The sequence below is a fragment of the Rhizobium sp. LjRoot254 genome (genome assembly GCF_964254105.1).
In the GTDB taxonomy this organism is placed as follows: domain Bacteria; phylum Pseudomonadota; class Alphaproteobacteria; order Rhizobiales; family Rhizobiaceae; genus Rhizobium_E.
Genome location: NZ_CAXUSM020000001.1, coordinates 2,931,970 through 2,983,936, shown reverse-complemented (window position 1 = coordinate 2,983,936; position 51,967 = coordinate 2,931,970). Strand labels below are relative to the sequence as shown.

The 51,967-nt window shown below is 60.4% G+C and carries 68 protein-coding genes (2 of these 68 running past the window's edge); 50 read left to right on the top strand and 18 right to left on the bottom strand.

What is annotated here, in order from left to right:
- Positions 1 to 766, bottom strand: partial view of a DUF2336 domain-containing protein gene (locus ACSQ26_RS14730; RefSeq protein WP_436010000.1) — the 5' portion only. Its footprint begins 215 nt before the window's first position; 766 of the gene's 981 nt are visible here — the first part of the coding sequence; the start codon lies at positions 764 to 766; the stop codon falls past the left edge of the window.
- A gap of 351 nt (positions 767 to 1,117) precedes the next feature.
- On the opposite strand from ACSQ26_RS14730, the gene ACSQ26_RS14725 reads away from it, so the two are divergent.
- The 3 genes from ACSQ26_RS14725 (at position 1,118) to ACSQ26_RS14715 (ending at position 3,742) form a co-directional block, all read left to right on the top strand.
- Positions 1,118 to 1,288 (top strand): hypothetical protein, encoded by a 171-nt coding sequence (locus ACSQ26_RS14725; RefSeq protein WP_258161196.1) that lies wholly within the window; start codon positions 1,118 to 1,120, stop codon positions 1,286 to 1,288.
- 168 nt (positions 1,289 to 1,456) lie between these two features.
- Positions 1,457 to 2,521: a peptidase M14 gene (locus tag ACSQ26_RS14720; protein ID WP_436009998.1), complete on the top strand. Its 1,065-nt coding sequence runs from the start codon at positions 1,457 to 1,459 to the stop codon at positions 2,519 to 2,521.
- 153 nt (positions 2,522 to 2,674) lie between these two features.
- On the top strand, positions 2,675 to 3,742 hold the full coding sequence (locus ACSQ26_RS14715) for a cyclic nucleotide-gated ion channel (protein ID WP_436009996.1): 1,068 nt from the start codon (positions 2,675 to 2,677) through the stop codon (positions 3,740 to 3,742).
- 215 nt (positions 3,743 to 3,957) lie between these two features.
- Here ACSQ26_RS14715 and ACSQ26_RS14710 read toward each other — a convergent pair whose 3' ends face one another.
- Positions 3,958 to 4,371, bottom strand: a complete 414-nt coding sequence (locus tag ACSQ26_RS14710) for a hemolysin-type calcium-binding protein (protein WP_436009994.1) — start codon at positions 4,369 to 4,371, stop codon at positions 3,958 to 3,960.
- Positions 4,372 to 4,733: 362 nt separating this feature from the next.
- On the opposite strand from ACSQ26_RS14710, the gene ACSQ26_RS14705 reads away from it, so the two are divergent.
- The 4 genes from ACSQ26_RS14705 to ACSQ26_RS14690 all read left to right on the top strand — a co-directional run bounded on the left by ACSQ26_RS14705 (position 4,734) and on the right by ACSQ26_RS14690 (position 7,656).
- Entirely contained in the window at positions 4,734 to 4,985 is a 252-nt protein-coding gene (locus tag ACSQ26_RS14705) for a DUF982 domain-containing protein (RefSeq protein ID WP_436009992.1), read from the top strand.
- A gap of 221 nt (positions 4,986 to 5,206) precedes the next feature.
- Entirely contained in the window at positions 5,207 to 5,980 is a 774-nt protein-coding gene (locus ACSQ26_RS14700; RefSeq protein WP_436009990.1) for an amino acid ABC transporter substrate-binding protein, read from the top strand.
- Positions 5,981 to 6,214: 234 nt separating this feature from the next.
- Entirely contained in the window at positions 6,215 to 6,898 is a 684-nt protein-coding gene (locus ACSQ26_RS14695) for an amino acid ABC transporter permease (RefSeq protein WP_436009988.1), read from the top strand.
- The gene (locus tag ACSQ26_RS14690) at positions 6,895 to 7,656 is read left to right on the top strand and encodes an amino acid ABC transporter ATP-binding protein (RefSeq protein WP_436009986.1); all 762 of its coding nucleotides are present in this window, start codon (positions 6,895 to 6,897) and stop codon (positions 7,654 to 7,656) included. The genes ACSQ26_RS14695 and ACSQ26_RS14690 overlap by 4 nt, the downstream gene beginning before the upstream one ends.
- 32 nt (positions 7,657 to 7,688) lie before the next feature.
- Here the strand turns inward: ACSQ26_RS14690 and ACSQ26_RS14685 are convergent, their stop codons facing one another.
- The 4 genes from ACSQ26_RS14685 to ACSQ26_RS14670 all read right to left on the bottom strand — a co-directional run bounded on the left by ACSQ26_RS14685 (position 7,689) and on the right by ACSQ26_RS14670 (position 12,630).
- Positions 7,689 to 9,497 (bottom strand): calcium-binding protein, encoded by a 1,809-nt coding sequence (locus ACSQ26_RS14685; protein WP_436009984.1) that lies wholly within the window; start codon positions 9,495 to 9,497, stop codon positions 7,689 to 7,691.
- An 80-nt stretch (positions 9,498 to 9,577) separates the two neighbouring features.
- Positions 9,578 to 11,407: an Ig-like domain-containing protein gene (locus tag ACSQ26_RS14680; RefSeq protein ID WP_436009982.1), complete on the bottom strand. Its 1,830-nt coding sequence runs from the start codon at positions 11,405 to 11,407 to the stop codon at positions 9,578 to 9,580.
- A 96-nt stretch (positions 11,408 to 11,503) separates the two neighbouring features.
- Positions 11,504 to 12,052, bottom strand: coding sequence for a DUF1254 domain-containing protein (locus ACSQ26_RS14675; protein WP_436009980.1), 549 nt, complete (start codon positions 12,050 to 12,052; stop codon positions 11,504 to 11,506).
- Complete coding sequence (locus ACSQ26_RS14670) at positions 12,049 to 12,630, bottom strand: DUF1214 domain-containing protein (protein ID WP_436009978.1); 582 nt, start codon at positions 12,628 to 12,630, stop codon at positions 12,049 to 12,051. Before ACSQ26_RS14670 ends, ACSQ26_RS14675 begins: the two co-directional genes overlap by 4 nt.
- Positions 12,631 to 12,879: 249 nt before the next feature.
- Here ACSQ26_RS14670 and ACSQ26_RS14665 point away from each other — a divergent pair, with 249 nt between their 5' ends.
- Entirely contained in the window at positions 12,880 to 14,724 is a 1,845-nt protein-coding gene (locus tag ACSQ26_RS14665; RefSeq protein WP_436009976.1) for a calcium-binding protein, read from the top strand.
- A 9-nt stretch (positions 14,725 to 14,733) separates the two neighbouring features.
- On the opposite strand, the gene ACSQ26_RS14660 is transcribed toward ACSQ26_RS14665, so the two are convergent.
- A complete protein-coding gene (locus ACSQ26_RS14660; RefSeq protein ID WP_436009974.1) occupies positions 14,734 to 15,408 on the bottom strand; it encodes a hypothetical protein in 675 nt (224 codons plus the stop codon).
- Between the two features lie 78 nt (positions 15,409 to 15,486).
- On the bottom strand, positions 15,487 to 16,203 hold the full coding sequence (locus ACSQ26_RS14655; RefSeq protein ID WP_436009972.1) for a ParA family protein: 717 nt from the start codon (positions 16,201 to 16,203) through the stop codon (positions 15,487 to 15,489).
- Between the two features lie 246 nt (positions 16,204 to 16,449).
- Here ACSQ26_RS14655 and ACSQ26_RS14650 point away from each other — a divergent pair, with 246 nt between their 5' ends.
- From ACSQ26_RS14650 to ACSQ26_RS14640, 3 genes are read left to right on the top strand one after another with little or no spacing between them, the layout of a single operon-like run.
- Positions 16,450 to 16,971 (top strand): DUF4142 domain-containing protein, encoded by a 522-nt coding sequence (locus ACSQ26_RS14650; RefSeq protein ID WP_436009970.1) that lies wholly within the window; start codon positions 16,450 to 16,452, stop codon positions 16,969 to 16,971.
- Positions 16,972 to 16,980: 9 nt separating this feature from the next.
- Positions 16,981 to 17,307, top strand: coding sequence for a cupredoxin domain-containing protein (locus ACSQ26_RS14645; protein ID WP_436015282.1), 327 nt, complete (start codon positions 16,981 to 16,983; stop codon positions 17,305 to 17,307).
- 45 nt (positions 17,308 to 17,352) lie between these two features.
- Positions 17,353 to 18,042 carry an RNA polymerase sigma factor gene (locus tag ACSQ26_RS14640; protein WP_436015280.1) on the top strand — a complete coding sequence of 230 codons (690 nt, stop codon included), beginning with the start codon at positions 17,353 to 17,355 and terminating at the stop codon, positions 18,040 to 18,042.
- Here ACSQ26_RS14640 and ACSQ26_RS14635 read toward each other — a convergent pair.
- On the bottom strand, positions 18,035 to 18,424 hold the full coding sequence (locus ACSQ26_RS14635; RefSeq protein ID WP_436009968.1) for an SRPBCC domain-containing protein: 390 nt from the start codon (positions 18,422 to 18,424) through the stop codon (positions 18,035 to 18,037). The genes ACSQ26_RS14640 and ACSQ26_RS14635 overlap by 8 nt on opposite strands.
- Positions 18,425 to 18,509: 85 nt before the next feature.
- On the opposite strand from ACSQ26_RS14635, the gene ACSQ26_RS14630 reads away from it, so the two are divergent.
- Positions 18,510 to 18,857: an ArsR/SmtB family transcription factor gene (locus ACSQ26_RS14630; protein WP_436009966.1), complete on the top strand. Its 348-nt coding sequence runs from the start codon at positions 18,510 to 18,512 to the stop codon at positions 18,855 to 18,857.
- A 1-nt stretch (position 18,858) separates the two neighbouring features.
- Positions 18,859 to 19,287: an SRPBCC family protein gene (locus tag ACSQ26_RS14625; protein WP_436009964.1), complete on the top strand. Its 429-nt coding sequence runs from the start codon at positions 18,859 to 18,861 to the stop codon at positions 19,285 to 19,287.
- Positions 19,288 to 19,828: 541 nt separating this feature from the next.
- Here the strand turns inward: ACSQ26_RS14625 and ACSQ26_RS14620 are convergent.
- Positions 19,829 to 21,997, bottom strand: coding sequence for a transglycosylase domain-containing protein (locus tag ACSQ26_RS14620; RefSeq protein WP_436009962.1), 2,169 nt, complete (start codon positions 21,995 to 21,997; stop codon positions 19,829 to 19,831).
- Between the two features lie 129 nt (positions 21,998 to 22,126).
- Between ACSQ26_RS14620 and ACSQ26_RS14615 the strand changes: the two genes are divergently transcribed.
- The 5 genes from ACSQ26_RS14615 (at position 22,127) to ACSQ26_RS14595 (ending at position 26,047) form a co-directional block, all read left to right on the top strand.
- Complete coding sequence (locus ACSQ26_RS14615; protein ID WP_436009960.1) at positions 22,127 to 22,615, top strand: YcgN family cysteine cluster protein; 489 nt, start codon at positions 22,127 to 22,129, stop codon at positions 22,613 to 22,615.
- Positions 22,616 to 22,632: 17 nt separating this feature from the next.
- Positions 22,633 to 23,133 (top strand): hypothetical protein, encoded by a 501-nt coding sequence (locus ACSQ26_RS14610; protein WP_436009958.1) that lies wholly within the window; start codon positions 22,633 to 22,635, stop codon positions 23,131 to 23,133.
- Positions 23,134 to 23,186: 53 nt separating this feature from the next.
- Positions 23,187 to 23,807, top strand: coding sequence for a class I SAM-dependent methyltransferase (locus tag ACSQ26_RS14605; protein ID WP_436009956.1), 621 nt, complete (start codon positions 23,187 to 23,189; stop codon positions 23,805 to 23,807).
- A gap of 117 nt (positions 23,808 to 23,924) precedes the next feature.
- A complete protein-coding gene (locus ACSQ26_RS14600; protein WP_436009954.1) occupies positions 23,925 to 24,953 on the top strand; it encodes a hypothetical protein in 1,029 nt (342 codons plus the stop codon).
- Positions 24,954 to 25,048: 95 nt separating this feature from the next.
- Positions 25,049 to 26,047, top strand: coding sequence for a hypothetical protein (locus ACSQ26_RS14595; RefSeq protein ID WP_436009952.1), 999 nt, complete (start codon positions 25,049 to 25,051; stop codon positions 26,045 to 26,047).
- Here the strand turns inward: ACSQ26_RS14595 and ACSQ26_RS14590 are convergent.
- Entirely contained in the window at positions 26,044 to 26,370 is a 327-nt protein-coding gene (locus ACSQ26_RS14590) for an MmcQ/YjbR family DNA-binding protein (RefSeq protein ID WP_436009950.1), read from the bottom strand. The genes ACSQ26_RS14595 and ACSQ26_RS14590 overlap by 4 nt on opposite strands.
- An 86-nt stretch (positions 26,371 to 26,456) precedes the next feature.
- On the opposite strand from ACSQ26_RS14590, the gene ACSQ26_RS14585 reads away from it, so the two are divergent.
- A complete protein-coding gene (locus ACSQ26_RS14585) occupies positions 26,457 to 27,230 on the top strand; it encodes a hypothetical protein (protein ID WP_436009948.1) in 774 nt (257 codons plus the stop codon).
- A 99-nt stretch (positions 27,231 to 27,329) separates the two neighbouring features.
- Here the strand turns inward: ACSQ26_RS14585 and ACSQ26_RS14580 are convergent, their stop codons facing one another.
- A complete protein-coding gene (locus tag ACSQ26_RS14580) occupies positions 27,330 to 27,536 on the bottom strand; it encodes a hypothetical protein (protein WP_436009946.1) in 207 nt (68 codons plus the stop codon).
- On the opposite strand from ACSQ26_RS14580, the gene ACSQ26_RS14575 reads away from it, so the two are divergent.
- Complete coding sequence (locus ACSQ26_RS14575; protein WP_436009944.1) at positions 27,535 to 27,744, top strand: DUF1508 domain-containing protein; 210 nt, start codon at positions 27,535 to 27,537, stop codon at positions 27,742 to 27,744. The two genes, ACSQ26_RS14580 and ACSQ26_RS14575, sit on opposite strands and share 2 nt — an antisense overlap.
- Before the next feature lie 16 nt (positions 27,745 to 27,760).
- Positions 27,761 to 28,135: a hypothetical protein gene (locus ACSQ26_RS14570; RefSeq protein ID WP_436009942.1), complete on the top strand. Its 375-nt coding sequence runs from the start codon at positions 27,761 to 27,763 to the stop codon at positions 28,133 to 28,135.
- 137 nt (positions 28,136 to 28,272) lie between these two features.
- Here the strand turns inward: ACSQ26_RS14570 and ACSQ26_RS14565 are convergent, their stop codons facing one another.
- Complete coding sequence (locus tag ACSQ26_RS14565) at positions 28,273 to 28,422, bottom strand: hypothetical protein (protein ID WP_436009940.1); 150 nt, start codon at positions 28,420 to 28,422, stop codon at positions 28,273 to 28,275.
- Between the two features lie 11 nt (positions 28,423 to 28,433).
- Here ACSQ26_RS14565 and ACSQ26_RS14560 point away from each other — a divergent pair, with 11 nt between their 5' ends.
- Positions 28,434 to 29,306 carry a DUF3800 domain-containing protein gene (locus ACSQ26_RS14560; protein ID WP_436009938.1) on the top strand — a complete coding sequence of 291 codons (873 nt, stop codon included), beginning with the start codon at positions 28,434 to 28,436 and terminating at the stop codon, positions 29,304 to 29,306.
- A gap of 246 nt (positions 29,307 to 29,552) precedes the next feature.
- On the opposite strand, the gene ACSQ26_RS14555 is transcribed toward ACSQ26_RS14560, so the two are convergent.
- Entirely contained in the window at positions 29,553 to 30,545 is a 993-nt protein-coding gene (locus tag ACSQ26_RS14555) for an IS1595 family transposase (protein ID WP_436009936.1), read from the bottom strand.
- Between the two features lie 205 nt (positions 30,546 to 30,750).
- On the opposite strand from ACSQ26_RS14555, the gene ACSQ26_RS14550 reads away from it, so the two are divergent.
- The 4 genes from ACSQ26_RS14550 (at position 30,751) to ACSQ26_RS14535 (ending at position 34,228) form a co-directional block, all read left to right on the top strand.
- Entirely contained in the window at positions 30,751 to 31,308 is a 558-nt protein-coding gene (locus ACSQ26_RS14550) for a hypothetical protein (protein WP_436009934.1), read from the top strand.
- 400 nt (positions 31,309 to 31,708) lie between these two features.
- Entirely contained in the window at positions 31,709 to 32,971 is a 1,263-nt protein-coding gene (locus tag ACSQ26_RS14545; protein ID WP_436015278.1) for a DNA-packaging protein, read from the top strand.
- Positions 32,972 to 33,170: 199 nt separating this feature from the next.
- The gene (locus ACSQ26_RS14540) at positions 33,171 to 33,818 is read left to right on the top strand and encodes a hypothetical protein (RefSeq protein ID WP_436009932.1); all 648 of its coding nucleotides are present in this window, start codon (positions 33,171 to 33,173) and stop codon (positions 33,816 to 33,818) included.
- A gap of 74 nt (positions 33,819 to 33,892) precedes the next feature.
- Entirely contained in the window at positions 33,893 to 34,228 is a 336-nt protein-coding gene (locus tag ACSQ26_RS14535; RefSeq protein ID WP_436009930.1) for a Dabb family protein, read from the top strand.
- A gap of 19 nt (positions 34,229 to 34,247) precedes the next feature.
- On the opposite strand, the gene ACSQ26_RS14530 is transcribed toward ACSQ26_RS14535, so the two are convergent.
- Positions 34,248 to 34,937: a calcium-binding protein gene (locus tag ACSQ26_RS14530; RefSeq protein WP_436009928.1), complete on the bottom strand. Its 690-nt coding sequence runs from the start codon at positions 34,935 to 34,937 to the stop codon at positions 34,248 to 34,250.
- 177 nt (positions 34,938 to 35,114) lie between these two features.
- On the opposite strand from ACSQ26_RS14530, the gene ACSQ26_RS14525 reads away from it, so the two are divergent.
- The gene (locus ACSQ26_RS14525) at positions 35,115 to 36,278 is read left to right on the top strand and encodes a phage portal protein (protein WP_436009926.1); all 1,164 of its coding nucleotides are present in this window, start codon (positions 35,115 to 35,117) and stop codon (positions 36,276 to 36,278) included.
- A 43-nt stretch (positions 36,279 to 36,321) separates the two neighbouring features.
- Complete coding sequence (locus ACSQ26_RS14520) at positions 36,322 to 36,693, top strand: hypothetical protein (RefSeq protein WP_436009924.1); 372 nt, start codon at positions 36,322 to 36,324, stop codon at positions 36,691 to 36,693.
- Here ACSQ26_RS14520 and ACSQ26_RS14515 read toward each other — a convergent pair.
- Positions 36,674 to 37,648, bottom strand: a complete 975-nt coding sequence (locus tag ACSQ26_RS14515; RefSeq protein WP_436009922.1) for an isopenicillin N synthase family dioxygenase — start codon at positions 37,646 to 37,648, stop codon at positions 36,674 to 36,676. The genes ACSQ26_RS14520 and ACSQ26_RS14515 overlap by 20 nt on opposite strands.
- A gap of 335 nt (positions 37,649 to 37,983) precedes the next feature.
- Here ACSQ26_RS14515 and ACSQ26_RS14510 point away from each other — a divergent pair, with 335 nt between their 5' ends.
- The 3 genes from ACSQ26_RS14510 to ACSQ26_RS14500 all read left to right on the top strand — a co-directional run bounded on the left by ACSQ26_RS14510 (position 37,984) and on the right by ACSQ26_RS14500 (position 39,367).
- Entirely contained in the window at positions 37,984 to 38,295 is a 312-nt protein-coding gene (locus ACSQ26_RS14510; RefSeq protein ID WP_436009920.1) for a DUF6107 family protein, read from the top strand.
- Positions 38,296 to 38,415: 120 nt separating this feature from the next.
- Positions 38,416 to 38,988, top strand: a complete 573-nt coding sequence (locus tag ACSQ26_RS14505) for a Panacea domain-containing protein (protein ID WP_436009918.1) — start codon at positions 38,416 to 38,418, stop codon at positions 38,986 to 38,988.
- Between the two features lies 1 nt (position 38,989).
- On the top strand, positions 38,990 to 39,367 hold the full coding sequence (locus tag ACSQ26_RS14500; protein WP_436009916.1) for a hypothetical protein: 378 nt from the start codon (positions 38,990 to 38,992) through the stop codon (positions 39,365 to 39,367).
- Here the strand turns inward: ACSQ26_RS14500 and ACSQ26_RS14495 are convergent, their stop codons facing one another.
- The gene (locus ACSQ26_RS14495; protein WP_436009914.1) at positions 39,368 to 40,207 is read right to left on the bottom strand and encodes an AraC family transcriptional regulator; all 840 of its coding nucleotides are present in this window, start codon (positions 40,205 to 40,207) and stop codon (positions 39,368 to 39,370) included.
- A 108-nt stretch (positions 40,208 to 40,315) separates the two neighbouring features.
- Between ACSQ26_RS14495 and ACSQ26_RS14490 the strand changes: the two genes are divergently transcribed.
- From ACSQ26_RS14490 to ACSQ26_RS14475, 4 genes are all read left to right on the top strand, one after another.
- Positions 40,316 to 40,882: an HK97 family phage prohead protease gene (locus ACSQ26_RS14490; protein ID WP_436009912.1), complete on the top strand. Its 567-nt coding sequence runs from the start codon at positions 40,316 to 40,318 to the stop codon at positions 40,880 to 40,882.
- Between the two features lie 53 nt (positions 40,883 to 40,935).
- A complete protein-coding gene (locus tag ACSQ26_RS14485; protein WP_436009910.1) occupies positions 40,936 to 41,313 on the top strand; it encodes a type II toxin-antitoxin system RelE/ParE family toxin in 378 nt (125 codons plus the stop codon).
- The gene (locus tag ACSQ26_RS14480) at positions 41,300 to 41,638 is read left to right on the top strand and encodes a helix-turn-helix domain-containing protein (RefSeq protein ID WP_436009908.1); all 339 of its coding nucleotides are present in this window, start codon (positions 41,300 to 41,302) and stop codon (positions 41,636 to 41,638) included. The genes ACSQ26_RS14485 and ACSQ26_RS14480 overlap by 14 nt, the downstream gene beginning before the upstream one ends.
- A 91-nt stretch (positions 41,639 to 41,729) precedes the next feature.
- Complete coding sequence (locus ACSQ26_RS14475; RefSeq protein WP_436009906.1) at positions 41,730 to 42,983, top strand: phage major capsid protein; 1,254 nt, start codon at positions 41,730 to 41,732, stop codon at positions 42,981 to 42,983.
- A 66-nt stretch (positions 42,984 to 43,049) separates the two neighbouring features.
- Here the strand turns inward: ACSQ26_RS14475 and ACSQ26_RS14470 are convergent, their stop codons facing one another.
- Positions 43,050 to 43,274, bottom strand: a complete 225-nt coding sequence (locus ACSQ26_RS14470; protein WP_436015276.1) for a DUF4189 domain-containing protein — start codon at positions 43,272 to 43,274, stop codon at positions 43,050 to 43,052.
- 188 nt (positions 43,275 to 43,462) lie between these two features.
- On the opposite strand from ACSQ26_RS14470, the gene ACSQ26_RS14465 reads away from it, so the two are divergent.
- The 15 genes from ACSQ26_RS14465 to ACSQ26_RS14395 form a co-directional block, all read left to right on the top strand.
- The gene (locus ACSQ26_RS14465; protein ID WP_436009904.1) at positions 43,463 to 44,032 is read left to right on the top strand and encodes a head-tail connector protein; all 570 of its coding nucleotides are present in this window, start codon (positions 43,463 to 43,465) and stop codon (positions 44,030 to 44,032) included.
- Positions 44,032 to 44,361 carry a phage head closure protein gene (locus ACSQ26_RS14460; protein ID WP_436009902.1) on the top strand — a complete coding sequence of 110 codons (330 nt, stop codon included), beginning with the start codon at positions 44,032 to 44,034 and terminating at the stop codon, positions 44,359 to 44,361. The genes ACSQ26_RS14465 and ACSQ26_RS14460 overlap by 1 nt, the downstream gene beginning before the upstream one ends.
- A 1-nt stretch (position 44,362) precedes the next feature.
- Positions 44,363 to 44,755: a DUF3168 domain-containing protein gene (locus ACSQ26_RS14455; protein WP_436009900.1), complete on the top strand. Its 393-nt coding sequence runs from the start codon at positions 44,363 to 44,365 to the stop codon at positions 44,753 to 44,755.
- Positions 44,756 to 44,832: 77 nt separating this feature from the next.
- Complete coding sequence (locus tag ACSQ26_RS14450; protein WP_436009898.1) at positions 44,833 to 45,108, top strand: DUF1778 domain-containing protein; 276 nt, start codon at positions 44,833 to 44,835, stop codon at positions 45,106 to 45,108.
- The gene (locus ACSQ26_RS14445; protein ID WP_436009896.1) at positions 45,108 to 45,623 is read left to right on the top strand and encodes a GNAT family N-acetyltransferase; all 516 of its coding nucleotides are present in this window, start codon (positions 45,108 to 45,110) and stop codon (positions 45,621 to 45,623) included. The genes ACSQ26_RS14450 and ACSQ26_RS14445 overlap by 1 nt, the downstream gene beginning before the upstream one ends.
- Before the next feature lie 74 nt (positions 45,624 to 45,697).
- On the top strand, positions 45,698 to 46,105 hold the full coding sequence (locus ACSQ26_RS14440) for a phage major tail protein, TP901-1 family (protein ID WP_436009894.1): 408 nt from the start codon (positions 45,698 to 45,700) through the stop codon (positions 46,103 to 46,105).
- Position 46,106: 1 nt separating this feature from the next.
- A complete protein-coding gene (locus ACSQ26_RS14435; protein ID WP_436009892.1) occupies positions 46,107 to 46,454 on the top strand; it encodes a gene transfer agent family protein in 348 nt (115 codons plus the stop codon).
- Complete coding sequence (locus ACSQ26_RS14430; protein WP_436009890.1) at positions 46,451 to 46,675, top strand: rcc01693 family protein; 225 nt, start codon at positions 46,451 to 46,453, stop codon at positions 46,673 to 46,675. Before ACSQ26_RS14435 ends, ACSQ26_RS14430 begins: the two co-directional genes overlap by 4 nt.
- Before the next feature lie 21 nt (positions 46,676 to 46,696).
- Positions 46,697 to 47,272: a phage tail tape measure protein gene (locus ACSQ26_RS14425; protein ID WP_436009888.1), complete on the top strand. Its 576-nt coding sequence runs from the start codon at positions 46,697 to 46,699 to the stop codon at positions 47,270 to 47,272.
- A gap of 3 nt (positions 47,273 to 47,275) precedes the next feature.
- On the top strand, positions 47,276 to 47,908 hold the full coding sequence (locus ACSQ26_RS14420) for a phage distal tail protein, Rcc01695 family (protein ID WP_436009886.1): 633 nt from the start codon (positions 47,276 to 47,278) through the stop codon (positions 47,906 to 47,908).
- Positions 47,905 to 48,795 carry a DUF2163 domain-containing protein gene (locus ACSQ26_RS14415; protein ID WP_436009884.1) on the top strand — a complete coding sequence of 297 codons (891 nt, stop codon included), beginning with the start codon at positions 47,905 to 47,907 and terminating at the stop codon, positions 48,793 to 48,795. Before ACSQ26_RS14420 ends, ACSQ26_RS14415 begins: the two co-directional genes overlap by 4 nt.
- Positions 48,788 to 49,228 (top strand): NlpC/P60 family protein, encoded by a 441-nt coding sequence (locus ACSQ26_RS14410; protein WP_436009882.1) that lies wholly within the window; start codon positions 48,788 to 48,790, stop codon positions 49,226 to 49,228. The genes ACSQ26_RS14415 and ACSQ26_RS14410 overlap by 8 nt, the downstream gene beginning before the upstream one ends.
- A 29-nt stretch (positions 49,229 to 49,257) precedes the next feature.
- Positions 49,258 to 49,506 carry a FitA-like ribbon-helix-helix domain-containing protein gene (locus ACSQ26_RS14405; RefSeq protein ID WP_436009880.1) on the top strand — a complete coding sequence of 83 codons (249 nt, stop codon included), beginning with the start codon at positions 49,258 to 49,260 and terminating at the stop codon, positions 49,504 to 49,506.
- Positions 49,503 to 49,928 carry a type II toxin-antitoxin system VapC family toxin gene (locus tag ACSQ26_RS14400; RefSeq protein ID WP_436009878.1) on the top strand — a complete coding sequence of 142 codons (426 nt, stop codon included), beginning with the start codon at positions 49,503 to 49,505 and terminating at the stop codon, positions 49,926 to 49,928. The genes ACSQ26_RS14405 and ACSQ26_RS14400 overlap by 4 nt, the downstream gene beginning before the upstream one ends.
- A 48-nt stretch (positions 49,929 to 49,976) precedes the next feature.
- Positions 49,977 to 51,967: the 5' portion of a baseplate multidomain protein megatron gene (locus tag ACSQ26_RS14395; RefSeq protein WP_436009876.1), read on the top strand. 1,849 nt of this gene lie beyond the right edge of the window; the window shows 1,991 of its 3,840 coding nt (coding positions 1-1,991); it begins with the start codon at positions 49,977 to 49,979; its stop codon lies beyond the right edge, outside the window.

The following is a 51,967-nucleotide window of genomic DNA, read 5'->3' as shown; positions in this document are numbered from 1 at the left end:
CCATCTCCTTGAGATGCGGGTAGAACTGGGTGAGCATGAAGCACCCGTCGGCTTCATCCAGCCCAAGTGCCATCAGCGCCGTGCCCAATTGCTGGCCCGAGAGGTCGAGCATGATGCGTTCGGAGAGCCAGCGGCTGGAACCCAGCGCGTCGGCCAGCGTGAAGGAAAAGCTGCGCGCTTCCTTCAGCCGCGCGAAACGGATCAGCAGGCTGGTACGCGTGTTATCCACGCTTTCCGCCGTCTCGGCATCGCGCGCCAGAGTGTCGCGATGGACCAGCGCCTTGAGGTGCTGGCGGAGCTGTTCCTCGCGCGTCACCGCAAAACCCTGTTCCTCGATCAGCGCGGTTTCCGCATCGCGTGGCGCTACTTCGTCCTCGCCTCTGTGCTTTTCGAGCGCGGTATGCAGCGAAACCAGCGCATCCACCACCTTCACCGAGAGGTTTTCGCGCGCGGCCACGGCCTTGGCATGCAGCGGACCCTGAGTGCGCGCGATCTGGATCAGCATTTCGTCGGATATCGCCGGGCTGGTGGTGATGAAGATGGCGGCCAGCGCGATCGGTTGTGTCGCAATGAACCAGGCGACCTGGTCGGGCACGGTGGCGCAGCGCGAGATCGCCGCGATGGCGTTGCGCTTTGCTTCGTCGCGCGAAGCCTTGAAAACCGGCTCGAAGAGTTCGGAAAACTGCTTCAGCTCGTGGCGGCCGGGTTGCGCCATGTTCTCGAAGCTCGACACAGTCGCCATGAGCACCACATCTTTCATCCGCATGAGCGGGGTTTCCAATTCTCTAAATCGGTCAGACACGCGAAAGTTACCTGCAATACGCATAAACAAGAGGTCGCTTTGAAAATTATATGCAAATTGTTTAGGAGGTGTTAACTATGCCATGTTGTGATCAAGAGTGCTAAGGGGGCGTTAATGTTTGGCGCCCAACGTGTTCCATGCGTAACAGACTGGCCGTTTCGGGCAGCGTATATTGTCCTCGACGGCTGAAGAAAGGAGAAAGACGCGACTGTCCCGATCCCGATTTCAGGTTGAGGGAAAGCGTCTGCCGGCCATCGGCAGGATGAGATCGATCTCAAGTTCATCCGTCTCAAATCCTAATCAGGAGACGAGAGAATGGCAGAAGTGATACGATTACAGGAAAGGCTCGACAAACAGCCCAAGCGGCCGAGTGAGCCTTGCGAAGCCAGGATATTGCTTTTCACCGGCGTCCGTTACGAGCGCTGGACCGATGAAGGCCACCGCCCAGAGACGCGGTCGACCGGCACGAAACGGAAGAAGCATTGAGTTGAATGGCACATTGACCCTCCGGGCCGCCACCCGGGATTTTCACGCCAATCGGTGTGTCTGACGACCCGGCCTGCGGGACGCTCGCCTTTATTTCCTCCGCGTGATTGCGGGTTTGCGCCCCGATGCGCTAGGACAGTTCCAGAGCCTCATTCTGGAATCATCATCATGCAAAAGTCCGAGATTGTTATCGCTGGCGACACGCCAGGTGTCGAATTCCGCCTGCCCGTCGTCAAGTTTCCGGGCACCGATGCATCCGCGCCGAAGACCTATATGCAGGCGGCGCTGCATGCCGAGGAACTGCCAGGCGTCGCGGCACTGCATTTCCTGATTCCCATGCTGGAAGCTGCGGAGAAGCGCGGCGATATCCTGGGCAGCATCACCATCGTGCCCAAGGCCAACCCGGTCGGCGCCAGCCAGTATGTCAACGGCGCCAACGAAGGCCGCTTCGATCTCGGCTCCCGCACCAATTTCAACCGCGATTATCCGCTGCTGTCGGGCGATGAGCGCGAAACCCTGCTCGATGGCGTCGAAGAACTGCTGGCCGCCGAACAGCTCAAGCACCATCTGCTCCACATGGCGTCGGGCGCCGACCTGATGCTCGATCTCCATTGCGACGACGAAAGCCAGCTCTACGCCTATCTCCATGAGGTCTGGTGGCCGGAGGCGACCGATCTCGCCGAGAGCCTCGGCCTCGAAGCGGTGCTGCTCTCCGACGGCAAGTCATCCGCCTTCGAGGATGCGGTGACGCATGCCTGGCAACACGGCCCGCTCGGCAACCGCAAGGCGTGGCACGAAGGCCGCATCTCGCTGACCATGGAGTTTCGCGGCCTCGCCGATGTCGATCCCGTGCTCGGCCGCATGGACGCCGAGGGTCTCTACGCCTTCCTGCAACGCCGTGGCGTGATCGCGGGCGAGCCGATCCGCAAGGAAAGCTTCGAAGGCGCCGTCGCCGGCCTCGACTATGTCCAGATGGTCGATGCACCGGTGACCGGCATGGTGCTGTTCGAGCGCGAATTCGGCGAAGTCGTCGAAAAGGGCGACCACCTCGCCACCATCGTCACCACGCCGGGCGACGCCTCGGGCGACGTGAAGGTCACGGCGCCAGCCGACGGCACGATCGTCACCCGCATCACCAAGCGCTTCGTGCGCCGCACCGACAACCTGATGAAGATCGCCAGCCGGGAGTTGTCGCAAGCCAAGCGCAAGAAGGGCGGCGGGCTGGAGGACTGAGGGCATCAAAAGGGCGCCGTCGCCAAAGAAAAACCCGGCTGCCGTTGCAACCGGGTCCGCTTGCTGACAGACTTTGCATAACCCGCGACGTCATCCCCGGGCTTGTCCCGAGGATCGGCGAGCGGGGTGTCGGGCTGTTCTGAGGGAGATCGAATGCCGGCATTGCTTTTCTCCAGGACTTCCGCGCGGCTTAACGCGCTTCTCGCCGCTATCGGACTGCTGGCGATTGCTGCATTGACGAAACCGGGCATATCCGTACAAACTGGCTTCTTGCTGCAGGTCCTGCTCGCCGGCATCTGGACCGTCTATGTACTGCAACTCATCGGGACGCTGATCGCGCGGCGGACAAGCGGGGGCAGTACAAACCTGCCCGTGCTGACCATCGATGTGCTTGCTGTTTTGATCCCGCTAGCTGCGTTCCTTTTGATCGGCACGCGTGATCGATATCTCTATTGTGCAATCTGGCTGCTGAAGCCCCTGCGCCATTCCACCTACTTCCGGCTGATGGGCAGGGTCCTGGCGAACGAGGCGCGTAACCTGATCGGCGTCACCTCGATTTTCGGCATCGTCCTGTTCGGTGCAGCGCTTGCCGCTTATCTCATCGAGCGTGACACCCAGCCGGACAAATTCGGCAGCATTCCCCAGGCGATGTGGTGGGCGGTGGCGACGCTGTCCACAACCGGCTATGGCGATGCGATTCCCCAGAGTTTCGCCGGTCGCGTCCTTGCCGGATTGGTGATGATGAGTGGCATAGGCATCTTTGCGCTCTGGGCCGGCATCCTCGCCACCGGTTTCTACGAAGAAGTCCGCCGTCATGACTTCGTGCGCAATTGGCAACTGGTTGCGGCCGTGCCGCTGTTCCAGAAACTCGGGGCGGCTGCGCTCGTCGAGGTCGTCCGCGCGCTCAGGCCACGCATCGTGCCGGCTGGCACCGTTATCTGCCGCAAGGGTGAGACGGGAGAACAGATGTTCTTCATCGTCGAGGGCCGCGTCACGGTCGCGACCCCGAGCCCGGTAGAGCTCGGACCTGGCGGCTTCTTCGGCGAGATGGCGCTCCTCAGCGGTCAGCCCCGTTTGGCGACGGTCAGTGCCGCAACCGAGGTCTCGTTATTGTCACTATACGCAGTCGATTTCCAGATTCTGTCGAGCAGCAATCCCGAAATCGCGGATATCATCCGCAGAACCGCGCGTGAGCGGCGCGACTTGTTGCCGAAAGATTGAGAGCATCATCCCTCCGCTGAACCGCATGGTGAATGTGAGGATGCCTGCTCAGTTTCCAAACGAGAAGGGCGGCTCGCGCCGCCCTTCTCGTATGTCTTCAACCGTTTCAAGTGCCGCAAGTAATTGAAATAACGGTTTTATCTGCCATACCAAAAAGCCCGACTGCTTTCGCAATCGGGCTTTGAAGAGAAGCTCTCCGCCTCGGGCGGCGACACTCACACGACGTCGAAATAGTCGTCCGCGTGCTGCTTGAGGTGGTCGATATCGACGCCCTTAAGCACGATCTTGGTGCCTTTGCCGAGATTGATCTCGACATCGCCGTTCTTCAATTCCTTGGCGTGCTTGGCCACGTCGTCGGCATCCTTGATGCCCTTGAAACCGCCCTTGGCGACCTGGATTATGTCGACGCCGAAATCGAAATCCGTGATCGTGTCCTTGCCGGAACCCTTGGTGAACACGAACGTGTCCGCGCCTTCGCCGCCGGTCAGCTGGTCCTTGCCCTGGCCGCCGTTGAGGAAATCGTCACCGTCAAGGCCGAAAAGCTGGTCCTTGCCCTGTTTGCCGAAAATCTCATCCGCGAACTCGGTACCCTCGAGGATGTCGTTATGGTTGGTTCCCAGTGTTGCCATCTGCGCACTCCTTATGACGAATCAGATTCCGTAAGATTTGCGGGTTTTATTTCAAAAAGACCGGCAACATGCAATCAACCTAAAGTGCAAATTGCGCTTCTTGCGGTCTGATCGCTTGGCACGCTTAACGGCGCCTTAAGATTCGCCCGCCGTCCCGGTGCCCGACAACGTCCGAACCATTAGAATCCCCTCACATAATCCAGCCTGGCATAGGCTTTGCATCTTAGTCTGCGGGGCTGGCGCGCAAGCGGCCGCCATTGCCAGGGGGAAGCAAGACTGATCACCGGTAAGTAATTGAGATGTTACCGGATTTTCAGTGGAACCTTTGCCCGCTCATTGCGTTGATGCGCCGGAGAATGAGCATGACAGACGACAAGTTTTTCAGCATACCGGTAACCCTGAGTTCGGGCGGCGCCCGAAAAATCACCATCAGAAGCGCGGGCGAGGCCGCGTGGTTCCTGGCCGAGAAATGGCCGAGGCTCGACGGTTCCGCCTTCATGAAGGCGTTGCGCGCCTGCGCCGCCGTGCTCGATGGCCGCCGCCCTGCCACCCATGCCCGCCGGGCACTGCTGCTCGCTGCCCGCGAGGCCGAACTGGCGATCGACGGGCGCTGAGCCCGGAGGACATTTGGCCGTATCATGGCCGGACGGTTGCGCAGCCCGGCCGGCTGAAATCGTCGAAAATCGCGCTCACCCGAACGGCGCGACAGTCTTTCCGCAATACGCGCAATAATATTCCGCTTCTGCCGCTTTTTTGCGCAACGCGCTGCTGAACGTTGCCGCCGCCAATTTGTTATTCTCCCGCCACCCCCAAGACGAGAGAATGGAGAATGACAATGAATTGGCTAAAGACAATCGCGGGCGCCGCCCTTCTGCAGGCAGCGCTGCTGGCGCCCGCCCAGGCCGGCGAAAACCTCGACGCGATCAAATCCGCCGGCGTGCTGAAGATCGGCACCGAGGGCACCTACGCCCCCTTCACCTTCCACGACCCCGATGGCAAGCTGGTCGGCTTCGATGTCGAGATCGGCGAGGCCGCCGCCGAGAAGCTTGGCGTCAAGGCAGAATTCCTCGAAGGCAAGTGGGACGGCCTGATCGCCGGCCTCGATGCCAACCGCTATGATGTGGTCGCCAACCAGGTCGGCATCACCGACGCCCGCAAGCAGAAATACGATTTCTCCGAACCCTATATCGCCTCGAAGGCCGTACTGATCATCCGCGCCGACGATGACAGCATCAAGGGCTTCGCCGATCTCAAGGGCAAGAAGTCGGCCCAGTCGCTGACCTCGAATTTCGGCAAGCTCGCCGAGGCCTCCGGCGCCGAACTGGTCGGTACCGATGGCTTCGACCAGTCGATCCAGCTGGTGCTGACCGGCCGCGCCGATGCCACGATCAACGACAGCCTGTCCTTCCTCGATTTCAAGAAGCACAAGCCCGACGCCCCGGTGAAGATCGCCGCCGAACAGGCCGACGCCGACTATTCCGGCATCATCTTCCGCAAGGGCGACGCGGAGCTGAAGGCCGCCATCGACAAGGCGCTGGTGGATATTAAGGCGGATGGGACATACCAGAAGATTGCTGACAAGTATTTCGGGGCGGATGTTTCGAAGTAAGTTGAGGCTCTAGGAAAGACCCCGCCCCAAACCCCTCCCCACAAGGGGGAGGGGCTTAACCCAGCCGTGCCCGCCTCCCTTAACTTCACCGTTCCCCAATACTGTGCCGGTTGCCACTCGTTGAGAGTTTGCTTCATGGCAAGGCGGTCGCTCCGGGTTAGCCCCTCCCCCTTGTGGGGAGGGGTTGGGGCGGGGTATTTCTTTTCCGCGCCACCCACCCAAAAGGACACCACCGTGCCACCCTGGCTCCAACTGATGCTGGATTCGCTGCCCTCTCTCCTCTGGGCCGGCCTGATCTTCACCATCCCGCTCACACTCCTGTCCTTCGTGCTCGGCCTCTCGCTCGGCCTGGTCACGGCTGTCACGCGCCTCTTTGCGCCGAAGCCGCTGGTGTGGCTCGCCCGGTTCTATGTCTGGATCTTCCGCGGCACGCCGCTGCTCGTCCAGCTGTTCGTGATCTTCTACGGCCTGCCGACGAGCACCGGCATCGTGCTCGATGCCTTCTCGGCGGCCTTGATCGGGTTCACGCTCAATGTCGGCGCCTATACGTCGGAGATTGTCCGCGCCGCCATCTCCTCGGTGCCGCGCGGCCAATGGGAGGCGGCCTATTCGATCGGCATGAGCTGGAGCCAGGCGATGGCCCGCACCATCCTGCCGCAGGCGACCCGCGTCTCGGTGCCGCCGCTGTCCAACACCTTCATCTCGCTGGTCAAGGACACCTCGCTTGCCGCCGCCATCACCGTGCCGGAACTGTTCCAGACCGCCCAGCGCATCGTCGCCACCACCTACGAGCCGCTGATCCTCTATATCGAGGCGGCGCTGATCTATCTCGCGCTGAGCTCGGTGCTGTCGGCCCTGCAGGAGCGGCTGGAGAAGCGCTTCGAACGCTATGGCGGCTATCTGGAGGCGCGGACATGATCGAGCTTTCCCATATCGAAAAGAAGTTCGGCGACAATCACGTGCTGAAGAATATCAGCCTGACACTCGCAGAAGGCAGCGTCACAGCGCTCGTCGGTCCCTCCGGCGGCGGCAAGTCGACACTGCTGCGCTCGATCAACCTGCTGGAAATCCCGACCTCCGGCACAATCCGCCTCGGCGAGGCGAAGCTCGACTTCACCCCCGGCCGCAAGCCCGGCTGGGCCGATGTGCAAAAGCTCCGCCGCCAGACGGGTATGGTGTTCCAGAACTTCCAGCTCTTCCCGCACCAGACGGCGATCGGCAATGTCATGGAAGGCCTGCTGACCGTGCTGAAATGGCCGGCCGACAAGGCCCGCGCCCGTGCGCTGGAGCTCCTCGAAAAAGTCGGCATGGCACACAAGGCCGATGCCTGGCCCTCGACGCTCTCGGGCGGCCAGCAGCAGCGCGTCGCCATCGCCCGGGCGCTCGCCCCATCGCCCCGGGTGCTGCTCTGCGACGAGCCCACCTCGGCGCTTGACCCGGAACTGGCGGAGGAAGTCGTCGAAGTCCTCTCGCGCCTCGCCCGCGAAGGCACGACCATGGTCATGGCCACCCACGACCTCCGCCTCGCCTCCCGCGTTGCCGACCACGTCGTCTTCCTCGATGCCGGCGTGGTGGTGGAAAGCGGCGCGCCGAAGGACATCTTCCAGACTCCGGAGCGCGAGCGGACGAAACGGTTTATCGCCTCGCTGAATACGGCGGTGAGTTATGATATTTGAGGTGCGGCGATGCAAGACGCTTGCAGGATTACTCAGATGTCGGCGAATATGGCGCGATTTGCGCCGTCTTCGATGTAAAGTAGACCGTTGCCAGGCAGATCGATGATAAGGTCGTTGCCTTTTTCCTTCACCAGTTTGTAGAGCTGGTTAGTTGACCTTAAGTTGAAATCGGTGAGATCCAAAGTGTTGCCGTAGCCATCTCTACCGAGTTGGATCCGGTCACGCCCATCGCCGCGAAAGATCACAAACTCGTTGAAGCCATCGCCGCCCGCCAGCACATCGTCGCCTTTGCTTCCGACAAGTGTGTCGTTGCCGCGGTCGCCAAAGAGCTTGTCGTCGCCATCTCCGCCAAAGAGGAAATCGTCTCCGCCTTTAGTATGAACGTTGTCATTGCCGCCGAGACCGTAATATGTTTCCGACCCGTTGATGCCTCGATAGCTATCGGCCCCTTGGGTCCCCATGACGACATCGCCAGCACGTGTGACGCCGTTGACGGTTACAACGAGTTCACCGGTCGCCGTATGAAAGCCGTCGGTCATGGTATATTCGATGAGGAGCGTTGCCTGCTGGCCCTTGACTAGGTCGTCATGTGCGTCCGTCACCAGCAATTGGCCGCTTTCGGTAATCGTTACGCTGCCTTCCCCTTGTACGACGCTTGCGGATTCGACGGTGAGTACGTCGCCCCAATCGGCGACAACATCGTTTTGCAACACATCAATCTGAACCTGTTCGCCTTCGGCCACGGTCCCGACGTCATCGACGGCAACGGGCGGATCGTTGCTATCCGTCGGGCGGTAGATCCGCTGCTTTACATGGGTATGCTGACCGTCATTCCACTCCCAGTTCACTACGAACGCACCACCATCCAGTGCCTCGATCCTCGTGTCGACGCCGACCAGGTCGTGAACGACGTAGGGGCGGCCCACCGATGTTCCGTCGGCGTCGTAGACCTGCACCACTGTGTCGTAGTAATGGAAATCCTCGTCTGAGAGATGCGACCACGCAATAGCCCAGCCGCCGTTGCTCAGGCCGGCAATAGTCAGCGGAGTGCCGCCGTCAGGCACGTCACCGATGACGGCACCGTCGCCGACTTTTGTTCCATTTGCGTCATAGCGCTGGGTATAGCGGAGATCTCCCTGCTGGTAGAGCGTCATCCAGCCGCCGTCCTTCATCGCCGTGATCATCGGTGTGTAGAAATAGGTCGCGGGATATGTCGATATGGCGCCTGACGCAATGCCGTCGCTGGTGAAGTGCTGCTGATACCAGGTGTCAAGCCCATTCCATGTGGCGACCCAACCACCGTCTTCGAGCACGGTCACGTCGCTATCATAGATCCCGGAATAGGGTAAGGTTGATAGAATGACGCTGGAGCCCACAGGCTGTCCATTGGCGTCGTAGCGCTGCTGGACGAGGTCCCATTGCGCGCCGGTTTGTTGCAAATCTATGCCGACCCAGCCCCCATCCGGCAGCCCGGCAAGAAACTCTGATCCTCCGTCCATCGCATCGTTCAACTCGACCCGGTGGCCGGACGCGTCGAAACGCCAGGCGGTTTCCACTGAAGTGTTTGTAGTCGCGTCCCAGTCCCAGCCAGCGATCAGCCAGCCGCCATCAGACAGCGTCGTGACCGCAGGTGAGTACAAGAGTCCGAGATTCTGCTCGCCGCCCATCTTGGATCCGCTCGCATCGTAGCGCTGCATCCGGACGCCCGTTGTAACCCCCTCATCCACCACCCACGTCACAATCCATCCGCCATCTGCGAGTTCGTCGATGGATGTCTTGGAGAAATGATGGGAGCCGGATGTGGAGAGAGTGGTGATTTCATCGGCAATGAATTTGGTCATCGTATGTCCTTGAATAGTGATAAAAAAGCTATCTGCTTGATGTCAAAGGGAAATTCAGAGAGAGAGACCCTCGGGACAGCTCAGATGATGGCATCCACCCCGTGATAGGCGCCGTCTTCAATATAGAGCCAGTCCTTGCCTGGCAGATTGATGACGAAGTCACTGCCCTTCTGCTTCACGAGTTTGTCGAGTTGGTTATACGACTTGAAGCCGTAGTCGGAGAGGTCGATGATGTCGGTCTTGCCATAATCCAGCTGAACTCTGTCGCGTCCGCCGCCTCGGAAAAACACGTAAACGTCTTTGCCGTCTCCGCCCTCGAGCAAGTCGTTGCCCTTGCCGCCGACGAGAATATCGTCGTCATCTCCACCCATGAGCCAGTCTTTGCCACCTTCGCCCCAAAGGAAGTCGTCTCCGCCCATGGCTTGAATTAAGTCATTGCCGCCGTGTGCGAAATAGCTTTCATTGAAGGATTCCGTGCCGCGAAGCGCGTCCGTTTCCTCACTGCCCATGATCTGGTCACCATCCGAGTGTTCGCCTGTGATTTGGATCGTGACCTGCCCGGTCTCCGTCTCGAAGCCGTCAGTCATCGTATATTCAATGACAAGCGTCCCGGTGTCGCCCTTAGTGAGGTGATAGCTCTTGTCGTACACGACTAGCTGACCAAAATCGATCGCTACGGTGGCACTACCATGAACGACAGTGGCAGATTCGATTGTCAACCTGTCGCCGTCACCGTCCGTGTCATTGGCGAGGACATCGACGAACAGGGCATCATCTTCGTACATGGCGCCTTGATCATCCGTCGAGACCGGCACGGCATTTTCACCCATCGAGAAGATCTGCTGTCTCACTTCCGATCCGGACGCGAAAGTGACGAAAAATCGACCGTCGTCGAGAGCTTCTATCGTGTGGCTCGCATATCTGGAATCGACATCAACGACCACTTTGCCACCCACAGCCTCGCCGTCGGCGGCGAAGGCTTGCACATGAAGTTCGTGCTCGTTGTCAAAATAGCTGAAATAGCTCATCATCCAGCCGCCGTCAGCAAGCGCATCGACTTGCGGCGGGCTTATTGCATTGTAGTTCAGTGAAGCTTGGTCGCCAACGGCATTGCCGTCCTTGTCAAATCTCTGCTGGTATGTCCGGTTGCTGTCCGGTGCCCCCCATGCGACCACCCAGCCACCATCCTCAAGCTCAGTGACGGACGGCGCCACGCGCGTTTGCTTGTCCGGATCACTGACCCGTACCTCGCCTCCCACCGCATTGCCGTCCTTGTCATAGCGCTGGAGCAAGACATTCTGTAAACTGCCCGCCGAGGCAAAAGTCTCGCCGCCGCCCCAGGCAACTATCCAGCCACCATCGCTGAGTGCGGTCACGTTTGCATACCGATGCTCAAACGCGTCAGTCGCGTTGACACGTTGATTTGGCCCCAAGGCGACGCCAGAGGCGCTATATCGCTGCTGGTAGACCTCGGGTTCGTAGTCGGGAGCGCCGTCAGTGAGATAGCCGGCCCATGTCATGATCCAGCCGCCATCAGCGAGGCCAGCGATGGACGGTAGTGAGTCATACTCCAGGTTGCCGCTGTTTACCTGCGATTGGAAGATCAACTGAGTGCCATCGGCGTCATAGAGGCTGATATTAGCGTCAAACGCACCGACCTTCGTGCCAATAACCCAGCCACCATTCGCCAGCCCCACCGTGACATAACCGTAATTGGCAATGGTGGTTACATCGCCGACCTTATTGCCGTTCTGGTCGAAGCGCTGCTGGTGTGCAACGGGGGCGGGGTCGTAGTCAAACCACGATGAAACCCATCCGCCCTCGGGGAGTTCGAATATGCTTGGTGTGGAATAACCAAGAAAATCGGTGTTTCCGACGACGACAACTTCTCCACCTAAAAATCTCTGCATGCAATCACTCGTTCAGCAACACGTGAGGTGTCTCGAAAAAATTCTATCAAGGCTAGCAAGTTTCAATCTGGAATAGAAGTGAGCCGGTGAAGATATTCACCCCTCATACACCTCGCAGCTCGCCTCCATCAAAAACTCCTTCGCCGGCTCCTCGAAGCTGGGCGAGGGGCTGAGTGCCCTGAGCACCACATAGCCCTCGGGTCGCGGCATCTCGATCAGCACGCTTTCGGAGATCACATCCGGGTTGGTCTTGCGGATCGCGGCGAGTTGCTGCGGCGAGGCGATGATGGCGTCGAGGTCGCCGCCGGCGGCCGAGCGGTCGTTCATCGAGAACACCTCGTTGGACGAGGAATCGTAGACCGCGAACGACCAGAACGGCACCGAGCCCGCTGCCATCAGGTGCATCGGCCGCTCGCCGACATCGAAGACGCAGGCTGCGGTGCGGAGATAGGGGTCGCCGTTGGAGAAGCCCATTTCGTCGGGCTTGTCGCCGAAGATGATGAAGCGGTTCGGTGCGTCGTACGTCGCGAGCCTGGTATAGGCGTCGAGCCCGGTGAAGGAGGGCAGCGCCAGGATGATGACGATATGCAGCACGGCGGCGCCCACAAGGCCAACGAGTATGGCGAAAAGACCGGCGCGGATCATGAGCAGCTCACGCGCGTGAGCTTCGGCATCTTGATCTCCAGCACGCCGGAGGAGCCGGCGGTCGGCGTGTCGAGCAGCGTCAGCACCAGCCGGAAGGCGGTATCGCGGCGGATCGCCAGCCAGTTGCCGGGCTGTGCCTCGGCCGAGATCAGAACGCGGAAACTGCCATCCGGCCGGCGCAGCACGTTCCAGGCATTGAAGGCGGCGGGCAGGTTTTCGGCGGGCATCAGCGGCTCCATGTCGCGGTTGGCCGCGTAAAGCGTCCAGAAGCGGGCAGGGGGCGTCAGCCCATCCATCGCATAGGTGCAGCGCGGTGACAGCCGCGCGCCGTCCTCGTCGACATCGGCCTGGAACTGCAACCCTTCGGCCGTGGCCAGCAGCAGCTTGCCGGCCCGCGCCCGGTGCGAGCGCGCATAGGGGTCGGCGGCGGAGGTCTGCGCCTCGGGAAATGCCGCCCACGGCCCGAGCCGGATCGCCCCGAAACCGGAGGACGCATCCAGCATGCCCACGGCCGAGCCTATGCCGAGACCGAAAGCCGTCAGAAGCGCAAGCGCGACAAGGAAGGGCAGGCGTAGCATCAGGTGGGTTCAGGCTTTCGAGCTGTTGTCTGGTGAGAGCGTTAGCATTGATTCCGTCTTCGGGAAATGGGAATGCCGGAGGGATCATTCGGGGCGGGTCCATCGGCTACGCAGTATTGTTTCACGCAGACGACACGCGTTCCAGCGGGGGCTTCCAAGTTTGACCGCAATTTTGTAGCAAAGCGTCAAGTATGTGCGGCCTTGAAGAGTGCCGCGTGTTTTGCGGGCATAGATATCTCGGGGTCTCTGATGGTATTTCCAGTATACGACGAGTTCGATCCAGTTGGGGACCCCACCGGGTATGACAACTTCCGCTACGGCGAAGTCCTGACGAAGATCTGGGGCGAGAATTTCAAGCCCTATATGGACAAGTCGGGCAATGCGCGTATCGGACCGAACTTCATCCTCGAGAATTTCCTGTCCGAAGCGACGCTTGCCATTACCGGTTCGAGCGACTCCGATCTCAACGGGCGCCTTTTCACCGTGCTGGACAACCATTCCGGCACCGTCGCTAGCCTGCGCAACAAGCTGAACAACGTCCTCGTTGAATGGGGGCAGGAAAACGATCTGCCGGGCTTCCCGACGAAGTTCGAGTTTGCCGGTCCGGACCAGGCCAAGCAGTTCGTCGAAATGGCACTGTCCACTATCGAGGATCAACTCGCGTCCTGGGGCGACGTCGGCCTGCCTGAATCCGAGGAACGGGCGGTGCTCGCCTCGATGCTGCAGCAGGGCGCGGATATCGGCGACGTCATGGACGACCTGCTTTTCAACGGCGACCGCGCGGGCGCTTGGTTCGGCATCCGCTACATGGACCGCGAGGCCGAGACGGTGAATAACGCCACTGCCGCCCGCCGCTATTTTCAGTCGGATGTTTTCGAACTCTACAACGACCCGGATTTCGTCGATATCGATGAGGCGGAAGATGTCGGCGCGGCCTATGCCCGGAACCGGAAATACATCCTGAAATACGAGAACGATTTCGACCCGTCGAAGATCGGCCTCGGCAACGGTGGTTCCGATACGATCGTCGATCACCTCCAGCCGGCGATGGAAAGCGTTGCCGAATTCTACGGCATCGACATCGGCCGCATGGAGGAACTGCTATTCGTCAACCTGCGTGCCGGCAGCGAATTTTTCGGTGACCAGAAGGGTGACAAGTTCAACAGCCGGAAGAACGACGACGACCTGATCGTCGGCACCGGCGGATCCGACACGATCGACGGCGGGACCGGCAATGATGTGATCCTGGGCGACACCGGTCTCCTTACGGGTCCCCAGTCCGACCGGTTGCTGGGCGGCGACGGCAACGATCGGCTCTATGGCGGGCTCGGTGTCGACGTCCTGATCGGCGGTGGCGGCAACGACAGGCTCTGGGGTGGCGGCAGCTCTGGCGATCAGCTGGTCGGCGGCAAAGGCAACGACATCTATTTCCTCACCGATGACGCATCCAATGAGGTCGGCGGTTCCGAGACCCCGTCCAATCCCTCGCTGATCGGCGGCAACAACAACGACGCCATCAACGAAGCAGGCGACGGCGGCACCGATACCGTCATGGTATATGCGTCGCGTCCGGTCTTCAACATCAAGAATGTCGAGAAGTTCAAGCTCGCCGGCGATGCCTCCGGCAATGTCTCGGTTATGCTCAACCAGTTCGACGTCTTCGCGCTTTCGGGTGGCGACGACAACCTCACGCTCACCATCAACAAGCTGCAGAAGACGCCGATCGTGATCAATACCGGCGATGGCGCCGACACGGTCTCCATCCAGTTCCAGCCCGGCGTCGATCCCTCTCAGGTGCTGGACGGCAAGGGCCTGACCGCGCGCTTCAAATTCACCAATCTCTCGGCCGAAGACACGATCGATCTGTCCTTGCTCAATATCGTGCGTATAGTGACCGGCCGGGAGAAGATCTTCGAAGACAAGGGCTTCTACCTCATGGAGCCGGGCGCCAAGCTCGACTTCATGGATCACGGCAAGATCGACAAGACCTACAACAACTCGACCGACAGCTGGTTCGTGGTCAAATGCGGCGACGACACGCCATACGGCCCCGAATTCATCGGCAATATCGACGTGTCGCATTTCGATATTTGATACGCCTCCTCACCCCGGCTTCGCGGCCAGCCAGATCATGTGCCGCGCGCCGGATTTGCCATGCGCGCGCACCGGCTTCTCCTCGGTCGTAAAGCCGGCCTGCTTCAGCCGGCGGGTGAAGGCTGCGTCGGGGGCGGAGGACCATACCGCGAGCACGCCGCCGGTTGTAAGAGCCGCCTTGGCTTCGCCCAATCCCCTGGCATTGTAGAGCGCGTCATTGGACGGGCGGCTCAAGCCATCGGGGCCGTTATCGACATCGAGCAGGATCGCATCGTAACCCGCTTTCTCCGCGCGGATGGCGGCGCCGACATCGCCCTCGAATATCGTTACGCGCGGATCGGCAAGCGAGGCTCCATGCAGGTCGGCCATCGGGCCTCTGGCCCAGGCGATGACGGCGGGCACGAGTTCGGCGACCGTGATCCGCGCCGTGTCGCCAGCCGCTTCCAGCGCCGCGCGTAGCGTGAAGCCCATGCCGAGCCCGCCGATCAGGATATGCGGAGATTTGCGCCCGCCGAGCTTCTCGAGCGACAGCGTCGCCAGCGCCTTTTCCGAGCCGCTCAGCCGGCTGTTCATCAGCTCGTTGGCGCCGAGCATGATCGAGAATTCCTGGCCACGCCGCTTCAGCCTGAGCGTCTCGCCGCTGCCGGGAATATTCGCTTCGTCGATGAGTTCCCAAGGCTGCATGGCGGGGCTTTCGGAAGATGAGGGCACTTTGCGTAACCCCATACATCTCGGCACCGGCCCGCGCCAGTCTTCAAGCGCTTACGCCGCCCGGCCCCAGCCCCACGGGCGCTTGCGGGATGGCGACGAGACCATGCGTACCGGCAACAGCCGCATCACCTCGTCGGCCAGCGCCTTGGCATTGAGCACCGCCTTGTCGAGGTTGGAGACCTTCTGGGCCTCCATGTCGTAGAGCGTGATGCCCTTGTCGAACATCTCGCGGAAGGCGGCGCGCTCGATCACCGGGGTCGCCAGCACCGCCACGCCGCGCTGGGCGAGCAGGCCCTTGATCGCCAGCAGCGAATGCGTGGTGACCATGGGGTTGACGCGGGAAAGCAGCACGGAATGGGGAATGGCGACACCGGTCTCTGATTTGATCCGGGCGAGGATGTCGAGGATCTTGGCTGCCCCCTTGGCATCCATGCCGGCACCCTGCACCGGGATCAGCACGTGGCTGGAAAAGGCCAGCGCCGTGGCGGTGAACTGGTTGCGTTCGCCGGCGAGATCGATGAGGTAATAATCGCGGGCACGGTCCATGTGCCGCATATGGCCTTCGAGCGCCGAGGCCGTCACATGGTTGACCAGCGAGATCGGCCCCCGCGGCTTGGCCGTCTCGAACCACTGGCTGAACCAATGCTGCGGATCGCTGTCGAAGACGGTGACGTTCAGGCCCATCTGGGCAAGCTCGGTGGCAACAAGCGCCGCGGCTGTTGTCTTACCCGCCCCACCCTTGGTGTTGGCGACAGTGATCACGGGCATACCAGGCGCTTCCTTTGTCCGAGTCCAAGACGTGAGGAAAGCGTGTCAAGATATGGTTAATGAAGGGTTATTGCCGGGCAGTGAATATTAACTACCTAGAAATGGGCAGTGCCGCGTGCCAGCCAAATCGAAAGGCCGAATTTTTCCGGGAACTTTCTCCAGGCATTTTCATCCAATGCGCACCATCCCAGCCAGGCGGGTCTCCGGCTGGTGGATATTGAGGCGCTTGGACCCATGGAGAATGAAATGTTGAAACAAGTTTTCGCCGTCACCGCCATTGCTGCCTTGCTGGGCATGGCCGGAAGTGCGGTCGCCGCCGATGTGACGGACCCGCAGATCGCCCACATCGCCTACACCGCCGGACAGATCGACGTGACTGCCGCGCAGCAGGCGCTGGCGAAATCGAAGAACCCCGCCGTCATCGAATTCGCGACGACCATGGAGCGCGACCACAGGGCCGTGAACGAGCAGGCCTTGGCGCTGGTCAAGAAGCTCAATGTCACGCCCGAGGACAACGATATCAGCAAATCGCTGACGGCGGATGCCCGGAAGAAGCACGACGCGCTGGGCGCGCTCGAGGGCGATGCGTTCGACAAGGCCTATGTCGAAAACGAGGTCGCCTACCACAAGGCCGTCAACGGCGCACTTGAGACAACGCTTATCCCTTCGGCCGACAATGCCGAGCTCAAGGCGCTGCTGGAAACCGGCCTGACGCTGTTCAAGCAACATCAGATGCACGCCGAGCATCTCGCCACGAGCGTGAAATAGGCCGGCATGATGGGGCCGTTCACCAATCTGAGGCGCGTGTCGATACTCGTCATCCTTGCCGCTGCGAGCAGCGGTGTCGCGTCGGCTGCGGACTACGAGATCGCCATCGAGAAGATGAAATTCGGCGCCGCGCCTGCGGAACTCAAGGTCGGCGATGTGATCGTCTGGCGAAACGATGATATATTCCGCCACACGGCCACGGCGCGCGACAAGAGCTTCGATGTCGACCTGCCGCCGAAGGCGGAGGTGCGGATGACGATCAGCAAGGCAGGCATGGTGGATTACTACTGCCGTTTCCATCCGGCCATGGTGGGAAAACTGGATGTCCGGCAATAGCCGGGCATCCCTCGACCAAGCGTGAATGCGGAGGTGTAAATGCGTATGACAGCAGCGGCGGAACGGCGGGCGGAGACGGCGGCGCTCTCCGATGTCGAACTCATGACGCTGGCGCGGGCAGGGGACGAGACCGCGATGCGGGTCATCGTCCGGCGTCATAACCAGCAATTGTTTCGCCTCGCGCGTGCCGTTCTCCGCAACGATTCCGAGGCCGAGGACGTCGTGCAGGCGACCTATGTCAGCGCGTTTACCAATCTCACCTCGTTCCGGAATGAATCCCAACTCGCGACCTGGCTGACGCGGATCGCGCTCAACGAGGCGCTCGGCCGCCTGCGCAAGGCGCGCCGCACCACGCCGCTGGAGGAACTCGACATGCCATCGCGGAGCCGCAGCGCCAATCTCATTCATTTCCCGACTTCGATTTCCGCGCCCGATCCGGAAGCCGAGGCTTCGCGCAACCAGGCGCGGCGCCTGCTGGAACGCGCGGTCGACAGCCTGCCGCTCAGCTTCCGCCCGGTCTTCATCCTGCGCGACGTCCACGGCATGAACATCGAGGAGACCGCCGTGCTGCTCGACCTCAAGCCGGAGACTGTCAAGACGCGCCTGTTCCGCGCCCGCAAGCTGATGCGCGAGGCAATCGAGAAGGAACTCACGGGTTCGTTCTCGGCGCTTTTCCCATTCGACGGCGCCCGTTGCGCCGCGATGGCCGATCGGGTGGTGGCGGCGCTCAAGTAGCCGAGAGCATTGCATCCATCGGCGACCAGTACATCTTGGACCAGCCGCCCGCCAGCATGTCATGGGCACTATCAGGATATCCGGCCTGGTCGAAGGTGAGCAGTGTGCCGGCGCCGTCCGCGGCAAGCTCGAACCGGACGATCGAATAGACGCCCTCGGGCCAGGCCTGCGACCGCCACGCCTGGACCACTCGCTTTCCCGGCACCAGTTCGACGTTGCGCGCCCTGATGTCGCCGCCGAACAGGCTGACCGCGCCGCCCGGTTCCGTGGAAATGTCCGCCGCCCGGCCGCCGGTCATCTTCGCGAACAGGTCGGATTTGGTCAGGATGTCGTAGACCCTGGACGGAGGTCCCGAGAGGCGGGTTTCTTGATGGATCGACATGATTGTTCTCCCTGTTGGTGCCAGCGTGTCAACCATTTGGTTGATGCTTGCCTTTTTAGGCTCCGTCGCCTAAGGTGTCAACCAGATGGTTGACGAAATGATCCACAGTTCCGATGACGACCGGCTGGACGGCGTGTTCCACGCCCTTGCCAATCGGACGCGGCGCGCGCTGATGCGGCGGCTTTCCGAGAAGCCAGCGCGCGTCAACGAGCTCGCCGCTCATTACGACATGTCGGTCAATGCGATTTCCAAGCATCTGATGGTTCTCGAAGATGCCGGGCTGATCGAGCGGCGCCGCGAGGGCCATACGCAGACGCTGGTGCTCGCGCCTGCGGCACTGCGTAGCGCCGAGGCCTGGATCGGCGATTATCGTGGCTTCTGGAGCGACAAGCTCGACCGCTTCGCGGATTTCATGGAAGGCGGGGGAAACTGATATGCAGGCCACCTCTTTGCGCATGTCGCGCGTCATCCGGGCCGAGCGGGAAAAGGTCTATGCCGCCTGGATGGACCCGGCGGCGCTGGTCAGATGGTGGGGTCCTGCCCATATTTCCTGCTCAGAGGCGAAGGTCGATCTGCGGGAAGGTGGTGAGTTCCGGCTCGCCAACCTCGAGACAGACGGTTCGATCGTCTGGATTTCCGGCCAGTTCGTCACCGTCCGACCACCCGAGGAACTCGCCTATACCTGGACGATCAGCAATCTTGCCGACCCGCCGAGCCTGGTGCGCGTCTCCTTCCTGCCGCACGCCGAGGGTACCGAGCTGGTGCTTAACCACGAGCGCTTCTCGAGCGAAGCGGTCAGGGACATGCATGCCATGGGTTGGAACGGCTGCCTCGACAAGCTGGAAGCCTATCTGGCCGGGTGAGGGTTCACGAGGTAATGATTATGAAGGCGTCGAGGTTTTTCGGTGTGGTCGCAATGTACATTCTAGTTTTTCTTCTCGCATTACCGACAATTTCTTTGGCCTTGGGTTTTATATATACACTCGCCCACATGAGAATTATCGGCCTCGCAAACGAAGTTGGCTATATACAGATTTGGAGAAACTCTTTTATATTTGTGTATGTGCTTGGCGCCGTAGTGATTTTAACTTTGTCGATTTTGGGTTTCATTCCAGGAGTAAGGAAGGGAAAGAGCCGGTAGGTGTCCCGAGACTTGATGACCTGACGGCAACCGCCTGAACCCGATTTCTCCAAGTCTGCAGAATCAAGATTTATGCACGTCTGCGATCGTGTGTCATTTTAATGGTTCGCTTCGCACAAAAACCATGCCTGAAACTCAGACAAGATTGGCTGTGTCAATATTTGATAATGGGCATTATGGAATCGACTTTAGATATCGGAAAGTCAAACGCGCAATATCGGGCTGATGACCCGGAGCCATCCTGAAAACGTGTGCCTGCCCCCTCACTCCACACTCGCCACCTTCTCCAGCTTCTTCAGCGGTTTTGCATCCTTCAGCCGCTCGCCGATATCCTTCACCACCCTGGTGCTCGCCACGGTCAGCATGCGTGGCCGGATGAAGGTCGGGGCGGCGTCGGCGGTTTCTTCGGTCTTCTCGACGACAGGCTTTTCCTTGTTCACCAGCTCGGCGATTTCGGGGGCGGGGTCGGCGCCGGGGATGGTTCTGAGCGCCAGGCCCTGATGGGCGTAGTCCATCACCAGCTTGAAGGTCATCGCCGGGAGCGAGCCGCCTGTCATGTTGTTGGAGGAGGTATAGTCGTCGTTGCCGAACCAGACCGCCGCGGTGAAATTGCCGGTGAAACCGCCGAACCAGGCGTCGCGATAGCCTTGCGTCGTGCCGGTCTTGCCGCCCGTCAGCACGCCATCGACGGCCGCCTTGCGGGCGGTGCCGACATAGGGAATGCGGGTCAGCATGTGGTTCATGTAGTCGGCGGCCTGCTGCGTGAGCACCCGTTTGGCGGGCGGGGCGTCACGGTCGAAATCGTAGAGCACGTTGCCACCGTAATCGGTGATCTGGCTGATGCCGTGACGGCGCGACTCCAGGCCGCCGGTCGGAAAGACCGCATAGGCCGTCGCCTGGTCGAGCACAGTGACTTCCGATGAGCCGAGCGGCACCGTGACGTCGTTGCGCAGCGGCGTCTCGACGCCGAATTTCTTCGCAAGCGCCACAACCTGGTCGATAGGCTTCTTGCCGAACTTCTCCTTGGTGAGGCGCACGGGAATGGTGTTGATCGATTTCGCGATCGCCGTCTGGATGTCGATCCGGCCGGCATAACTGTTGCCGTAATTGCCCGGGCACCAGTTGCCCCAGCAGATGGGCGCATCGACGATCGGCGTCGTCGGGGTCAGGCCTTTTTCCATCGCCAGCGAATAGGTATAGACCTTGAACGACGAGCCGGGCTGGCGCAGCGCCTTGGTGGCGCGGTTGAACTGGTTTTCGCCATAGTCGCGGCCGCCGACCATGGCGCGCACCGCGCCGCCGTTCTCGATCACCACCATCGCGCCCTGCTTGACGCGGTAGGTCTCGCCATATTGGCGCAGGCCCGTCTCGACGGCCTGCTCGGCCGCATGTTGCAGCCCGGCATCGAGCGTGGTGCGCACAACAAGCGTATGGTCGGAGAAGTCCTGCTTTCGGGCCAGATCGAGCGTCTGCTCATAGGCCCAGTCGAGGAAGAAATCCGGTGCTTCCCTCGTGCTGCGATCGACGGCGGTGGCGGGATGGCGGCGGGCATCGATCACCTCGCCCTCGGTCATCAATCCGCCCTGCACGAGGTTGGTCAGCACCTCGTTGGCGCGGGCGCGGGCAGCGGGCAGGTTGACATGGGGGGCGTATTTCGCCGGGGCCTTGAACAGGCCGGCGATCATGGCCGACTCGGCGAGCGTGAGGTCGGGGAGTTCCTTGTTGAAATAGAACCGCGCCGCCGCCGCTGCGCCGAACGTGCCGCCGCCCATATAGGCGCGGTCGAGATAAAGCGAGAGGATCTCCTTCTTCGTCATATGCGTCTCGATCCACAGCGCCAGGAACGCTTCCTTGATCTTGCGGTCGAAGGAGCGCTCGTTGGAAAGGAACAGGTTCTTGGCGAGCTGCTGGGTCAGCGTCGAGCCGCCCTGGACGACGCCGCCGGCGCGGGCATTTTCGCTGACCGCGCGGAACAGGCCGAGGAAATCGATGCCGAAATGCTCGAAAAAGCGCCGGTCCTCGGTCGCCAGCACCGCCTTGACCAGATGGTCCGGCAGCTCGTCGATCGGCACGGAATCCTCATGGATGATGCCGCGATGGCCGATGACATTGCCGTAGCGATCGAGGAAGGTGACGGCGAAATCCGATTTCTTTCGCCAGTCGCTCTTGGCGATCTCGAACGCGGGCTTGGCAAGCGCCAGCATGGCGATCATGCCGACCGCGCCCCAGGTCAGGGCTTCGCCCGCGAGTTCGACCGGGATGCGCTTCCAGCCCTTGACACGGAAGCGCCGGAAAAAGATGGTGATCTCTTCCCATAAGTCGAGGAAACGAAAGCCGGCGGCCCAGAGCGTGGAGTCGAGCCAGGCGTCGAGCCGGAGGAAGAAGTGGCTCTTCAGACGCTTGTTCTTCAGGTCTTCGCCGTCGTCGGCCATTGCAGGATCCCAGGTAATACTGGCCAAGTGCGGCGCTTGGGTATAAACGCTGCGGCCTTGCCAGATGTTTGCCGATTTTCGCCAAAACAGCAAGAAGAAGACGTTTCAGGCAGGACACGAATTCGCGATATGACAGAGCCTGTTCCATTCTGGAAACAAAAGACGCTTCGCGAGATGACCGGCGAGGAATGGGAAAGCCTGTGCGACGGCTGCGGCCGCTGTTGTCTCAACAAGCTCGAATACGAGGATACAGGGGAGGTCGTCTGGACCGACATCCGCTGCAAGCTGCTCGACGGCAATAGCTGTCGCTGCACCAATTATCCCAACCGCAAGGACTTCGTGCCCGATTGCATCCGGCTGACCGTCGAGGAGGTCGAGACGTTGACCTGGCTGCCGCCGACCTGCGGCTACCGGCTGGTGAAAGAAGGCCGCGACCTCTATTGGTGGCACCCGCTGCTCTCCGGCGATCCGGACACGGTGCATGCCGCCGGCATCTCGGTGCGCGACCGGACGGTGGACGAGACCGACGTCGATTGGGACGACTACGAGGATCACGAAGTGAGCTGGCCGGGTGAAGTACCGGAGAGTGCGCGGAAGCGGAAGAAGCAGAAGGCTTGAACGGGCAGGGGGCCGGAATGAACTTTGGCCGGAAATGGTTCGTCACGGCGCTGCTGCTGGCTGGCTTGAACTCCGCCTCTATCGCGGGCGATCTCGGAACCTGCGTCGACCTTTCCGACCCGGTGTCGTTGGCGATGAATTCCTATCGTCCAGAAATTCTTGAGCCGAGGGGGCAGCAGATCTGGGGCTCGCTCCGGGAGCCAACCGATTATTCTTACTTTATCACAAGCGATTGCGGGCAGCCCGGATGCTATATCCGCGGCAAGCGGGCCGACATTCCCATCAGCTACCGGAAGGTATTCGAGACGCAGGGATATTCGAACGAGGCACTTGGTATCAAAGCGATATATGGAATGTTTTATGTCAGGGCCGATGGTCCAAATCTCGAAGCGCCGAGGCGGACATATTTCTATTATGCCGAGCCTTATCACGCAAATGGTGAGACCAGGACCAGGTATGGTATCGTCGAATTTGAAAACGGCGAAGTTCCGGCCGAGGTGCGTAACTGCCTTGGTTGATGAAGCTCCAAAGCTGCGGAAGATTTAGCGCAATCGACGATTGGGAGGTTCACATGAACGAACGCCGCACGCATTGGGAAAACGTGTACTCGACCAAGGGCGAGGCCGATGTCAGCTGGTTCCAGGAGACGCCGGCGATATCGCTCGAACTGCTGGCGGTGGCGGGTGCGAAGCCGGCGGATGCGGTCATCGATGTCGGCGGCGGGGCGTCGCGGCTGGTCGATAGCCTGCTGGACAAGGGGTTCACCGGTCTCGCCGTTCTTGACCTCTCGGAGGCCGCCCTTGCCGCGGCGCGGGCGCGGCTCGGCAAGAAAGGCGACGCCGTCGAGTGGATCGCCGCCGATGCGACGGCATGGGAGCCGCGCGAGGCTGCCTATGACATCTGGCACGACCGGGCGGCGTTTCATTTTCTCACCGAGCATGAGGACCAGGCCGCGTATATCGAACGGCTGAAGCTCGGGCTCCGCAAGGGTGGGCACGTGATCATCGGAACCTTTGCACCCGATGGACCCGAGAAATGCAGCGGCCTGCCGGTGGCGCGGCACGACGCGGATTCGCTAGGCGGGCTGCTCGGCAAGGGGTTTACGCTAATCGATCACCGGCGGCACGAACACGTCACGCCATGGGGCAGTATCCAGAAGTTCCAGTTCTCGACCTTCCGGCGCGACGGCTAACGGGCGCTTTGCCGGCGAGTGTGGGTGCATTCAGTCGACGATGTGGTGGTCGGGCGCGAACTTCAGCCTCGGACAAGCGCTGCCGAATAGCGTTCCTGCCCAAACAGGAGCGCTTGAATGATACAGCAAAATCCGGATGCATTCATTGAGATGCTGATCAGGGCACCTGATCTTGATTCCGTCCGCAAGGTGGCCGACGAGGTCATGACCATGAAGGACGTGAACGCGCAGCGGAAGACCTTTGCATTCGGCAATCTGGCCAGCCCCTTTTTCGTGCCGAGCGACAAATCGAAGGGCCAGATGCAGATCAATCCGCTGCAGTTGCAGTATTTTCTTGCTCAGGCCCGCGCCTCGGCAGCTCAGACGGTGTCCGAGCGCATCATCGTGTCGGCGCCGATGAAGTCGGGCTCGACCTTCATTTCGGCAGCACTCGGTCATGCCTTCCGGTTGCCGAAGACCAGCCTACTGATGCTGCTCGCCCGCCCGTATGACTATGCGGTGCTTGGTGCAGGTACCCGGCCGCATGAGATCGATGAGATCGCGCTGCTCAACGCTTGCCTGACGCCCGGCGGCTTCGTGGCGCATCATCACATGCTGTGTACGCGCTTCCTGGCGCAGCAGGCGGAACTCTACAAACTCAAGTTCGTCCTGCTGAAGCGCAATATCTTCGATTGCCTCGTCTCGCTCGACGACTTTTGTCTCAAGAATATCGGCGAAGTCGCCGGCAACGACGTCTCGCCCTACACGGAGCTCGGCCTGCCGCGGCTCTGGTCCAAGATGGAGTTCGAGGAGCGGATGCACCATCTGTTGGACCGGTCACTGATGACCTATGTCCATTATCATGTGTCCTGGAGCCTTCTTGATCGCGCCGGACTGATAAAACCGTTCTGGATTTCCTATGAGAATGAAATGCTCGGGGACAAAGCGGCACTCGCTGCGCGCATCTGTGAATGGCTGGGCCGCAGCGCCAGCGACGTGGAGTCGCTGTTTACGGCCCTCGACCGTGGCAAGGGCGACCGGGGCACGCATTTCAACAAGGGCGTAGCCGGACGGGGAAGCGTGATTCAAGGTGCGCTCCGCAAGCGGGTCATAGATGCCTTCATGGCTTATCGTGATCTCGCTGACTGGCGCGAAATTCTCGGTTGACGCGCCGATTCCCCGATATCGGCCAAGCGCCAGTCTGGGGAAAGGCTCGGGCCATAGAATTCGGGATATTGGTTCATTGAAAGGGATGAGACGGCATGGACAATCTGGCGAGAAAAGACGATCAGGCACAGGAATTCGGTTCTTTCCTGCACGCGATATCGTCGGTTTCCGATGTGGCGGCCCTCGATGCGATGTGCCATGATTTTCTCTACCGGCAGCCGCCGCAGCAGGGCCTCGAATATGCCGCCGGCATGACCTGGGCCAACCCGTTCTTCCTGCCCAACATTCCGCGCGAAAGCCTCGATCTGCTGGCACTCGACCGCGGCTATTTCGCCGAAATGATGATGCGCGCCAAGCTGACGGCCGCCCGCAACGACCGCCTCAACGTGCTCGTGACCGCAGCTCCCGGCGCGGCCCCCGATTTTCTCGACGGCGCGCTTTCGATCGCGCTCGGCCTGCTGACCGCCAATATCGTTGCCGGTGCTGCCGAGCCGGTGCTGCTCGGCGCCTCGACGCTGGACCAGGAGCCCGATGAATTCGCATTGATCCGCGAAGGCCTGATGATGGGTGCCGGCTATGTGGCCCGCCATGCGGCCCGCTGCACGCCCTATGCGGCGCGCATGCTGGCGCTTTACAATATCCGCCCGGTGGTCGTGACCCGCAACATCTTCGACACGATCGCAGAGATCGAAGTGGCCGCACTGACCGAGGACAGCGCCGTGGCCGCGATGATGCCGGCAGGTTTCGCCGGACTCGACCGCGAGGACCGGCTGATGCTGGTCGCCGGACGCTTTGCCGCCTGGATCGCCGAATTCCACCTCTCCTGGAAGCGCGCCGAACGCGAAGGCCTGGTCAAGCCGCTGTTTCTCTCCTACGAGGCCGATTTCCTCGGCGACCGGCACCTGGCTGCCCGCAAGCTCGCGGAATTCCTCGGACCCAAGGCCAATGCGATGCGGCTTTCGGCGGTGCTCGACGAGCGCGAAATTCCGGCCGCCGGCGCGGGCGAGATGCTGCCCGTCGCGGTGCGCGACATGGTCGCCCGGATCGTTCGCGGCTATGCCGGCGAGGAAGATTTGTCGGCGCTGCTCGGCTAAGACTTCTGCTCCAACAGCTTCTTCGGCGCGACGTTGCGCCACGCCATTTCGACCGCCATCTCGGCGGTCGTTTTGTTGCATCTGTCGAGATGCATCGCGGTCCAGCCGCGCTGGCCCCATTTGTTTGGTAAGGGCGAGAATTCCAAGGGATAGAGGCCCAGCAGCATCAATTGCTGGTCGGGCTTCAGGTTGAGATTTGCCGTGGTCTCGGCCGGCAGGCTCATGAAGATTTTCGGGGCGCGGAAGTCGCGCTTGCCGAAATGGGCGGATTGGGTCGCGCCTGGGAGCGAGAGGGCGATGGCGGTGATGTCGTCGTGGGTCATGTGATTATTCCAAAAGAATTTGCTTGTTCAAATATTGAAGTAGTTCAATGTCTGGAGCAAATGTCCGCAGCTGTTGGGAGAGTGCTGTGCAGAAAATAAGCTTAGCATGGTATGCAAGACTCAGTGCGAATCTTCGGCCTTTATTGGTTGGCGGGTTGGACACGGTTGAATTGGCATTGACCACTCTTCAGGCGGCATGGCCTTATCTCGCTTATCTCGGAGACCCAAAAGGGCCGCTTTCTCTTGACGCCACTCGCCCGGTTATCTGGAATATAATGCGGCTCGGCGAGGAATTGCTTCGATCGCCTGAAGATCAACGTGCCGAAATATTGGATAAAAATCGCCAGTCTATTTATCAATTAACGGCGAATTTAAATATATTACTTGATGCGGATTTGGGGCATCAACCAGTTTATCACGTTTATCCTAAAAGGGCATATAGCATAGATAAACTTATTGAGGACGCGGCGTCGCTCTTTTCATCTGAGGTCACTGCGGAGTTTAGCGATTCTGAAATCTTTGATATTCGCGAAGCTGGCAAATGTCTAGCATTTGAGGTTCCTACGGCAGCTGCGTTTCACCTTTTTCGCGCGGTCGACGCGTTACTTCAAAGATACACTATTGCCGTCGCTGGTAGCTTGCCAAAAAGCAAGAATTGGGGCCAGTATCTTGCAGAATTGGACAAATGCGGGGTCGATCCGAAAATTACCAGTGTCCTCAGACAACTAAAGGACTTGCATCGAAATCCAATTATCCATCCAGAAGTTCGACTAACCCTGGAAGAGGGCCTGTCTTTGATAGGTATTGCGGAAAGCGCAGTCAGTCTTGTGGTTCGAGATCTGATCGCACGGCGCCCTTGACCGTTCGCGGTTAGATTACAAAGATTCACCAGCGATGGCTGATGCGAGATTTTGCGTTTCAAATCTCTTAATGTAGGAAAATAATCCCAACATTATATTTCACACACCCACGCGAGTTTGTGGTAATGTGAGTCGTTCGGGTTGAGAATCGCCAGATGGATCAAATTCGCTGACGAACTCCGCAGCCGCGATTGCCTGAATGCGGACGCGGGCTTCTGCCTCGCTCTCGGCGGTAACGTCGATACCGAAGTAACGGTCATTGAATGCGTATCGGAAACCAAAAACCTTCTGGAGAGACATCATCATGTCGGTTCGTCCTAATGGACTGAAATATCCCTGCTACTGGATGTACAAGGACAATCAGAGTTTATGGCGTTGGGTTTATTACGGCGACAACGGTGAAGAGATCGCGGTCAGCAGCGAGAGTTACACGTCCAAGCAGAACTGTTTGAAAAGCGTGAACATCATGAAGTCCTCGGGTTCTTCCACCACTTACGAACCACCAAACAGTTGAGCATTAGGAGAACGGCATGCCAATTGCTATCGGAATAGGTATCAGCCCAAGCTTCAGTCAGAATAATCCGGCAACGATGCCAACCTCGGATGATATTCTTTGTCAGGCGATCGGCGCTAAGGTTTATGTGACCGGCAACTATGACGGCGAACCGATTGTGGTTGAGCCATACGCCGTCTACAAAGAGGACGAAGCGGACGACTTCTTTCTGCTCGACGGCGTTGTGATCCCCACCGGATACCGACCGAATGGAAGGCCAATCAGATCGACGTTCGAGGTTTCACTTTTCTCTGGACTGCTCCTGTCCGAAGCTGCCTTTATCCCGCATTCCAGCTTGCAACGGCGTATCGAGCGCCTCCGCAACATCAAGTGCGCTGTCGAGTTCGTCTAGCCCTTCCAAGAGGCCCTCAAGGCTAAATTGTGCGTTGTTATAGCCGCGTTGAAGACTCATCATCTTCATGCCGTAGTAGCCACACTCCGCCTCTACCCGAAGATAGCCGGCGATGCCCTTTAAACGGCCAAAGGTACTCACTTCGGTTTACTTGTCGCTTTCGGCTGCTGCGTCTTGGCGATCTTGCCTAGCCGTTCGTCAAAACGCTTCTCGTCCTCGTCTGTTTCCAGTTCGCGGGCGGCTTCGCGGAACTTGTCCACTTGCAACTTTTCACTTTTAGCGTTCATTATCGATCCTCATGGGCGATCCAATAATTCCAGACTACGAGTTCATAGCATATATTGATGAGTCTGGGGACCCGGGCTTAAAGCGCGTGCGCCCGGTCGATGAAACTGGAAGCACCGAGTGGCTTGTAATATCGGCGGTTCTAGTGCGCCGATATCGCGACCACGAGACGAAGGAATGGGTTACTGACCTGAACAAAGCCGCCGGTCTCAGGGATAGCCATATCATTCATTTCAAAGACCTAGAGGATGCCCAAAAGCTAACGATGTGCCAGGAGATGGCAAAGCTCCCAATCCGAATTTTCTGCGTAGCCTCCAATAAGAAGAACATGCGCGGCTACAGCAACGAAAAGGCCGCAAAAGTCGGTGCCAAGCAGTGGTTTTATAACTGGATCGTTCGCATTCTGCTTGAGCGCGTTACCGATTACTGCCTGCGTTTTGCCCAAGACGAGGGTTTGGAGCGCCGTCACGTCAAGTTTGTGTTCTCCCAAACTGGAGGCCATTCTTATAGCCAAACCGCCGCCTATCACGACCTTCTGAAGCGCCAGTCTTTTGGCAAGACGATCCTTCTCAATAAATGGTCGCCACGCTCGGAAGTCATGAGCTGGCACCTAGTCGAGAACTACCCCCATTCCCAGCGGGCGGGCCTTCAGTTGGCAGATGTTACGGCAAGTTCGTTCTATCAGGCAGTCGATAATCTCGATACCGGGCCGTGCTGTTGCGATTATGCGACGGCGTTAAGCCCGCGAGTCGCTTGGGATGCCGATGACAATAAGCGAGACTACGGCTTGGTTCTTCAGCCAACCCCGGATTGGAAAGCGGCGCTGTCCAGCGACCAAGAGCAAATCTTCCGGTTCTATGGGTATGATTTCAAAAAGAAATGGTAGGCCCCGGCTCCTGTTTCGTCCGACATTGATAGGCTGCGTCTGTGCTGCCATACATCGGATAAGACGCGAAAGCGTCGAGAGTGATCGGCGTTCCTACCGCCATGAACCATACCAGATTCACAATGAGAATCAACGTTTTAGTAAAAATCCGCTAAGACGTTGATTATGATTCACTATTTCCAAGATCAGTCTTCGATGTCGGTAAAATACAAGGAAAGCTGATAGGAAAAACCCCGATATCGTTCCTTAGATACCAGCTTGATCATAAGTCAGGCGCTTGCCAGCCACACCGATCAGGGCATTCATTGCCCGCTCTTTGTCATTCACGCCGAGACCGACGCGGTTATTATAGCGGAAATCGAATTCCGCCAGATAGCGATGCAGGTGCTTTTCAGCACAATGCTGATAGACGCCCTTCATGCCACGCTTGAAGACGCTGAAATAGTTCTCAATCGTGTTCGAATGAATGACTGCATCGCCTTCGTACCGGACGTACTCGCCAGCCGAATGTTTCGTGGTCTGGTGATCGGCGAAGCGAGCGTCCATACCGGTGTAAAGGCGGCTTTCGTCGGTGTAGACGATGCTTTCGTGATGCACGTTGTCCATGACCAGATTGGCGACCGTGAACTTGTCGGCGCGCTCGACATGGAAGGTACGAACCGCACCGCCGCGCTCGACAAGACCGAGAACGGCGCGCTTGTGAGACGGTCCAGTCTTGCCAGACTTCGTAAACGGCTTGCCGCTGGTCGTCATCGTGGGTGCGGGACCGGACTTCTTGCCGAAGTAGGTTTCATCGGCCTCAACAGTCTTGCCGTTGCCACCCATCGGGCCAAGATTTCCTTCACGCATGGCTTCACGAATGCGGTGCGACAGGAACCAAGCCGACTTCAAGGTGATCTCCAAAACGCGATGAAGCTGGTTAGAGCTTATGCCCTTCTTGGAAGAGCACATCAGGTGGATTGCCTGAAGCCACTTGTGCAGCGGTATGTGACTTTCCTCAAAGATCGTGCCGATGCGGACAGTGAACTGCTTACGGCATTCGCCGCACTTCTTGAGGCCGTGACGTTCAACGCCTTCCGGGTTCTTCTTCGAAGGCTTGGAGAACACGCCTTCCAGCTTATACACGCGGCCCATGCAGCCACAATGCGGGCAAACCGGGCCTTCAGGCCACAGAACGCTTTCCACATGGGCGAAGGCTGCTGCCTCGCTGTGAAAATATTCCCTCGAAAGAACCGACATGATTGCACCGAAATCCCTAAGCTGTTGGGATCGTTTTAGCATCCTCATTTGGGTTTGTCAAATATAATATTGGGAAAATAATCCTTGACGGCGTGACGGTCGTTTGGTAGGGTTATGACATGATCCGATAAGTGCGGATGATGGAGCGCCGCAGGCGGTGCCGCGCAGTGGATCGGAGCAATCTCCCAATATAGGAATGTTTTCCATGTCTGACGCGGATGATTTCGATCCGGCGCTTGCCGGCGCGTGGCCGGTGGGGCGGGGGGCGGTCTATCGGCCCGATATCGCGGAGGCGGTGGATGAGCTTTTGCTCGAGACCAAGTCCGAGCCGTCGCCCTCGGAAGCACTGCAGAGCCTGCTCAACGAGATGCAGGGCGAGTTGAAGGCGCAGTTCGATGTGTTCAAGAAGATCCGCGTCGATGCACAGGATCGGCTCGATGGCACCGACGAGGGCGAGATCAAGCTTGCCAAGGCGGATGTGAAATCGGCGAGCGATGCGTTGTCGCTGATCGTGCGGACGATCGAGAAGGTCGATGGGCTGCAGCGGACGCTGGCCGAGGACCGGATGCGGGCGGAAGAAGAGAGCTTCGACGATGATGCTTACCAGAAGCTGCTTGCCGATATTGAGCGGAAGATTAATGAACGCGTGGATGAGCGTGCCCGAATGCGGTTGGGCGACGGGATCGAAGGTGCCAAAGCAGGAACCGGCCCGCCGGGGAATGACGATGCTTCCGAGAAGTGCGCGCACGAGGAAGCGGGCTGAGGCCTGTAACACCAAGGCATATATGACGCGGGCGCAGACAGTTGCCGATGCCTATTTGGGGGACATGAAGAAAGTGGTTCCCGATCCCGTAGGTACATTGCGGCGGTCCAACGTTTTCGAGCGAGCTGGCGTTGCGGGACCTGAACTTTCGCAGGACACGGGAGACAAGATCGAGGCGGTGCAACAATCTCCCTCTTCTCCCCAGCGGGGAGAAGGTGGCGCGAATGCGCCGGATGAGGGGGGCGTGGCCGAGTGTGGAAACCCCCTCATCGCCTCGCATGCGCTCGGCACTTCTCCCCGCTGGGGAGAAGAGGGAGACCAGACGGCGTCGGCCGAGAATGTGGGTGACGCTCCTCTGTCGCCTTGCGACACCTCCCACTCAACCGGGGAGATTGGAGAGCTGCTGAGCTGCTTCGCCCGGCCCGATGCATTGAGACAGGCGCTGCGCCTCGGCAGCCAATGGAGCGGGCTCGGAGCGCGTGACGAACAGCAACCACCCCCCGGCGACTGGCGGACCTGGCTCCTCATGGGCGGGCGCGGATCGGGCAAGACCCGGGCCGGCGCCGAATGGGTGCATGCGATGGCACGCGGGGCAAGAGTGCCGCTCCGGATCGCGCTGGTGGCCGAGACGCTGGCCGATGCGCGTGAGGTGATGATCGATGGCGTTTCGGGCATCTGGCGGATCGCCAGGTTCGGGCGGCCGCAATTCGAGATCACCCGGCGGAGGCTGGTCTGGCCGAACGGTTCGGTGGCGCAGCTGTTCTCCTCGGAAGATCCCGACAGCCTGCGTGGTCCGCAGTTCGACCTCGCCTGGTGCGACGAGTTGGCGAAATGGAAGCATGCGCAGGAAACCTGGGACATGCTGCAATTCGGGCTCAGGCTCGGCGACATGCCCCGGCAGGTGGTGACCACCACGCCGAGGGCCATTCCGCTGGTGCGGACGCTGATCAAGGATGCCGGCACGGTGGTGACGCGGCTTTCGACCGAAGGCAATCGCGCCAACCTGGCGGCCGGCTTCATCGAGACGATGGAGAAGCGCTATGGCGGCACCCGGCTTGGCCGGCAGGAACTCGGCGGCGAACTGATCGAGGACCGCGAGGACGCGCTGTGGAGCCGCGACATGCTGGAACGGCTGCGTATCCGGACGCATGGGCCGCTTGGCCGCATCGTCGTGGCGGTCGATCCGCCGGCGGCGGAACGGGCCAAGGATTCCTGCTGCGGCATCGTCGTCGCGGGGCTGGAAGCGACGGGCAGGGCGGTGGTGCTGGCCGATCTTTCGGTTGCCAATGCTTCGCCCTCTGCCTGGGGCAATGCGGTGGTGCGGGCGTTCAGGAAATATCAGGCCGACCGGGTGGTGGCCGAGGTCAACCAGGGTGGCGACATGGTGAGCGCGATCTTGCGTTCAGTCGACGAGATGCTGCCGGTGACGACGGTGCATGCCCGGCGCGGCAAATATCTGCGGGCAGAACCGGTGGCGGCGCTCTATGAACAGGGCCGTGTGGCCCATGCCGGGGATTTCGCGGCGCTTGAGGACCAGATGTGCGATTTCGGACCCGACGGATTGTCCGGCGGCACCTCGCCGGACCGGCTCGATGCGCTGGTCTGGGCACTAACCAGCCTGGTTCTGGGCGGGCAGGGCGAGCCGAGGGTGCGGGGGATCTGAACTGCAACGCATACATGCCCCATCAGCGCGCGCCGGTTGAATTTGGTTGTGTATTGCCAATTACTGCACTTTATAGTAGTTTTTATCTTGACGATCGGCCGGCGGGCGGTGCGATCGGAATTCACATCGATCAACGCCTGGGGAAATCCGGCGCGGCTTGTGCGACCGTGTGCTCCCGCATGTCTGGGGAGGACATAACATGCCGATGAACCGAGAATTCTTTTTCGAGGAGGTCCGCGACAATCTTTTTGCCGGAACTCTCAAGCAGGGTCAGGTCAACGGGATGGAGGCCATTCTCGACGAGTGGGATGCCAACCATGGCGACAAGGACGACCGCTGGCTCGCCTATATGCTGGCGACCGCCTATCACGAGACCGGCCGCGCCATGGCGCCCGTCGAAGAGAACCTCAACTATTCCGCCGCGCGGCTGCGGGTCGTGTTTCCCAGCCGCTTCACGGCGGCCCAGGCGGCGAGCTATGCCGGCCACCGCGAGCGGATCGCCAACCGGGTCTATTCCAACAAGCTGGGAAATGGCGACGAGGCGAGCGGCGACGGCTGGAAATATCGCGGCCGGGGACTGGTGCAGATCACAGGCAAGTCGAACTATGCCAAATTCGGTGTCGCCGACGCACCCGATGATGCGATGAACGACGTGAAGACCGTTCAAATCATGTTCGAAGGCATGATCGACGGCCTGTTCACCGGCAAGGAGCTATCGAACTATTTCAGTCCGACCAGGGAAGACTGGAAGAATGCCCGCGAGATCATCCTTCCGGGCAATCTCGAAGATCAGGTCGGCATGTACGGCCGGGCCTTCTACCGGTGCATCAGCTATACGACGGGGTGACGGCATCATGCCGCGTTGAATGCGATTGGCGGGCATGGTAGCGGCGAAGCGAGAATGCTTCACCGGGACCGACCATGATCCGCCATATCGTCTTCTTTTCCGCACGCGACAAAAGCGACCTCGACACGATCCGCAAGGGGCTGTCGCTGCTGACCGAGATTCCGCATGCGAGCGTGCTGGAGATCGGCGAGAACGTCAAGACCGACCAGCTGGGCGGCGAGGTGGACCTGGTGGTTTATGGCGAATTTGCCGACGCCGACGCGCTCGCGGCCTACAAGGCGCATGAGAATTACCAGCGCTCGATCGAGATCGTGCGGCCGCTCAGGGAGATCCGGATAGCGGCCGATTACGATACGGATGGGGCAGTGAAGGCGGTGATTGACATGGCAGACGTCGGGCACGAGGCCTGACATCCCGCCACGGCAGCATTCAGGCTGTAAAGTCGTTCGCGTCGATCTGGCCTGATGTGACGCCGAGAAGGATGAAGCGGTCGCCGGCGCCGAAATCGACAATCGTGTTCTTGCCATCGGCCGATGCCGAGATCGTCGCGTTGGCGAAAATGCCATCGATCAGATCCTGGGCGCCGTCGCCGTTGTTTGCGTCGAAATCGCGGATCTTGTCGGTGTCCATGTTCGATGCAAACACGAATTCGTCCTCGCCGGCGCCGCCGATCAGGACATCGCTGCCGGCTCCTCCGCTGAGCGAGTCGTCGCCACCTCTGCCGGAGACCACGTCCCTGCCGAGAGACGCGGTGCCTACGAGGTCATCCGCCCCGTTCGTGCCGATGACATTATTGTTGCCGATGACGGCGAGCTGAGCAACGCTGGTCTGGAACTCCAGCATGTTTTCCGCCTGGATGATGCCGGCATTTATCGAAAGGCCCGATATCGTATAAACCGGATCGCCATCGGCATTTGCGACACGCATCGTCTCGATCGTGCCGCTTGTAACCATGCCCTGGCTTACCTTGAGTTTTTCACCCTGCATGACGATCGTATAGAGCGTGGAGAGATCGAGGCAGGCAACCTTCGAACCTGTCGCCGACACCATCAGGAAGTCGGTGAAAGGATCGATGGTGCTGTATGCCGGGAATAGTGCGATCGTGGATCTCTTGGCCATGCGGGGTCTCCAGGGTTCAGGGTTTCCTGGTTTTTCATAGGCCATGACTTTGTTTCGTGGTGACGACATCGCCCATGCCCGGCTTGCCAGCCGGGCAGTGCGGTTTCCCGTGGCTCAGTCCAGCGTGGGCTCCGTCAGACGCTTCCGGCACGCGCCGGCAAGATCAAGGATAGAATCATGAAAATCCCATTCCTCCGGCTGGGCGCACGGCGCTCCGGCAGCACTCCCGCCGTGCCCGAACTCAAGGCACTGTCGCAGTTGTTCGGGATATCGGGCAGCCTGACGTCCGGCGGCCACGAGCGGAGCTATGCCGGACTGGCACGCGAGGGTTTCATGCGGAACCCGGTCGCGCACCGGGCGATCAGGCTGGTTTCGGAGGCCGCGGCATCCGTGCCGTGGCTGCTCTATCGCGACGGCAGTGAAGCGGCGGAGCATGATGTGCTCGACCTGCTGGCGCAGCCGAACGGGCGCCAGGGTGGCGGCGAATTCTTCGAGGCGCTTTATGGGCAGATGCTGATATCGGGCAACGCCTTTCTGCTGCCTGTCATGGCGGGCACGCGGCTGGCGGAACTGCACCTGCTGAGGCCGGACCGGATGCGGGTGCTGGAAGGCGCCGACGGCTGGCCGGAGGCGTATGAATATCGCGCCGGCGGCCGGTTGCGGCGCTATCCGGCCGTGGGGCCGGGATCGGTGCTGCAGTTGAAGCTGTTCCATCCGCTCGACGACCACCAGGGCTTTCCGCCGCTGGGGGCTGCGGGCGCCGCACTCGATCTCTCCAACACGGCGAGCCAGTGGAACAAGGCGCTGATCGACAATTCGGCCCGGCCATCCGGCGCGCTGGTCTACCAGCCCAAGGAGGGCGGCAATCTCTCGCCCGATCAGTATGAGCGGTTGAAGGCGGAGCTCGCCGAGGGCTATTCAGGCCCGGCGCGGGCCGGCCGGCCGATGCTGCTCGAGGGCGGGCTCGACTGGAAGGCGATGGGGCTAAGCCCCCGCGATATGGATTTCATCGAGGCGAAGAACGGCGCGTCGCGGGATATCGCGCTGGCGCTCGGCGTGCCGCCGATGCTGCTGGGGCTACCGGGCGACAACACCTACGCCAATTACGCCGAGGCCAACCGGGCCTTCTGGCGCCTGACCGTGCTGCCGCTGTTGACGCGGACGGCAGCTTCGATGAGCGGCTGGCTGAGTGGGATTTGTGAGGAGCAGCTGGTGCTCGGTCATGATCTCGACCAGGTTCCGGGACTGGCGCTGGAGCGGGATGCGCTTTGGGCACGAGTGGGTGCTGCTGGGTTCTTGACGGATGAGGAGAAGCGGGAGGCGGTGGGGTATGGTGGGTGAAAGTCATCCCGTATAAGTTAATGATTATCAGCGTGGGACTATTATGACCGGAACGGAATTTATCGAGAATTTATCGCAACATTTGCCGGATGACGTGCTTCCACTCATCGAGGGAAGCCGGCCCGTCGATACTCTTCTCCTTGCCGACATCGGAGAGCTGATTGCGCATCGCTTCGATGAGTTAAATGATCCGGCCGGCCTGTTTCGGCTCGTCGAGGAGGCGGTCGTCAATGGCGACGACTATCTGGCGACCGCGGTTCTCACTGGCCTTGTCGAGCAGGTTCAAACGGTTGCCGACGGGACGCCCAAGCTTTGGCCGCAGATAGTGCCATATCTCGGCGAGCACGTGGCCCGCCACGCTGCAGCAATGAATACCTTCTTCGGCATAAACGCGGCTACATCACCGTCTTCTTGAACTTCCCCATCAGGTACGGCCCCGAAAGCACCGGCTCGTATTTCGGCGGCTCGCCTGGTGCCAGGCATGAAGGCAGCGTCTCGATATTGGCGAACCAGTCGGGCTGGTGGAAGAAGGCCAGCGACTGGCGGCGATCCAACCCGCCGTCTTCGGGCGCGACATTGACGACGCGGTGGAGCGTCGAGACCCAGCGGTCGTTGGTCCAGCGGGCCATGAGGTCGCCGATATTGATGACGAAGGCGCCGTCGACCGGCGGGACTTCGCGCCAGGCGCCTTCGGGTGTCATGATTTCGAGGCCCTTGGAACCGGGCTGCGGCAAGAGAATTGTGAGGCTGCCGTAATCCGTATGCGCGCCGGCGCGGAGTTGGCCTTCGGGCGGTGGGCTCGCGAGTTCGGGATAGTTGAGTGCGCGGAGCGCCGAGATCGGCTGGCCGATATAAGACTGGAAGTAATTTTCATCGAGTTCGAGTGCGACGGCGAAGACCTTCATGATGCGCGACGCGAGATCGGTAACGGCGCGATAGTAGGCCTCCCAGGCCGGGCGAAAGCCTTCCGGCGCCGCCGGCCAGATGGTTTCGGCATAGCAGAAGGATAGTGCCTCCTGGTCGGTCAAGCCGGGCGGGACAGCCAGCGGGCCGCCATTGAAGCTTTCCTTGAGATCGGGCGGCGTATCGACGCCCTTGGATTTCGCGAGCGCCTCTGTGCCTGGGCCGAGATAGCCGTAGGGATAGCCCGGATAGGGCGCCTTGGAGCGGTTCTTGGTGTCGAGATCGAGATCGAAGAAATCGTGCGCCTGTGTCCACACACCAGAAATCACATCGTCCGGCACGCCGTGGTTCTCAACCGCGAGGAAGCCGGACGTGCGGCAGATGAGGTCCACCTCCCGCCCCATCTGCCGCTTTTTATTGTCGTCGGAGCGTTCGAAGGCGGCGAGGTCGAACACGGGAAATGACATGGTAAAACTCCGGATTCCTGAAAGCCCGGATCGTGCATGGATTTCAGAGGCTTGTCCAGAAATCAGGAATCGAATTCTGCGGATAGCGATGGAAGTTGGCGCGACAGAGAGCAGGAAAATCAGCGGGTTGCGACATCGAAGTGAATCAAAGTCGGATCGACCTCAATCAACTCAAGAGCGTCTGGATTCAACTTCGGAGGAAATGGCGCCAAGCGATTCCGGCGGCTCTGTTTTCGGATGATCGATGCCCACGCAAATGCCGGGAAATGAGCGGTTGCAAGGTTGCGGCCCGATACACCTTACTTGAGATGATCATAATATGAAGAGGTTAACCAATGGCTGATTTCTCGGGAGCGTTCTGGATGGAACGCGCGATCGGTGCCTCGGCCGGAGCGGCCGTGTCGCTGGTCTACATGCTGCCCAAGGGCAGCCGCGAGGCCGCCTGCAGGTTTCTCGCGGGCTTGATTTCCGGCGTCGTCTTCGGCGGGCCGGCGGGCGTGTTCCTGGCGGCGAGGCTGGGGATAGTCGCGTTTCTGTCACCGTCGGAGATCATGCTGTCAGGGGCAGCGGCGGTGAGCGTGTCGGCCTGGTGGGGGCTGGGCGTGCTGGCGAGGGTTGCAGGACGATGGGGTGGGGCGAGGGGGTAGCAGAGCCAAATTTAGCTGCTACCTAGAAGTAAGCAGGAACTGTGTAACGTTGCCTTTAATGTAAAATCCACTATATGAGTCCATACATGTTTGAGCCAGTCAGGCGATATAGGTATCCAAGTGAGCTATGAACCGAGAAAGGCAGCGCAACTTATTGCGTATTTGATCCTGAGATCTGGTGGGCAGCCGCTCAACGTTCTCAAAGCGGTTAAACTTGTCTATCTCGTAGATCGCGAAAGCATCAGGAATTTTGGGTTTCCGATCTTGGATGAGAAGCGGTGTTCGATGCCGCATGGCCCCGTTAATTCTCTCACATATGGCCACATCAATGGAGATTACGATCTCGACGCTTGTGGCTGGTCGGATTTCCTAGAGGATCGTGAACACCATAACATTGCGCTCGCTCGTCCTGGCATCAGTGGCGATGATCTCGATGAACTGAGTGATGCCGATCTCCATTGTGCCGATGCCGTGTGGGACCGTTTCGGGGACATGACTGCGTGGCAGTTACGGGATTGGACGCATGACCCCCGCAACATTCCGGAGTGGGAGGATCCCAATGGCGGATCAACAATCATTCCACTGCAGAGAATCTTGCATGCGGTAGGCGTGGCGAATGCTGAAGAGTTTGCCGAAGCCGCCGCGACCCTTGCACATATTGACAAGGCTTTCCATAGAGCGATGGTAAACTGACTTGGTTGCGCGGGCCGGAACGCTTTTGATTCCGTCCGGCCCGGAAAACGATCCAGGACGTCGGCATCTTCATGTGGTCTGCACAGATCCAGATGGCGACGGAAATCAGCTGATCGTCTCAATTACTACCTGGACGAACAACCTCTGCGATGCGGCGTGTATCATCCAACCACATGAACATGCATGGCTGCGACATCAGTCCTACGTCTTCTATCGAAAGGCAAGAATTGAAGCAGCTGCAACGCTCGACAACGGTCTTCGCCAAGGCATTTTCGAACAATTGGCGGACATGAATGCTCAGACATTTCTGAGAATTAGAAATGGTGTCTGCTCCAGCCAGCAGACACCCAGAAAAATCAAACGATACTTCGGCTGTTAATCAGTTCTGCCGCACCGGAATCCACACCTCAAACCCGCCATTGCCTGTGACGGGATCGAAAGTCGAGGGGTAGAATTCGACCAGCGGTGCTTCCTCGGCTGTATAGCCTGAACGCGGCAGCCAGTCCTGCCAGATGGACATGATCGTCGGGCGCATGAGCGTGATGTGGCCGGGCTGGGAGAAGATCGCGTAGGTCGCGGCGGGAATGGTCGCGGTCTGGAATTCCTTCGGCACGTCGGCCAGGCTTGAGACCTCGACGGCGGCCATGTATTCGCAGCCGGTTTCCTCGGTGTAGCTGAGCGAGGCGCCATAGGCGACCTTGGGATTGACGATATCGGGGATGCCGCCGTCCATGGCGTTGAATTGTTCCCAGAGGGCTGGGATGCCGCCGATATCCTTCATCGCGTAGGTCTTGATGAGGCCGGCAAACAGCATCCTGTCGCGCTTTTCGATCTTCGGCTCAGCGAGTGTGGGCTTTGTTGAGGCGTCCATGATCATTGGCTCCGTGAGTTCGAGATGTCTTGTCGTGCGCGCTTCGCGGACACTTTCCGGCGTCAGGCCGAAATGCTCGCGGAAGGCGCGGGTGAAGGCTTCATGCGATCCGTAGCCGACGTCGAGCGCCAGGCCGAGGATATCGGGAACGCCGAGGGCGAGAATGCGGGCAGCCTCCGAAAGCCGCCGCGCCCGGGCGTAGCGCATCAGCGAATTGCCCGTCGCGGAGGCGAAAGCGCGGGTGAGGTAAGTGGGTGTAACGCCACTCGTTTCCGCGATGGTCTCCAGGCCGATGGGCCGTCGAAGATTGCTTTCGACCTGCCAGATGGCATTCTCGATGATGTTCATGCACTCAACTCGTTTCCGATACCGAGGTTCTAACTGATCAGTCGCAGGCCTCGCTTGACCGTTCTTGCGGTCGCCAGATTTTTTCTTCCATAGCATAAGGACATTGAGATGACCGCAGACGCTCTGATCGCCGGGCGCGAACGGAAATTCGCGCGTATCGAACTGAAGATGCTGGGCGAGGCCGGCGCTTTTTCCGGCTATGCCAGCCTGTTCGGAGAAGTCGATCTCGGCAAGGACCGGGTCGAGCGCGGCGCCTTCCTGAAATCGCTGGCGCGGCGTGGCGCTGGCGGCGTGCGGATGCTGTTCCAGCACGATCCGGCCGAGCCGATCGGCGCCTGGCAGGTGATCCGCGAGGATGGCCGCGGGCTCTATGTTGAGGGCGTGCTGTCGGACGGCGTCAAGCGGGCGCGGGAAGTGCACCAGCTGATGAAGAGCCGAGCGATCGATGGCCTGTCGATCGGTTTCCAGACGGTGCGCTCCAAGGCCGAACCGAAGACCGGGATCCGCCAGATCCTGGAGGCGGATCTCTGGGAGATCTCGGTGGTGACCTTTCCGATGCTGCCGAGCGCCCGGATTTCCGAGGTCAAGGAAGGTGGCACCGCGATGAGCCTGACGGAGAAAGGATTGATCCAGGCGATGCGGGACGCGGCCCGGTCAATACGAGCCGTGGCGTGATTTACAATTGTCGCACTATGAACTATAGTTCATGGTGCGATTGAGGGGCAGGCTTGCGCATATTCAAAACGAGATGGATGGCGCGGTTTGCCCGGAAATCCGGGATTGATGACGAATTGCTGATTGAGGCGATCGGGCGTGCCGAAAGAGGGCTTATCGATGCCGACCTCGGCGGTGGCGTCATCAAGCAACGTGTCGGGCGGCCTGGGCAAGGGCGCTCCGGCGGATACCGGACGATTATCGTCTTTCGCATAGGTGATCTGGCGATATTCCTGTTTGCGTTCGCGAAGAACGAGCGGGATAACATTGACCAGGACTACTTGGCGGATTTGAAACAAGTGGCCGCTAAATGGCTTTTGGCTGACGAAGCAGCGATTGCAAGAGCTGTGAAAGCTGGTGACATCGAGGAGATTCCGAATGCCAAAAAATAGCGCTATGAGCCGACTGTCCGAGGCGTTGGTAGAGACAGCAGACGGCATGCTCCGTGTGGGTATCATGGACGAGGAGACTCATCGCCGCATTACGGCTCGACACATCCCGGAATCCGAACGTGCCATCGAAATCCCCGTCCCCTCGGGCGAGGATATCCGCGCCATGCGCGAAAAAGCCAATCTCAGCCAGGCCGTGTTCGCGCGCAGGCTGAACCTCACGCCGGGCTATATCTCGCAGCTGGAGCGTGGCGTCAAAAAGCCGTCAGGGCCGGCGCTGGTGCTGCTCAACCTGATCAGGAAGCGCGGTATCGACGCCATTTCCTGATCCGAATTTTCATTCGCCGGAGGCAATTCCGGATTTCACCAGGGTCGCTCGCGCGGCCCTTTTTCTTTGCCCGAAAACAAGGATTTTCAATATGGATAACCAGAGCATGACCGCCGCGCCGGAGATCAAGGCGGTGCCGGATACGATCGCCGATGCGTTCGACGGCTTCATGGGCGCTTTCGAGGCGTTCAAGGATGCCAATGACAAAAGGCTCGAGGAGATCGAGAAGAAGCTGACCTCGGATGTCGTGACCCGCGACAAGGTCGACCGCATCAACAAGGCGGTCGACGAGCAGAAGAAGGCGCTCGACCAGCTGGTGATCAGGAAAGCGCGGCCGGCGCTCGGCGGCGGCGGGGCACTGGGCCTCGACCAGATGGAGCACAAGGCGGCATTCGAGACCTATATCCGCCGCGGCGATGACAGCGGGTTGAGGCTGCTGGAGGAGAAGGCATTCTCGACCGCGACCGGTTCGGATGGCGGCTACCTTGTGCCCAACGAGACCGACAGCGAGATCGGGCGCCGGTTGTCGGTCGTCTCGCCCATCCGGTCGCTGGCGACGGTGCGGCAGGTTTCGGGCCATGTGCTGAAGAAGCCCTTCGCGCTTGCAGGCCTGTCAACCGGCTGGGTCGCCGAGACGGGGGCGCGCACCGAAACGGCGACGCCGTCGCTGGCCGAACTCTCCTTCGAGACGATGGAACTCTATGCGATGCCGGCGGCAACGCAGGGGCTGCTCGACGACAATGCCGTGGATATCGAAAGCTGGATTGCCTCGGAAGTGGACATCGCGTTCGCCGAACAGGAGGGCACGGCTTTCGTTTCCGGCAACGGCACCAACCGGCCGAGGGGTTTCCTCGCCTATACCAATGTCGCCAACGCCAGCTGGAGCTGGGGCAATATCGGATATCTCGCCACCGGCGTTTCAGGCGCGTTCGCGGCGTCGGGACCGGGCGATATCCTGATCGACGCGGCCTATGCGCTGAAGGCGGGCCACCGCCAGAATGCGAGCTATGTTATGAACCGCACAACCCAGGCGGCGATCCGCAAGTTCAAGGACTCGCAGGGCAACTATCTCTGGCAGGCACCGTCGGCGATCGGCCAGCCGGCGACGCTGATGGGCTTTCCGGTGACCGAGGCCGAAGACATGCCGGATGTCGGCTCGAATGCCTTTTCGATCGCGGTCGGCGACTTCCGTGCCGGCTACCTGGTCGTGGACCGGACGGGCGTGCGGGTGCTGCGCGATCCCTATTCGGCCAAGCCATACGTGCTGTTCTACACCACCAAGCGCGTCGGCGGCGGCGTGCAGAATTTCGAGGCGATCAAGCTGGTGAAGTTCGGCGTGAGCTGACGGACAATAGCAAAACGGCCGGGAGATTGGTCCCGGCCGTTTCGAGCGATCTCATAAGGCCGAGGCTCAGGAGCCTTCGATGCATTCGGTGATTTCGCAGGTCTGGTCGGTCGTGGCGCGGTTGGCGCATTCGTTCAGCGCGCTCGTCGTAGCATCGTCCTGATTGTCGAAATTGTAGCTGTAGCCGTAGGTGCCGTCCTCCGAGACGGCGATGCAGCCCCAGGCATTTGCCGTGCCGGTGGCGGCCACAGTGGCGGCCAAGATGGCGAGAGCGGTCAGTCCAATGCGCATGGTGTTCACGTCGTACCCCTGTAAGGCTTGGAATTCTGGTTCAGTCCAGAGCGATAGGCTGCGCGGGACTCGCGAGCGATATCAAGCCAGCAAGCAGGCGCCCGTGCAAGCGATCTTCGGCGGTAACCTTACCGTGAAGCCGTCTCCAGGTTGAAGCCCTGCGGCGACAAAATCATCAAGGGAAAATAATGACCTACGCTCTTATTCAACCGCCGTTGGCGGAGCCGTTGACGCTTGCCGATTTGAAGGCCCACGTTCGGGTCGAAGGCGATGACGAGGACACTTTGCTCGCCGGCCTGATCCGGGTTGCGCGGGAACATCTGGAACGCGTGACGGGGCTGGCGCTGATCAACCAGGACTGGCGGCTCTATCTCGATTGCTGGCCGGACAATGGACCGCTGGAGATTTCGCGCGGGCCGGTGCTTGCGGTGGACGCCGTGCGCGCCTTCGACGAACTCGGCGAAGAGAGCGAGGTGGCACTCGCAGGCCATGTACTGGACGGCGTGCACCGGCCGGCGCGACTGTGGCTGCGGGAGCGGCCCGCGGCGCGCCAGGCGATGAATGGGATCGAGGTGGATTTCACTGCCGGCTTCGGCGAGAGCGGGGCCGATGTGCCCGATACGCTCAAGCGCGCGATGCTGGTGCATGCGGCCCATATGTATGAATTCCGTGGCGCGGTGCCGGTCGAGATGCAACCGGCCTCGGTGCCGGAAGGCTATGACCGTCTGGTGGCGCCCTTCCTGATGCGGAGGCTCTGATGAACCTGACATTTCTCGATGCCGGGCAGTTGACGGCGCGGCTTGACCTGGAGTCATCCGTGGAGACGCCGGATGGACAGGGCGGGGTAACGTTGAGTCATGCCGTGGAGTCAACGCTCTGGGCGCGGATCGAGCCGGTGTCCGCCGCGTGTGAGGAACTCGGGCATGTCGACCGGCAGGCGGTGACGCACCGGATCTGGGTCCGCCGCATCGAGGGTGTGAGCGCGGGCAAGCGGTTTCGCAAGGGCGGCCGGATCTTCGAAATCCGCACCGTACATGATCCCGATGAGCGTGGCCGCTATCTCGTCGCCCACGTGACGGAGGTCTGAGATGGCAGGTTCCGCCAATGCTTTGCAGAGCGCGATCTTTTCGCGGCTGACCGGCGACGCGACGCTGACCGGGATGATCGGTGCCGGCGCCATCTTCGATCGCCGGCTGACGGGGAAGGCAATGCCATACGTCGTGCTGAGCGAGGTTGTCACAAGCGATTTCGGCCCGGATGCAGAAGAGCATCTCGTGACGGTCGAGGCCTGGTCCGATGCTGAGGGCCGCAAGCAGGCGCAGGAAATCGCAGCGCAGGTAAAGGTTCTGCTCGATGGCACGGCGCTGAGTCTGGCGGGTTTCGTGCTGGTCAATCTGATGCACCGGAGCACACGGGCACGGCGGGAGCCGAAGACCAGGGCGCATGTGGCGCGGATGGAGTTCAGGGCGGTGACGGAGTAGAATGTATTGACATTGTTAGTACCACATGGGATGTTGTCTGCACGGCATTATTGGGAGCCGGACCAAGGACCGAGCGCATGAGTGCTATTCGAAAAAGCGAGACAGTAACCTTCCGAATTGACTCAGCACGGCTGGAGACTATTCAGCGGGCTGCCCGGCTTAAAGGCCAATCTCTCACTTCTTTCGTGACCGAGGTTGCTTATTCCACTGCTCAGCAGGAACTCCTGGATCAGCGTTTTTTCGGTGTCGATTCCGAGACTTTCGACGAAGTCGAAGCGATGCTGGCTGAACCTGCAAAGGTCAATGAGGAACTCGTCAAGCTTTTTCGATCCGAGAGAAAATGGATCGATTAATGTTTCGCAGACCAGCGCCGCTGAGCCTGACCCACAAGCTAGATGATTTCGACTGCGGGAAACCCGAGCTCAATATCTATTTGACGGAGCGGGCGATGGGGAATCAGGAAGAAGGATACACGCGGACATACGTCATCGCCGACAGGGACCAAAGTGTGGTCGGATATTGCTCTCTTTGTGGGAGCATGATCAGCCGAAATCTCGTTCCTCGGCAAATCGCCGGGCACGGAGCCCCGAATGACATTCCGGTAGTGCTGCTCGCCAGATTGGCGGTCGATAAAAATCATTGGGGCATGAAGCTTGGCGCAGACCTGCTCAAGCATGCGTTCCTTATGACGATGCTGTCAGCGGATAGAATTGGCGTCAGAGCGATGCTCGTACATGCCAAGGACGACGAAGCGATCGGATTTTACAAAAAATACAAGTTTCGAACAGCGAAGGGACTGGAGCGCGCCATGCTTTGCTCCACCAAGGAAATTGCGGCTTCTTTGAAAGCCAGCGGCCTGGACCGGTAGTCTCAAGACGCATCAACTTCATCGCAAGGCGCCCTCATCGGGCGCCTTTTTCATTTTCCACGAAAGGATTTTCGATGACCGCCCAGAAAGGCAAGGATCTGCTTTTGAAGATCCACAATGGTTCAGCTTATGAGACGGTGGCGGGCCTGCGCTCGCGCCGGATCGCCTTCAATGCCGAGACGGTGGAGATCACCGATGCGGAGAGCGCCGGGCGCTGGCGGGAACTGCTGGATGGCGCGGGTGTGAAGCGCGCGGCAGTCTCGGGCTCCGGAATATTCAAGGACCAGGCATCGGATGCGACGGTGCGGACGTCGTTCTTCAACGGCACGATCCTGAACTGGCAGGTGCTGATCCCCGACTTCGGCACGGTGACCGGGCCGATGCAGGTGACCGCGCTCGAATATTTCGGCCAGTATAATGGCGAGGTGATGTTCGACCTGGCGCTCGAAAGTGCCGGCCAACTGGCCTTCGGGGCGGTTTGAGATGGGAGCGGGGGCGGGACGGGCGAACCGCGTGCGCGGCGAGATCGAAGCCGTGATCAATGGCGAGCGGCGTATCCTCTGCATGACGCTGGGGGCGCTGGCTGAACTCGAGACGGCGTTCGGGGTCGACAATATCGGCGATCTCGCGAGCCGCTTCTCCGGCGGCCGGATCGGCACCCGGGATGTGATGGCGATCATCGCGGCGGGACTGCGCGGCGGCGGCAACGTGATCGAAGACGGTGACCTCGGCGATATGCGTGTCGAGGGTGGGATTGGCGGTGCGGTGAGCCTGGCTGCGCGACTGTTGGCAAGCGCCTTTGTGCCGGAGGGCCAGAAGCAAAACCCTTGAATGCCGCAGCGGCCCGATCGACCGATGCCTGTCCGCAGCCTTTCCCCTGGGGCGCGGCTTTGCATTTCGGACTTGGGCTGCTGCGGCTACCCCCAAACGTGTTCTGGGCGCTGAGCGTCCGGGAATTTCTGGCTCTGGGCGGCGCGATGCGGCCCAGCAATGGGATCGACCGGCGCGGGCTCGAGGCACTGATGGAAAAATGGCCGGACGGCGGCGGATGATCGCCGGCAGAGGAGATATTCATGGAACCTGATGACATCGAGGGCGCGCTATCCGGCGCGGAGGAGTTGAGCGCGGTGCTTGACGATCTAGAGGCGCGGTCGCGTTCCTTCGGCTCGGCCATCACCACGGCGCTGAAAGGCGCGGTGCTCGATGGCGACAGCCTGATCGAGGTGCTGCAGAACATCGCTTATCGCTTTTCCTCGATCTCGCTCGATGTGGGATTGAAGCCGCTGGAGACATCGATCGGATCGATGGTGTCGGGGGCGAGCAACATGCTGTCCGGCGCGATCGGTTTTTCGCATGGCGGCGTGCCGGGGCGGGTGCAGGCGTTTGCCACCGGCGGGGTGGTTTCGCAGCCGACCTATTTTCCCATGGCTGGCGGAACCGGCCTGATGGGCGAGGCGGGCAGCGAGGCGATCATGCCACTGAAGCGCGGACCGGACGGACGGCTGGGCGTGGCTGCGGGCGAGGGCGGCGCGCCGGTGCAGGTGATTTTCAATGTCAATGCCACCGACGCCCAGAGCTTCCGGAAATCGGAAGGCCAGATCAATGCGATGCTGACCCGTGCCGTGGGCCGGGGCCGGCGGGGGGTGTGAGCCATGACCTCATTCCACGAAGTGCAATTTCCCCTGCGGCTGGCGCTCGGCACCAGCGGCGGGCCTTACCGGCGGACCGATATCGTTTCGCTGTCGAATGGCCGCGAGAGCCGCAACCGGCGCTGGAAGGATGCGCGGCGGCATTACGATGCCGGATCCGGCATACGCTCGGTGACCGATCTCTATGAGGTGCTGGCCTTCTTCGAGGCGCGGGCAGGACAGCTCTATGGTTTTCGTTTTACCGATCCGGTGGATTTCCAATCCTGCGGGCCGGAGGGCGTGGTGTCGTCCAATGACCAGCCGCTCGGGATCGGCAATGGCGCGCGTACGGCGTTTCAACTGGTCAAGGTCTATGGCGATGCGGGCGGGACGACCGAACGTGTGATCGCCAAGCCGCAAGCCGGCAGCGTCGTGGTGCGGATCGATGGCGTTGCGGTGAGCCCGGACGATTTCAGTGTCGATCATGCGACGGGGATCGTGATCTTCGATATTGCGCCGATCAACGGTGCTGTCATCCGTGCCGGGTTCCGCTTCGACGTGCCGGTGCGGTTCGATACGGACCGGATCGAGATCAATCTCGACGCCTTCCATGCCGGGCGCATTCCTTCCATTCCATTGGTGGAGATCATGCCATGAAGGTGATCGATCCCGATCTCAAGGCGCATCTTGACAGCGATGCGACGACGCTCTGCCATGCCTGGCGGGTGACCCGCCGCGATGGCGTGGTACTCGGCTTCACCGACCATGACCACGACCTGGAATTCGACGCCACGAGTTTTCTCGCTGCCAGCGGCTTCGAGGCGAGCGACTGGGAGAGCGTGGGCGGACTTTCGGCGCCCTCGGGTGATGTTGCGGGCGCGCTATCTTCCGAGGCGATCTCGGAGACTGATGTCGCCGCCGGCAAATATGATGGGGCGAAGGTCGAGCTCTTCCTCGTCAATTGGGCAATACCGGCGCAGCATATGCGGTTGAAGGTCCTGGAGATCGGCGAGGTCACGCGCTCCGAAGGCTTCTTCAAGGCCGAGATGCGTAATGTGGCGCATAAACTCGACGAGAGTCGGGGTCGGATCTATTCGCGGCGCTGCGATGCCACCTTCGGCGATGCGCGTTGCGGCAAGAATGCCGATAACCCCGATTTCACGGCTGATGGCGCGGTCGGCGCGATTGCCGACACGACACGGATTTCCGCCGATGGGATCAGCGCTTTTCCTGCGGGCTTTTTCCGCTATGGCGTGATCCGCTTCACATCCGGACCAAATGCCGGCGTGGCCGCCGATATCGAGAGCCACAGCAAGGTCGGTGGCAAAGTAATCGTTGTGTTCTGGCTGCCGCTCGCCGTGGCGCCGGAGCCTGGCGATACGTTCACCATCACGGCCGGCTGCGACAAGAGTTTTTCGACCTGCAAGGCGAAGTTCAACAACCAGCGAAACTTCCGCGGCTTCCCGCATATGCCCGGCGCCGACTTCGCCTATACCTATGCCGACGGCGAGACCGAGCATGACGGCGGGGTGCTCTATGAGTGACGTCGTCGACATCGCGCGGAGCTGGATCGGCACGCCCTACCGGCACCAGGGATCGCGGAAAGGCGTGGGCTGCGATTGCCTCGGCCTGATCCGCGGCATCTGGCGCGAGCGCTATGGCGAGGAGCCGGAAACACCCGGCGCCTATGGCATGGACTGGGCCGAGCGGAGCGGCGAGGAACGGCTCTATCTCGCGGCACTGAGGCATTTCGGCGATCCGGTTCCGGTGGCTTCGATGGCGCCGGGTGATCTCTTGCTGTTTCGCTGGCAGGAGGGGGCGTCGGCGAAGCATCTCGGGATATTGAGCGCGCCGGGGCGGTTTATCCATGCCTATGAGCAGGCGGGGGTGATCGAGAGTGCGTTGGTGCCGAGTTGGCGGCGGCGGGTGGCTTGGGTGTTCCGGTGGGCGATTGAAAATGTTGCTATCAATGACTAATTTGATATCATTGATGGCAGGAGGCTCCGATGGCCAGCATGACGATCCGCAATATCGATGAACGGGTGAAAACCCAACTTCGCGTCCAAGCAGCCGCCAACGGGCGGTCGATGGAGGACGAGGCGCGGGATATCTTAAGGTCGGCGCTGGCGGTGGTGGAGCCTCAGCCGGAAAATCTTGCGGTCGCCATAAGAAAGCTGATGGAGCCTTTTGGCGGAGTCGAACTCGACATTCCGCCACGTGAGCCGATCCGAGAGCCACCGGACTTCAGTTCGTGATCGTGCTGGATACGAACGTCATTTCGGCCCTGATGGCGCCGGTCCAATCGCCTGCGGTTGTTCTATGGTTTGACACCATTCCGCCCGCCTCGGTTTTCTCCACGACGATTTCCAGAGCCGAAATTCTCTATGGCATCAGGATATTGCCGGATGGCAAAAGAAAGGATGGGCTGGACCTAACGGCGCAATCGATCTTTGACACCCGTCTGACCGGACGGGTGTTACCATTCGACGTTCCGGCTTCGGACATTTACGCCGAAATCGTCGCGAAACGCCGCAAGCTGGGTAAGCCGATGATGCAATTCGACGCCCAAATCGCTGCGATCGCCATCTCCCGCGGCGCATCCATTGCAACGCGCAACGTTGCCGATTTCGAGCATCTCGATCTCGACATCGTCAATCCTTGGAATTTCCGCGCTTAACCGCGCCTTGGAGTTCCCCTCTCCTCCCCATCCCCGGAGTAACTCCCCATGGCGACCCTATTGTTGCAGGCTGCCGGCGCGACTGTCGGCGGGCTGTTCGGGCCTGTTGGCGCGATGATCGGCAGGGCGGCGGGTGCGCTGGCCGGCAATTTGATCGATCGCAGCATCATTTCGGGCTGGACGACCGTCGAGGGCACGCCGCTCGAAAGCGCGCGTATTCCCGGCGCGCAGGAAGGCACGCCGGTCAGCCGAGTCTATGGCACGGCACGCGTCGGCGGCACGCTGATCTGGGCGACGCGCTTCATCGAGGAGGTGACCGAGGAGCGTTCGGGCGGCAAGGCGACGGGGCCGCGGATCGAGACGTTCAGCTATTATGCGAATTTCGCCATCGGCGTCTGCGAGGGGCCGATCGCCGGCATAAGGCGTATCTGGGCCGACGGGCGGGAACTCGACCAGATGGGGATAGAGATACGCATCCATCGGGGCGGCGAGGATCAGGAACCCGATCCGCTGATCGGCGCCAAGCAGGGATACGAGAACACGCCGGCCTATCGTGGGCTCGCCTATGTCGTCTTCGAGCGGCTGCCGCTCGATAGGTTCGGCAATCGCATTCCCGTGTTGCAGTTCGAGGTGATCCGACGCGTCGGCGACCTGGAGAAGGATATCCGCGCGATCACCATCATTCCGGGCGCCACCGAGCATGGCTACAGCCCGACCAATGTGACCGAGGAACTGGGCGATGGCGAGGCGCGGTTCCTCAACCGCAATCAGTTGAGGAACGGCACCGACTGGACGGCATCGATCGGTGAACTCCGGGATATCTGCCCCAATCTCGAACGCGTGGCGCTGGTCGTGTCCTGGTTCGGCGACGACTTGCGGGCGCATCAATGCCAAATCATGCCCGGCGTGGAGAAGGATAACCGCGACGGCGAGAGCGTGCCCTGGCAGGTGGCCGGGCATACGCGCGGCAATGCGCGCCTGATCTCGCGCCTTGGCGGCCGGCCTGCCTATGGCGGTACGCCCAACGACGCGAGCGTCGTCGCTGCTATCCGCCATTTGAAAGACGCGGGTTTGAAGGTCTTTCTCTATCCCTTCCTGATGATGGATATTCCTGAAGACAATGGCTTGGCCGATCCCTATGGCAGCGGTGACGGCCAGTCGAAATATCCCTGGCGCGGGCGCATCACCTGTCATCCTTCGGCGGGACAACCGGGCAGTCCGGACCATAGCCTTGAAGCTCGCGGTCAGATCAATGCGTTCGTCGGGGATGCAGTGGCCGGCGATTTCGATGCGTCAGGCGATGCCGTGACATATTCCGGCACCGACCGGGGCTATCGGCGGATGATCCTGCATTACGCGCTACTCGCTGAAGCCGCCGGCGGTGTCGATGGGCTGATCATCGGCTCGGAACTGCGCGGCCTGACTTCGATCCGCGACGGCACCAACGATTTCCCCTTTGTCGAGAAGCTGGCTGAGCTTGCGGGTGATGTCCGCGACATCACGGGCAGCAAGACCAAGCTGACCTATGGCGCCGACTGGAGCGAGTATTTCGGTTATCACCCTGAGGACGGCTCGGGAAACGTCTTCTTCAACCTCGACCAGCTCTGGGCGCATGATGCGATAGATGCGGTCGGCATCGACAACTATATGCCGCTGACGGATTTCCGCGACGAGGATTTTGTCGCGTCCCAGCCGGATGGTGCCCGGACCTCCGCCGACAAGGCGTCGATGATGACGGCGATTACGTCGGGCGAGGGCTTCGACTGGTACTACGCCTCCAATGCCGACCGTGTGGCGCGCGTGCGGACGCCGATCAGCGACGGGCTGGCCGGCAAGCACTGGGTCTATCGCTACAAGGACATCGAGGGCTGGTGGAGCAACCGCCATTACAAGCGGGTCGGTGGCGTGGAATCCGCGACGCCGACGGCGTGGATCGCCGGGATGAAACCGATCTGGTTCACGGAGCTCGGCTGCCCGGCAATCGATCGCGGCGGCAACCAGCCGAATGTCTTCGTCGACGCCAAGAGCTCCGAGTCGGC

What these genes read in the sequence shown, in the direction of transcription:
- ACSQ26_RS14665 (WP_436009976.1), top strand. Translation starts at nt 12,880, where the DNA reads ATGGTATTTCCAGTATACGACGAGTTCGATCCAGTTGGGGACCCCACC.
- ACSQ26_RS14510 (WP_436009920.1), top strand. Translation starts at nt 37,984, where the DNA reads ATGGCTGATTTCTCGGGAGCGTTCTGGATGGAACGCGCGATCGGTGCC.
- ACSQ26_RS14555 (WP_436009936.1), bottom strand. Translation starts at nt 30,545, where the DNA reads ATGTCGGTTCTTTCGAGGGAATATTTTCACAGCGAGGCAGCAGCCTTC.
- ACSQ26_RS14410 (WP_436009882.1), top strand. Translation starts at nt 48,788, where the DNA reads ATGAGTGACGTCGTCGACATCGCGCGGAGCTGGATCGGCACGCCCTAC.
- ACSQ26_RS14605 (WP_436009956.1), top strand. Translation starts at nt 23,187, where the DNA reads ATGAACGAACGCCGCACGCATTGGGAAAACGTGTACTCGACCAAGGGC.
- ACSQ26_RS14525 (WP_436009926.1), top strand. Translation starts at nt 35,115, where the DNA reads ATGAAAATCCCATTCCTCCGGCTGGGCGCACGGCGCTCCGGCAGCACT.
- ACSQ26_RS14440 (WP_436009894.1), top strand. Translation starts at nt 45,698, where the DNA reads ATGACCGCCCAGAAAGGCAAGGATCTGCTTTTGAAGATCCACAATGGT.
- ACSQ26_RS14570 (WP_436009942.1), top strand. Translation starts at nt 27,761, where the DNA reads ATGCCAATTGCTATCGGAATAGGTATCAGCCCAAGCTTCAGTCAGAAT.
- ACSQ26_RS14575 (WP_436009944.1), top strand. Translation starts at nt 27,535, where the DNA reads ATGTCGGTTCGTCCTAATGGACTGAAATATCCCTGCTACTGGATGTAC.
- ACSQ26_RS14425 (WP_436009888.1), top strand. Translation starts at nt 46,697, where the DNA reads ATGGAACCTGATGACATCGAGGGCGCGCTATCCGGCGCGGAGGAGTTG.
- ACSQ26_RS14480 (WP_436009908.1), top strand. Translation starts at nt 41,300, where the DNA reads ATGCCAAAAAATAGCGCTATGAGCCGACTGTCCGAGGCGTTGGTAGAG.
- ACSQ26_RS14710 (WP_436009994.1), bottom strand. Translation starts at nt 4,371, where the DNA reads ATGGCAACACTGGGAACCAACCATAACGACATCCTCGAGGGTACCGAG.
- ACSQ26_RS14670 (WP_436009978.1), bottom strand. Translation starts at nt 12,630, where the DNA reads ATGCTACGCCTGCCCTTCCTTGTCGCGCTTGCGCTTCTGACGGCTTTC.
- ACSQ26_RS14650 (WP_436009970.1), top strand. Translation starts at nt 16,450, where the DNA reads ATGTTGAAACAAGTTTTCGCCGTCACCGCCATTGCTGCCTTGCTGGGC.
- ACSQ26_RS14660 (WP_436009974.1), bottom strand. Translation starts at nt 15,408, where the DNA reads ATGCAGCCTTGGGAACTCATCGACGAAGCGAATATTCCCGGCAGCGGC.
- ACSQ26_RS14720 (WP_436009998.1), top strand. Translation starts at nt 1,457, where the DNA reads ATGCAAAAGTCCGAGATTGTTATCGCTGGCGACACGCCAGGTGTCGAA.
- ACSQ26_RS14685 (WP_436009984.1), bottom strand. Translation starts at nt 9,497, where the DNA reads ATGACCAAATTCATTGCCGATGAAATCACCACTCTCTCCACATCCGGC.
- ACSQ26_RS14460 (WP_436009902.1), top strand. Translation starts at nt 44,032, where the DNA reads ATGAACCTGACATTTCTCGATGCCGGGCAGTTGACGGCGCGGCTTGAC.
- ACSQ26_RS14470 (WP_436015276.1), bottom strand. Translation starts at nt 43,274, where the DNA reads ATGCGCATTGGACTGACCGCTCTCGCCATCTTGGCCGCCACTGTGGCC.
- ACSQ26_RS14705 (WP_436009992.1), top strand. Translation starts at nt 4,734, where the DNA reads ATGACAGACGACAAGTTTTTCAGCATACCGGTAACCCTGAGTTCGGGC.
- ACSQ26_RS14625 (WP_436009964.1), top strand. Translation starts at nt 18,859, where the DNA reads ATGCAGGCCACCTCTTTGCGCATGTCGCGCGTCATCCGGGCCGAGCGG.
- ACSQ26_RS14610 (WP_436009958.1), top strand. Translation starts at nt 22,633, where the DNA reads ATGAACTTTGGCCGGAAATGGTTCGTCACGGCGCTGCTGCTGGCTGGC.
- ACSQ26_RS14475 (WP_436009906.1), top strand. Translation starts at nt 41,730, where the DNA reads ATGGATAACCAGAGCATGACCGCCGCGCCGGAGATCAAGGCGGTGCCG.
- ACSQ26_RS14540 (WP_436009932.1), top strand. Translation starts at nt 33,171, where the DNA reads ATGCCGATGAACCGAGAATTCTTTTTCGAGGAGGTCCGCGACAATCTT.
- ACSQ26_RS14715 (WP_436009996.1), top strand. Translation starts at nt 2,675, where the DNA reads ATGCCGGCATTGCTTTTCTCCAGGACTTCCGCGCGGCTTAACGCGCTT.
- ACSQ26_RS14680 (WP_436009982.1), bottom strand. Translation starts at nt 11,407, where the DNA reads ATGCAGAGATTTTTAGGTGGAGAAGTTGTCGTCGTCGGAAACACCGAT.
- ACSQ26_RS14565 (WP_436009940.1), bottom strand. Translation starts at nt 28,422, where the DNA reads ATGAACGCTAAAAGTGAAAAGTTGCAAGTGGACAAGTTCCGCGAAGCC.
- ACSQ26_RS14620 (WP_436009962.1), bottom strand. Translation starts at nt 21,997, where the DNA reads ATGGCCGACGACGGCGAAGACCTGAAGAACAAGCGTCTGAAGAGCCAC.
- ACSQ26_RS14515 (WP_436009922.1), bottom strand. Translation starts at nt 37,648, where the DNA reads ATGTCATTTCCCGTGTTCGACCTCGCCGCCTTCGAACGCTCCGACGAC.
- ACSQ26_RS14495 (WP_436009914.1), bottom strand. Translation starts at nt 40,207, where the DNA reads ATGAACATCATCGAGAATGCCATCTGGCAGGTCGAAAGCAATCTTCGA.
- ACSQ26_RS14640 (WP_436015280.1), top strand. Translation starts at nt 17,353, where the DNA reads ATGACAGCAGCGGCGGAACGGCGGGCGGAGACGGCGGCGCTCTCCGAT.
- ACSQ26_RS14725 (WP_258161196.1), top strand. Translation starts at nt 1,118, where the DNA reads ATGGCAGAAGTGATACGATTACAGGAAAGGCTCGACAAACAGCCCAAG.
- ACSQ26_RS14615 (WP_436009960.1), top strand. Translation starts at nt 22,127, where the DNA reads ATGACAGAGCCTGTTCCATTCTGGAAACAAAAGACGCTTCGCGAGATG.
- ACSQ26_RS14700 (WP_436009990.1), top strand. Translation starts at nt 5,207, where the DNA reads ATGAATTGGCTAAAGACAATCGCGGGCGCCGCCCTTCTGCAGGCAGCG.
- ACSQ26_RS14490 (WP_436009912.1), top strand. Translation starts at nt 40,316, where the DNA reads ATGACCGCAGACGCTCTGATCGCCGGGCGCGAACGGAAATTCGCGCGT.
- ACSQ26_RS14520 (WP_436009924.1), top strand. Translation starts at nt 36,322, where the DNA reads ATGACCGGAACGGAATTTATCGAGAATTTATCGCAACATTTGCCGGAT.
- ACSQ26_RS14590 (WP_436009950.1), bottom strand. Translation starts at nt 26,370, where the DNA reads ATGACCCACGACGACATCACCGCCATCGCCCTCTCGCTCCCAGGCGCG.
- ACSQ26_RS14535 (WP_436009930.1), top strand. Translation starts at nt 33,893, where the DNA reads ATGATCCGCCATATCGTCTTCTTTTCCGCACGCGACAAAAGCGACCTC.
- ACSQ26_RS14635 (WP_436009968.1), bottom strand. Translation starts at nt 18,424, where the DNA reads ATGTCGATCCATCAAGAAACCCGCCTCTCGGGACCTCCGTCCAGGGTC.
- ACSQ26_RS14630 (WP_436009966.1), top strand. Translation starts at nt 18,510, where the DNA reads ATGGTTGACGAAATGATCCACAGTTCCGATGACGACCGGCTGGACGGC.
- ACSQ26_RS14455 (WP_436009900.1), top strand. Translation starts at nt 44,363, where the DNA reads ATGGCAGGTTCCGCCAATGCTTTGCAGAGCGCGATCTTTTCGCGGCTG.
- ACSQ26_RS14420 (WP_436009886.1), top strand. Translation starts at nt 47,276, where the DNA reads ATGACCTCATTCCACGAAGTGCAATTTCCCCTGCGGCTGGCGCTCGGC.
- ACSQ26_RS14450 (WP_436009898.1), top strand. Translation starts at nt 44,833, where the DNA reads ATGAGTGCTATTCGAAAAAGCGAGACAGTAACCTTCCGAATTGACTCA.
- ACSQ26_RS14645 (WP_436015282.1), top strand. Translation starts at nt 16,981, where the DNA reads ATGGGGCCGTTCACCAATCTGAGGCGCGTGTCGATACTCGTCATCCTT.
- ACSQ26_RS14560 (WP_436009938.1), top strand. Translation starts at nt 28,434, where the DNA reads ATGGGCGATCCAATAATTCCAGACTACGAGTTCATAGCATATATTGAT.
- ACSQ26_RS14415 (WP_436009884.1), top strand. Translation starts at nt 47,905, where the DNA reads ATGAAGGTGATCGATCCCGATCTCAAGGCGCATCTTGACAGCGATGCG.
- ACSQ26_RS14580 (WP_436009946.1), bottom strand. Translation starts at nt 27,536, where the DNA reads ATGATGATGTCTCTCCAGAAGGTTTTTGGTTTCCGATACGCATTCAAT.
- ACSQ26_RS14600 (WP_436009954.1), top strand. Translation starts at nt 23,925, where the DNA reads ATGATACAGCAAAATCCGGATGCATTCATTGAGATGCTGATCAGGGCA.
- ACSQ26_RS14690 (WP_436009986.1), top strand. Translation starts at nt 6,895, where the DNA reads ATGATCGAGCTTTCCCATATCGAAAAGAAGTTCGGCGACAATCACGTG.
- ACSQ26_RS14655 (WP_436009972.1), bottom strand. Translation starts at nt 16,203, where the DNA reads ATGCCCGTGATCACTGTCGCCAACACCAAGGGTGGGGCGGGTAAGACA.
- ACSQ26_RS14675 (WP_436009980.1), bottom strand. Translation starts at nt 12,052, where the DNA reads ATGATCCGCGCCGGTCTTTTCGCCATACTCGTTGGCCTTGTGGGCGCC.
- ACSQ26_RS14435 (WP_436009892.1), top strand. Translation starts at nt 46,107, where the DNA reads ATGGGAGCGGGGGCGGGACGGGCGAACCGCGTGCGCGGCGAGATCGAA.
- ACSQ26_RS14550 (WP_436009934.1), top strand. Translation starts at nt 30,751, where the DNA reads ATGTCTGACGCGGATGATTTCGATCCGGCGCTTGCCGGCGCGTGGCCG.
- ACSQ26_RS14530 (WP_436009928.1), bottom strand. Translation starts at nt 34,937, where the DNA reads ATGGCCAAGAGATCCACGATCGCACTATTCCCGGCATACAGCACCATC.
- ACSQ26_RS14465 (WP_436009904.1), top strand. Translation starts at nt 43,463, where the DNA reads ATGACCTACGCTCTTATTCAACCGCCGTTGGCGGAGCCGTTGACGCTT.
- ACSQ26_RS14405 (WP_436009880.1), top strand. Translation starts at nt 49,258, where the DNA reads ATGGCCAGCATGACGATCCGCAATATCGATGAACGGGTGAAAACCCAA.
- ACSQ26_RS14445 (WP_436009896.1), top strand. Translation starts at nt 45,108, where the DNA reads ATGTTTCGCAGACCAGCGCCGCTGAGCCTGACCCACAAGCTAGATGAT.
- ACSQ26_RS14595 (WP_436009952.1), top strand. Translation starts at nt 25,049, where the DNA reads ATGGACAATCTGGCGAGAAAAGACGATCAGGCACAGGAATTCGGTTCT.